Raw genomic sequence first — 56,659 nt, 5'->3', positions numbered from 1 at the left:
CCACCACCTCGGCGACCATGCGGAACGTGTCCTGGCGGGTGCCGGTCCAGGGGCTGCGGTCCAGGACGTTGCGGCCCAGGACGATGGCTTCCCCGATGCGGAACTGGTTGATTTCCTTGGGCATGAGACCGGATTCCAGGAGCGGGAGGCTGGCGCTGTTGCCCCCGGACAGGGTGGCCAGCTCCAGGCCCGTGGCCCGGCGGCAGGCGTCGCGGACCTCGATGAGGGCGTTCATGTTCTCCACCGACGGGATGACCCCGCCGTAGCAGGCCAGGTTGCAGCCCAGCCCGGCCACGTTGATGTTGGGCAGCCGGCTGGCCTCGCGCACCACGCGGATGGCCTGGTCGGGCCAGACGCCCTCCCGCAGGTCGCCCACGTCCACCATGACGATGATGTTGTGGTGCACGTTCAGGAACTGGGCCGCCTCGGAGAGGAGCCGGATGGTCTCCACGCTGGAATTGAGGGTGGTGTCCGCGCAGCGCACCACGTCGGCGGCCCGCGAGGGCGCCGGGATGCGAAGGAGCATCAGGGGCAGGGCCTGGCCCGTGTTGGCCATGGACATGAGGTTGGAGATGCGGGAATCGGCGATGAGGTCGGCCCCCCCCAGCTCCAGGGCGTGCACCACCGCGGGGTGGGCGCAGGTGACCTTGGTGACGCAGGCCACCTTGGCGCCGTGGGCGTGGCAGCGGGCGATGACGGACCGGGCGTTGGCCGTGATGCGGTCGGGGTAGATCTCGAGGCGGGGGGTCCGGTAGTACATCAGGGCTCCGATTCGGCCCAGCGGCGGAAGGTGGTCCTCACGTCGTCCGGGTAGGCCTGGGCCAGGGTGCCCAGGGCCGAGAAGAGGTAGTCGCGGTCGATGAGGATGCGCGCCTCCGGGGGGGGCAGCAGGTGGGTGCCGGCACCGGTGCAGACGGCCCGCAGGCACTCCGAACCCCCCGGGACCCGGGTGAGGGCGCCGCCGGTGGCCACCACCCACTTCACGGAGGTGAGGTCCTTGCCCTTGATGATCTGCTTGCGCCCGGTGGGGGTGTAGAGGTCCGAGACGATCCCGGCGTGGCGCCGGATGCCCACCTCCACGGCCCGGGCGCAGAGCCACCGGGTGAGCTCCCGCTCCCGTTCCGTGGCGGGCAGGGCCTGCAGGTCCAGGAGGCGCGCGCGCCACTCCTCGGTGCCGAAGGTGTCCACGATGTGGTGGGCGTTCACGTAGACCCCCAGGTCGCCCTCCACGGTGCGCTTGGCCCGTGGCTCGGGGTCCACCAGCCGGCTGGCGAACTCCAGGCTGCCGTCGGTGACGGAGTGCACGTCCGTGGTGGCCCCGCCCACGTCGAAGACCAGGCAGTCCCCCATGCTCTCCGCGAACAGCTCGGCCCCCCGCAGCACCGCGCCCGGGGTGGGCAGGATGCCCCACCGGGTGAGGTCCGCGAAGGGGGCCATGCCCGGGGCGTGGACGATGTGGCGGCTGAAGAGGTCGTGGATCTGGCCGCGCAGGGGCTGGACGTTGAGGACGTCCACGTCGGGGAAGACGTTGTCGGCCAGGAGCAGCTCGAGGCCGGCCTCCTGGAACAGCCTGCGGATGGGGCGCTGCAGCGCGATGTTGCCGGCGTAGACCACCGGCACCTTCAGGCCCAGGCCGGCGATGCGCTCGGCGTTGCGCATCACGATGTCCTTCTCGCCGTAGTCCACGCCCCCTGCGAGCAGGATCATGTTCGGGGCGATCTCCCGGAGCTCCTCCAGGTCGAAGTCGTCCAGGGGGCCCGCGGTCACCTGCTTGACGATGGCCCCGGCGCCCAGGGAGGCCTCCTGGGCGGCGCGGGCGGTCATGCCCTTCGTGAGCCCGTGCACGGTCATGCGCAGGCCCCCTGCGGCGGAGCTGTTCACGAAGGTCTCGGGCGTCCCGGCGGGGCCGCCGAAGCGGCCCTCCAGGTCGGCCACGGCCTCCCGCACGCCGATGCCCACGTCGCCCAGGGCCACGCTGGTGGGCGCGAACCCCTGGGCCAGGTGCCGGAACCCGTCCCGGCCATCCCGCGCGAAGCCGTTCACCTTCGTGATCGTGCTCCCCACCTCGATGGTCAGGACCTGGATTCCGTCCACGCTACACCACGCCCCGGGCCCGGAGGACCTTGACCATGGCGTTGACGACGTGGATGCCCTTGGTGCCCCGCCCGAAGGTGGCGTCCAGGCCCGTCTCGGCGGCCATGTCCCGGTTCACCTGGGTGCCCCCGGCGATCAGGACCACGCTGTCCCGGATGCCCTTTTCCCGGCAGAGTTCCGCCAGCTTGCGCATCTGGGCGCGGTGCACGTCGTTGTGGCTGATGATCGTGGAGATGAGGATGGCCTGGGCCCCGGTCTCGATGGCCGCGTCCACCAGCTTGCCCAGGGGCACCGAGGTGCCCAGGTAGGTGTACTTGACGCCGTACTTCTCGATGCCGCCGTGCTTGATGTCCAGGATCTCGCGAAGGCCCACGCTGTGCTCGTCCTCGCCCACGGTGCCGGCCACCACGCGCAGGCCCGTGGCCTTCACGGCGGCGCGCAGGACCTCCTCGGGGAGGATGATCTCCTTCTCGGGGATCTTCAGGGTGCTCTTCTCGATGTCGAAGGCCACCTTGCCCTTGACCTCCACGAAGCAGCCTTCGGAGGGGTGCAGGACCATGGTGTTGATCACCTCGGGGTCCGCGAGGCCCATCTTGCGGGCCATCTCGGTGGCGTACACCGGGGCGATGTCCTCGTTCTCGGGCACGAAGAGCTGGATGAGCACCGTGCCGTCCCCGGCCCACTCGGCCTCGGGGCGGATGAGGCCGCCCTTGCGGTAGGGCAGGGTCTTCTCCAGGCGGCGGTCGCAGGAGTCCTCGGGGTCCAGCTCGTCGATGTAGACGATCTTCCCGGGCACGCAGAGGGTGCAGCCCTGGATGGGGGCGCAGGGCTTGTCCAGGCCTTCGGGCACGTGGTTGTGGCCGAAGTGGCTGCACACGGGGGCGAAGTAGTCGGCGTCCCGGGGGATCAGGGAGCCCGCGCCCACGCCGCCCTTGCCGTCGCGGGCGATGCCGTCGCCGCTGCGCTCGGGGTACTTGGCGGAGTCCACGAAGAAGCCCTGCTCCACGGCGGCGAAGTAGCCGCCCTGTTCCACCACCTCCTCCAGGAAGGCCACGGCGCGCTCCTTGAGGTCGCGCACCATGCCGCCCAGGGGGCCGTCGTGGTTGAGGGTCAGCAGCTCCTTGATGCCGTCCAGGGCGGCCCAGGTCTGCTTGACGGTCTGGACGCCGCGGATGTTGTTGTAGTGCCAGGGCACGTTGCGGCCTTCGTCCGGGGTGATGGTGGACTGGATGTCGGCGCGGGTGAGCATGGAGATGAGGGTGTCCACCGTGTGGGTGCGCACGGCCTCCTCGATGTCGGCCTCGATGTAGCGGGTGTTCTGCTGGGCCCGCATCTTGTACTCGCTGAAGAAGTCGCGCAGGGCCACGGCGTAGGGCAGGTCGAACCAGAGCTTGGGGGCCGGGGGGGAGTTGGGGGGCACGGTGGACAGCCCGATGAGGCTCCGGTCCATGCCCGCGGCCACGGAGAAGGCGCAGTTGATGCCGTGCTGCACCATGAGCTCGGGCATCACCAGCCAGCCCGCCTTGGCGGTGGCGTTGGCGTTGTGGGCCCCGTCGATCTGGAAGATGCCGGCGCCGGCCATGACCGACTTGGCCTCGGCGGCGTCCACGAAGGAGCGGTACATGTTCACGTTGCGGTAGAGGACGTTGTACTGGGGGTCCTGGTGGGCGCCGTTGATGCCCTCCTCGGCGAACAGCACGGCCACTTCGGGGCCCGCCACGCCCGAGACGTAGGAATGGAAGTTGATGGGCCGGCCCACCTCCTCCTCGATGAGGTCGCAGGCCTTGCGGCTGGCGCGGATCTGCTTGCGGGTGATGGGCACCCCGCCGATGCCCTCGGGGGTGCCTTCCAGCAGGCCGTCGATGTGGCTCTGGCCGGTGGTGCGGATGACCATGATGTGGTCCGCCCCGTGCCAGGCCGCCATGCGCATGCGGCGGATGTCGTCCTCGAAGCGCCCGGAGGCGATCTCGGTGGTGACCACGCAGGAGGGCTGGGGGTCGATGTGGTCGAAGTACTTGGAGGCGGGGAGCCCGATGGAGTTCTTCAGGGGCTTGGACATGTCCCGGAAGTGGAAGGGGCCCATGTTGACGCCCTCGGTGGGCACGTCGCGCCAGGTCCAGCCCTTGCGTGGGGGATGGTAGTCCTCCAGGCCCTCGAGGATGTGCTCGATGTCGAGCTTGACGTTGGGTTCGAGATGCTCGCTCATGCGTTCACGCTCTGGAAGAGGTTCTTGAGGACGTCCTTGTTCTCGAGGATGGCCGCGGCGGCGCCGCGCACGTCCTTGCCTTCCCGCTCACCCACCTTCAGGAGCACGTTGCCCGCGCCCTTGGGCAGCAGGCCCGCCTCGAAGATGCGGTCCACCACGCCGTGGGAGCTGACGCTGTCCACGCCCATGCGCAGGAGTACGGAGCGCTCGATGGACGGGCTGGTGTGGGTGCGGGCGAGGTCCACGATGGGTGCCACCACCTGGTTGCAGAGCTGCCAGAAGCGTTCCTTGAGCTGGGCGTCGCTCAGCTGGGCCAGTTCGGCCTGGCGGAGCGCGAACCGGTCTTTCCGGGCCTGGGTTTCATCCGTCATGGGGTTCTCCGTTGGGTTCAGAGGGTCGCGGCGGCCTGGGCCACCCAGTCGAGGTCCTTCTTGAGGTCGGCGGCGAGGAAGGCCCGGTCCGCATCGCTCCACAGCGGGATGGGATGGGCCTTGGCGGCGTTGCGCAGGTAGGACAGACGCAGCTTGTCCATGTCCTGGACGCTGCCCCGCACCTGCTCCAGGCGCTCGGGTATGACGATCACCCTGCCGGGGACGTTCTCCCGGGGATCGCCCACCCGCACCTCGATGCCGTTCTCCCGGGCGAAGGAGAGCTGGCGGTTGTGGTGCTTGCCGGCGCCGGTGTACTCCGTCTCCTGAACCACCACGATCTGGTCCCGGTCCATGGCGCGGGCCAGGGTCACGGCCGCCGTGAGGCTGGTGTTGCCCGCCGGGCCCCGTTCCAGGCCCTCCAGCTTGGCCAGGAGTTCGGTGACGTAGAACACCTCGCCCTGGGTGACCAGCTGGTACTCGTCCATGTAGCGCAGGCTGCGGGCCGCGTTGCGGGGCACGTCCACCCGGTCCGGCCAGGTGGCGAAGGGCACGCCGAAGCCCGTGTGGCCGGTGGTGAAGGACTTGCGGTTGAAGTCCGTGTCGGAGGCCATGTGCAGGCCGCCCAGGTCCACGGAGCAGGCCACGACGCGGGTGCCGGTGCTCCCGGCCGCGATGAGCCCGCGGGCGGTGCCCGTGAGGTTGCCGCCGCCCGCGTGGGTGATGACCACGGCGTCGGGATCCTGGCCGTAGCGCGCCCGCACCTGTTCGGCCACCTCGACCCCCAGGGTCTCCACGCCCTTGATGCCGAAGGGGGTGTAGAGGCTGGCGTTGAAGAAGCCCGTGGTCTCGAGGGTGAGCAGCAGCTGGAAGAAGAGCTCGGGCCCCACGGAGAGGCGCTGCACTTCGGCCCCGTAGGCCTCGCAGGCCCGGCTCTTCTCCAGGATCTCGGGCTGCCCCACGCCACGGCTGTCGAAGACCTCCTGGACGATGATGCACTTCAGCCCGCGCATGGCGGCCTGGGATGCCACGGCCGCGCCGTAGTTGCCGGAGGTGGCCGCCACGAGGCCCGCGTAGCCGCGCTTTTTCGCCTCGAAGGCGCTGATGGCCGCGCGGCGGGCCTTGAAGGACCCGCCCGCGTTGGCGGCCTCGTCCTTGACGAGGATGCGGGCGCCCTTGCCGGGGCCCGCGAAGGCGCGCACCGCCTCGGTGAGGTTGGTCAGTTCGAACAGCGGCGTGTTGCCGACCTTGGTCTCCGCCTGGATTCGGACGATGTCCTCCAGGGCGTACCCGGTCTCGCGCATCATGCGCTCGTAGTCGAAGGCGATGGGGCTCTGGATGTAGTCGGTGAAATCGATCCCCAGGCTGGCCTTCATGATCTCGTTGCGCCGGCCCATGACGGCCTGGTAGGACATGTCCTTCATGGGCGCACCCCGATGTGGAGGAGTTCCGGAACGGTCGTGCCGAAGCTGTGGGAATAGCCGGGATTGACGACCTTCAGGGCGCCCTGGTGGGCATGGCCGATCAGGCTGTGCACCGTGACCTGGGCTCCCAGTTCGGCATCCTCCTGGAGGAAGCCCGAGATTCTGAGGACGTAGGGACAGATCCGGGTCTCTTCCGGGAGATTGGGGGCCCGGTCCCCGGGCTGAAGCAGCACCCGCTCGATCTCGACCCAGGTGCCCTTGGGAATGACGTTCATCATTGGCTCCCTTTTTGTCTTTTCCGGCGATCCTCCGCGAGGCCTCGCAGAGGATCGCCGGGGAAAAGCTACGGATGGATCTGTTCCCTCATGTCGCCCATGATGGCGCGGGGCACGGGCAGGTCGATCATCGTGAACAGGCCCGGGCGCGCGTTGATCACCTGGGGGATCATGTTGATGCACATGGCGATGGTGCCGATGCCGCCGGGGATCTCGGGCTTGTTGGACAGGTTCACGTTGGGGGTGCCCTTGATCACCACGTAGTCGCCGGTGTCGGTGCCTTCGAGCTCGGGTTCGATCTGCTGGGGGTGGACCATCTCGACGGCCAGCTTGCCGTCCACGGTGCCGAAGCCCAGCATGGTGCAGCCGGCGACGTTCCCGGGCTTCACTTCCGCGTATTTCGTCTTGCGCAGGACGTTCGAGACGATCGGGGCCATGGACTGCTCCACGGGCTTGTCCAGCTTCCAGCCGATGGCGTCGCAGATCATGTTCACGGACTCGTTGAAGCCCACGTGGCCGGCCAGGTGCCCGGAGGCGGACTGGGCGTTGAACTCGTCCAGGGTCAGGCCCACGCCCTGCTCCTCCATGACGGCGGGGCCGAAGGGGGACAGGCTGTTGACGCGCTCGGCCTTGATGTAGTCCACGTCGGTGCAGGCGCCGGTCATGAGGATCACCAGCAGGTCCATCATCAGCCCGGGGTTGATGCCGGTGCCCAGGATGCTGACGCCGTTGGTCTTGGCCAGGCGGTCCAGCTCCTCGGCCAGGGCGGGCTCCTTGGCCTTGGGGTAGGCCATCTCCTCGGCGGTGGAGATGACGTTGATGCCCTGCTCCACGATCAGCTTGATCTTGTCGAAGGCCTTGCGGGTGAAGCTGTCGGTGGCGAGGATCACCACGTCGGCGCTGCCGCGGGTGACCACCTTGTGGATGTCGCCCTGGATGACCACGTCCCGGCGGTCCCCGCGGGGCACGCCCAGGACCTCGAACATGCTCTTCCCGACGCGGTCGGGGTGGATGTCGCACACGCCGACGATGTCGACGCCCTTCTTGCGCAGGAGCACTTCGGCGATGCCGCCGCCCATGGCTCCGAATCCCCAGATGGAGACCTTCACGTTTTCCTGTCTCATGTCTTCTCCCGGGCTACAGCGTGGCGACCATGACGGCCTTGATGGTGTGCATCCGGTTCTCCGCCTCGTCGAAGGCCTTGGAGTGGTGGCTGCGGAAGACCTCGTCGGTCACTTCGCGGATGTCGTAGCCCTTGTCCATCATGTCCTTGGCCAGCTTCGTCTCGAAGTCGTGGAAGGCCGGCAGGCAGTGCAGGAAGATCATGTCGGGGTTGTTCGTCTTCTTCACGAGGTCCATTGTGACCTTGAAGGGGGTCAGGAGGCGCACGCGCTCGGGGATCTGGTCCTCCTCGCCCATGGAGGCCCACACGTCGGTGTAGATGACGTCGGCGCCCGCGACGGCGTTCACGTCGTCGGTGATCTCGATCTTGGCGCCGGTGAGCCGGCCCACTTCGCGCACCCGGTCCAGGATCTCCTGGCTGGGGTAGAGCTCCTTGGGCCCGAGGCCGACGAAGTGCATGCCGGTCTTGGCGGCGCCGTACATCAGGGCGTAGCTCATGTTGTTGCGGATGTCGCCGGCGAACACCAGCTTGACCTTGTTGAGGGGCTTGGCCACGTGCTCCTCGATGGTGAGGAAGTCGGCAAGGATCTGGGTGGGGTGGTCGACGTCCGTGAGGCCGTTCCAGACCGGCACGCCGGAGAACTTCGCCAGGTTCTCCACCACTTCCTGCTTGTAGCCGCGGTACTCGATGCCGTCGAAGAACCGGCCCAGGACCTTGGCGCTGTCCTCCAGGGACTCCTTCTTGCCCATCTGGGAGCTGTTGCTGTCCAGGAAGGTGACGTGGGCGCCCTCCTCCAGCGCCGCCACCTCGAAGGCGCAGCGGGTGCGGGTGGAGGCCTTCTCGAAGAGCAGGACGATGTTCTTGCCCTTCAGGAGGTAGTTGTAGATGCCCATGCGCTTCTTGGCCTTGAGGTCCCGGGAGAGGTCCAGGAGGTAGCGCACCTCCTCAACGGTGAAGTCCATGAGGCTGAGGAAGCTGCGACCCTTGAGGTTGACGGCCATGGTTGTTCTCCTTTTCGGCATGGCAAGTATATTGCGCATTTTTGGGATGTGCAATATATTACCCTTTGAGGTTCCCATGGCCTTCGACCCGCGAAAACTCTTCCTCCCCATCTCCCTGAACATTGTCAAAAAGCGGCACGACCTGAAGTGGAGCCAGCAGGAGCTGGCCGACCGCGCCGGGCTCTCCCGGCGCATGATCGGCATGATCGAGAGCGGCGAGAGCAACGTGAGCCTGGCCACCCTGGGCCACATCGCCGCGGCGTTCGAGCTGACCTTCTCCGAGCTGGTGAACGCGGCCCAGGAGGCCCCCCACCCCGACCGGGGCGTCCAGCTCTGGCAGGGCAGCAGCCCCGGCACCAAGGTGGACCTGCTCCAGAGCTTTCCCGCGAAGCGCACGGTGGAGCTGTGGAAGTGGACCATCGCGCCCGGGGACCGCTACCAGGGCGAGCCGGACCTGCCGGGATACCGGGAGATGGTGTACGTGGTGCGGGGCGAACTCACCCTCGAGCAGGGCGGCGCGACCCAGGTGCTCAAGGCCGGCGAGTCCATCGCCTTCCCCTCGGACACGCCCTACGCCTTCGCCAACACGGGCAAGGGGAGCCTGAGTTTCATCCTGAACGTCGTGGCCTAGCTTTTCCTCGGCGAACCTCGGCCCCTCGGCCACCTCGGCGATGCATTCTGTTTCAAGACGGTGCGGCGCAATGGATCTTCGCGCCGCGGCATCCATGAATAGAAAGGCATCGCCGAGGTGGCCGAGGGGCCGAGGTTCGCCGAGGAAACTACCCGCCCCCGACCAGGGGGAACAGGGCCAGGATGTCCCGGTCCTCCAGGGGCCTGTCCAGGGCGGCATGCAGTCCGTTCACCATCACGATCCCCATGTCCCTGGCGGTGAATTCGAGGCTCTGGATGACGTGGAGGCAGTCCACGCCATCCGGGAAGGCCTTCTCGGCCTCCTTGAACCTGCCGTTGCGGAAATGCGCGAAGAGCTTGACGGTGACGATCATCAGAAGTTCCAGAACGCGTCGACCTCTTCGTCGGTGAAGTCCCACACGGCGTCGTGCGGAGCGACGGGATCGGTGCGGAAGAACTCGGGAAGCCGGTCGTGGACGCTGGTCATGCCGGCGGCCATGTTGAAGCCGCGCTCGGTCTTGAGGACGGTCCTGCCCAGGGCCACCACGTCGTCGCCGGTGAGCTCGGCGCCGTACCGGGCGTTGATCATGTCGATCATGGCCGGCAGGCACTCGGGGATGTCCAGGGCGGGGAAGGCCACGAAGATGCACATGCCCGTGGAGTCGATGGCGGCGGTGGCGATCTGCAGGTTGCGGCTGAGCTCGACCTGGCCGTCCTTCTTGAGGGGATCCACCTGGCCGCCCACGTTGAGGATGTTGGTGGCGATGGTGTAGCCGGCGGTGTGGTCGGCGCCCATGGGGGTGGTGGCGTAGGTGATGCCGATGCCCTTGACCGAGCGCGGGTCGTAGGCGGGGATGCCCTGGTTCTTCACCACGGGGACGCGGGTGATGCCGTAGGTGCGGCCCACGGCGCCCGCGCCCGAGGCGATGACGCGGCCCAGGGCGGTGCCCTGGCCCACTTCCTCGCGGAGGATGCGCAGCATCTCCTTGCCGTCGCCCCAGGGGAGGATGCCGGCCTCCATGGCCACGCCGAAGGCGACCGCGGTCTCGATGGAGTCGATGCCCAGGTCGTCCATGATGCTGTCGGCCGTCGCGATGTCGTCCAGGTCGGTGATGGTGCAGTTGGCGCCCAGGCCCCAGATGGTCTCGTACTCGAAGCCGGAGGTGAGGTAGTTGCCGTCCTTGTCGTTGTAGACCTGGGAGCACTGGATGACGCAGCCGGCATGGCAGCCGTGGCGCGGCTTGCCGCCGCGGGCGACGATGGTTTCGTGCATGGTCTCGCCGCAGATGGACTCGTGCCCGTCGAAGCGGCCCGAGGTGAAGTTGCGGGTGGGCAGGCCCCCCGCCTCGTGCAGGATGTTCACCAGGACGTTGGTGCCGTAGGTGGGCAGGCCGGTGCCGCTCACGGGATGGTCCATGAGGGCCTTGGTGAAGACGCGGGAGGCCGCCTTGAACTTGTCGGGATCGGCCAGCTGGATGCCGGGGGCGCCTTCGTCCTCGATGGTGATGAACTTGACGCGCTTGGAGCCCATGACGGCGCCCAGGCCCCCGCGGCCGTGGCTGCGGAGCTTGCCCGAGGGGTCCCGGACGGAGATGTTGGCGGCCGTCACGCGCATCTCGCCGGCGGTGCCGATGGAAAGCACGCCGGCCTTCTTCCCGAGGCGGCCCTCGATGGCCTCCAGAACCGCGAAGTTGTTCTTGCCGACCAGCTCCCGCTCCTCCTGGATGGCCACCCCGTCCCTGGTGACCCGAAGGCCGTACCACGCGGCGCCCTTGGGCATGCCCTCGACGATCAGGGCCTTGATGCCGAGCCGCGCGAACATCTGGGCCGCGGTGCCGCCCACGTTGCTCTCCTTGATGCCGCCGGTCAGCGGGCTCTTGGCCCCGCAGGAGAGGCGGCCCGAGTTGGAGGCCGACGTGCCCGAGAGGAGGCCGGGGGCGAAGACGAGCTTGTTGTTGGGGCCCAGGGGGTGGCAGGCCGGGGGGACCTCCCTGGCCACGATGGTGGAGGTGAGGGCGCGGCCCCCCAGGCCCGCCCACTCCCCGGGCGTCTCCTCGATCCGGGTGGTGAGGTCGGTCAGGTTGACCCTGAGAATCCTGTCCATCGTGTTCTCCCTTTGAGCCGCATGGCGGAACCCGTGTAAATGCATGGGTTGTGCCACGGGTGGCACTGGGGTCCGGATGCCAGCCTCCATCAATGGCGGTTCAGGAAAAAAGATGGGATTATCAATGTTCCATGCATGTGCAACTCCGTCACATGTTGCGCAACAACGTACCGCCGCCCGGACGATATGTGACACTTCGGTACGGTCCACGCCAGGAGCAGTCATGGGTTATCGCAAGATCAACACGCCGGCCATCCTTTCCGCCTGGGAGCAGTTCGTCAGCACGGGGGACCTGGAGCCGGGCGTCCTGGCCCCGGAGGTGGAGGCGTCCTGGCGCCGGTGCCAGGAGGCGGGGGTGGATCCCTTCGCGGGCCGGGCCATGGGGGTGCTCCGCCCCTCGGCCTTCGCCGCGCTGGTGGAGCGCAAGCAGGACCTGATCCGGGTCGCCAAGCCCTTCATGGACAACCTGTTCAGCCTGGTGGCCGGAGCCTTCGTGGTCCTGCTCTTCGACGAGAACGGGATCCTGCTGGAGGCGGTGGGGGATCCTGAGCGCATCCGCACCTGCCAGGACCTGAACCTCAACGGCGGGGCCCTGTGGGACGAGCACGAGGTGGGGACCAACGGCGCCGGCACCTGCCTGGTCCTGGGGCGGCCCTTCCAGGTGTCGGGCCCGGAGCATTTCTGCCGGAAGCACCACCGCTGGACCTGTTCGGGCGCCCCCATCCTCGACCCGGAGGGCAGGGCCCTGGGCGTCCTGGACCTGTCCGGGCCGGTGGACGAGACCCACTCCCACACCCTGGGGCTGGTGATGGCTTCGGTGGCGGCCATCCAGAACTCGCTGGCCCTGGAGCAGCGGAACCAGGAGCTGACCCTCCTGAACGACCGGCTCTCCCGCATCCTGGGCACCGTCACCGACGGCGTGATCGTGGTGGACGCCCAGGGCGCGATCGGCCGGATCAACCCCGTGGCGGAGCGCATCCTGGCGATCCGGGGGCCCCAGGCGGAAGGGACGGCCATCCAGGACCTGGTCCTGGACCCCGAGCCCCTCGCGGCGCTCCTGGCGCAGGGGCGGGAATTCCTGGACCGGGAGGTGGACGTGCGCAGCGGCCAGGGCCTGCAGCACTGCCTGGCCAGCGGAAAGCCCATCCTGGGCGCCGCCGGGGCGGTGCGGGGGGCCGTGCTGTTCGTGAACCCCATCAACAAGCTCAAGCGGCTCGTCAACCGCTTCTCGGGGGCCCAGGCCACCTTCCGCTTCGAGGACATCCTGGGGGGCGGGGAGGCCCTGGTGAAGGCGGTGCAGCTGGGGCGGGCCGCCTCGGAGAACGACAGCAACGTCCTGCTGACGGGCGAGAGCGGCACGGGCAAGGAGATGTTCGCCCAGTCCATCCACAACCAGTCCGACCGGCGCAGGGGGCCGTTCGTGGCGGTGAACTGCGGGGCCATCCCCCGGGAGCTCATCGCCAGCGAGCTCTTCGGCTACCAGGACGGCGCCTTCACCGGGGCCGCCCGGGGCGGCCGCCCCGGGAAGTTCGAGCTGGCCGGGGGCGGCACCCTCTTCCTGGACGAGATCGGGGACATGCCCCTGGAGCAGCAGGTGGCCCTCCTGCGGGTGCTCCAGGACCGCACCATCACCCGCCTCGGCGGGGACCGGGCCTTCCTCGTGGACGTCCGGATCATCTGCGCCACCCACAAGGACCTGCGGGAGGAGGCCCGGCGGGGCACCTTCCGCCAGGATCTCTACTACCGGCTCAACGTCTCGACGATCAAGCTCCCCCCGCTTCGCGAGCACCCCGAGGACGTCCCGGTGCTCCTGGAGGCCTTCCTCCGCAAGCTCAAGGGCCGCGCCGGCCTGGCCATCGACCCCGCCGTGGTGGCCGTCCTCCAGGCCCACGCCTGGCCCGGCAACATCCGGGAGTTCCAGAACGTCGTGGAGCGCATGGCCCTTTCGGTGCGGGGCGGCCGGATCCAGGTGGAACACCTGCCCGAGGAGCTGCTGAGGCCGCCGGAGGCGCCTCCGGCGCGGCTGACGGCCGTGGCCTCGGGGCCCGTGAAGCTGCGCGACCTTTTGGCGGAGGAGGAGCGGGAGGACATCCTCGCGTGCCTGCGCTCGGCGAAGGGGAACATGACCCGGGCGGCGCAGGATCTCGGGATCTCGAGGAACACCCTCTACCGGAAGATGGAGAAGTTCGGGATCTAGCGCACCGCTTCCCTTGCGATCATCAGTTCCTCGTTCGTGGGCACGACGGTCACCACCACCTTGGAATCCGGCGTGCTGATGATCCGCTCGCCCTTGCCGTGCTCGTTGGCCTCGGGGTCCAGCTTGACGCCCAGGAACGTGAGCTTGCTGCAGACCTTGGCCCGGACGAAGGTGCTGTGGGTGCCGATGCCGGCGGTGAAGGTGATGGCGTCGACGCCGTCCAGGACCGTGGCGTAGGAGCCGATGAACTGGCGCACGTTGTAGGTGAGGAGGTCCCGGGCCAGGCGGGCCCGCTCGTTGCCCTGGTTGGCGGCCTGTTCGATCTCCCGGAAGTCGGAGGAGACGCCTGAAATGCCCAGGAGTCCGGACTTCTTGTTGAGAAGATCGGTGATGGCCTTGTAGTCGAGGTTCTCGTACTCCATGAGCATCTCGACCACGCTGGGGTCGATGGTGCCGCAGCGGGTGCCCATGATCACGCCCTGCAGCGGCGTCATGCCCATGGAGGTGTCCATGCTCTTGCCGTTGAGCACGGCGCAGATGCTCGTGCCGTTGCCGATGTGGCAGGTGATGATCTTCAGGGAGCGCAGGGGGCGGCACAGGAGCAGGGCGGTGCGCGCGGCCACGAAGGCGTGGCTGGTGCCGTGGAAGCCGTAGCGCCGGATGCCGTACTTCTGGCTGAGGTCGTACGGGATGCCGTAGATGCGGGCGAAGTCGGGGATGTCGTGGTGGAAGGCCGTGTCGAAGACGGCCACGTGGGGGACGTCCGGGAAGGCCTCCATGGCGGTGCGGATGCCCAGGGCGTTGGCGGGGTTGTGCAGGGGCGCGTAGAGGGCGAAATGCTCGATGTCGCTCACGACCTCCTCGGTCACCAGGACCGAGTCCCCGTACTTGGGCCCGCCGTGCACCACCCGGTGGCCCACCGCGTGGATGGGCGTATCGTGGAGCACCGCGGCGCGCAGGCGCTCCAGGATGGCCTCCAGGGCCTCCCGGTGCGTGGGCAGGGGCAGGGCCTCCTTGCGCTTGTCGCCGGCGAGGTTGCACTCCAGGTTGGCTTCCGCCAGCCCGATGCGCTCGGCCATGCCGTCGGCGATGGAGACCTCCTTCGCCATGTCGAAGAGGTTGAACTTGAGACTGGAGGAGCCGGCGTTCAGGACGAGGACGAACATGGGACAAACAATAGCAGGAGATGCAAGGGATAATGGCCCCGATGAGAATCTTCCCCGTCCCCAGCCTCCGCACCCGGATCCTGCTCCTGGTCTGCGCCACCCTCGTCCCGGCCCTCCTGGTCACCGGGCTCCTGGTGAGCTGGCAGATGGAGCGGCACACCCGTGCCCTGCTGGCGGACAAGGCCGCGGTGGTGGCGAGCCTGGCGGCCCGGGACGAGGAGGTGGTGGAGACCCTGTCCGGGAGGCGTTCCGGGGCCCAGGCCTCGGCGGAGCGGCTGCGCCTGGCCTCGGGCGTGGACTACGTGGTGGTCCTGGACCTGGCCGGCAAGCGCATCACCCACCCCAACCCTTCCCTCATCGGGGACCGCTTCCAGGGCGGGGACGACCGGGAGGTGTTCCTGGGCCGCACCTACACCTCGGTGGCCCGGGGCACCCTGGGGACGGCCCTGCGGGTGTTCATGCCGGTCTACGGCCGGGACGGTGGGCAGGTAGGGGCGGTGGCGGTGGGCGTGCTCATGACCGGCATCGACCACCACCTCCTGGTGGTGCGCCGGATGGTCCTGGGAGGCCTGCTCCTGGGCCTGGCCACGGGGGTCCTGGGGGCGTTCGCGGTGGCCTCCCGCATCAAGCGCAACCTCCTGGGCATGGAGCCGGTGGAGATCGCCGCCGCCCTCCAGGAGCAACTGGCGGGCGTGAAGCTCTACGCCGACGCGCTGCGGGGCCAGACCCACGAGTTCATGAACAGGCTCCACGTGATCCTGGGGCTGGCGCGCCTGGGGGAGATGGAGCGCCTCGCGGACTACCTCGCGGACCTCGCCCGTACCGCGGACGGCGACGTGGGCGGCGTCGTGAGGGCCGTGAAGGACCCGGTGATCGCGGGCTTCCTCCTGGCCCGGACCGCCTCGGCCCGGGAGAAGGGCCTGCGGGTGGTCCTGTCGCCGGACTCCAGCGTGCCGTCGCCGGGGGCGCCCGCTAGCGTCCACGACGTCATCACGATCCTGGGCAATTTCCTGGAGAACGCGGTGGAGGCCATGGGCGCGGGAGGCGACATCGACGTCTCCCTGCGGTCGGAGGAGGGCAGCCTGGCCATCCAGGTGGAGGACCGCGGACCGGGGCTGCCCCCGGGGCCCGTGTTCGCCAAGGGCTTCTCCACCAAGGGCGCCGACCGGGGCTACGGCCTGCACCATGTCCGCCAGCGGGTGGAGGCCCTCGGGGGCACCCTCGCCGCGTCCGGCCGCGAAGGGGGCGGCGCCCGTTTCCGGGCCGTGATCCCCTTCCCCGAGGAGGTTCAGCCATGATCCAGGTGCTGCTGGTCGAGGACGATCCCATGGTGGCCGAGGTCAACCGCCTCTACGTGGACCGGGTGCCGGGCTTCCGCACCGCGGCCAGCGCCCGGGACGGCGCGGCCGCCCTGGAGGCGCTGCGGACCCGCCGGATCGACCTGGTGCTCCTGGACATCGGCATGCCGGGCCCGGACGGGCTGGACCTGCTGGCCGCCATCCGGGCCTCGGACCTGGCGGTGGACGTCATCTTCGTCACGGCCGCGAGGGACACCCGCACCATCTCCCGGGCCCTGAAACTGGGGGCCATGGACTACCTCATCAAGCCCTTCGAGTTCGAGCGCATGCGGCAGGCCCTGGAGCACTACGCCCAGACGCACCGGATGATGAGCCTGGACCGCCCCGCCAGCCAGGACGAGCTGGACCGGGTCTTCGCGCGGTCCGCGGCGGCCCCGGACCTGCCCAAGGGCCTGGACCGCGGAACCCTCGGCAGCGTGTGGGAGGCCCTGGGGCCCCTTGCGCAGGGGGAGCGGAGCTTCACGTGCGAGGACCTGGCCCGGCGGGTGGGGCTCAGCCGGGTCTCCGTGCGGAAGTACCTGGAGTTCCTCTGCACGATCCAGGTGCTGCGCCGGGGCTCGGCCTACGGCGCCATCGGGCGGCCCCTGCACCTCTACCAGCTGCAGGCCGGGGGCGGAGAGGCCGTCCGCCCCTTTCTTTAGTTATAAAACTTGAAAATACTTTCAATAGCTTCCACCCGGAGGGGCGCCCCGCAATCATGGGGTTGAGATCGATAAAAAAATATCGATTTAAGGGTTGGAGGCAGCATGCACCGAGAGATCCGGAAATTCCTGGCCGGCATGGCCGTGGCCGCGGCGGCCCTGGCGGCGCCGGCCCCCCTGGCCCGGCTCCACGCGGACAAGGGCGTGGCCTGCGCGGACTGCCACGGCAAGGGCAAGGCGCGGGTGGACGACAACGAGCAGGCCCCGAACCTCGCCTGCGTGCGCTGCCACGGCGACCTCAAGGCCATGGCCAAGGGCGCCGCCGATCCCCTCAACCCCCACGCCTCCCACCTGGGCGCGACCAGCTGCACCATCTGCCACCGGGGCCACGAGGCCTCCCGGTCCTACTGCCTGAGCTGCCACGATTTCGACATGAAGATGCCCGGCGGGACCGACGCGGCCTGGAAGCCCCGGCCCGATCCGGCCCGCAGGGACAGGCGCGTGGACCGCGCGGACGTCGTGGTGGTGGGCAGCGGCGCAGCGGGCATGGTGGCGGCCATCACCGCCCACGACGCCGGGGCCCGGGTCATCGTCCTGGAGAAGCAGCCCCTCACCGGCGGCAACTCCATGCTGGCCGAGGGCGGCATGAACGCCGCCGGCACGAAGGCCCAGGCCCGCAAGGGGATCAAGGACAGCGTCGAACTCATGCGGGAGGACACCCTCAAGGGCGGCAAGTTCCTGGCCGAGCCCGCCCTGGTGGAGATCCTGGCCCGGGGCTCCGCGGCCTCGGTCGACTACATGGAAGGTCTCGGGGCCGATCTCTCGGACGTGGGCCGCCTGGGCGGGGCCAGCGTCAGCCGCGCCCACCGGCCCACGGGGGGCCTGCCCGTGGGCGCCCACCTGGTGGACGTGCTCCGGCGCAACGCGGCCTCGCGCAAGCTGGACGTGCGCGTGAACTCCCGGGTCGTCAAGCTCCTGGAGGGCAGGGACGGGGCCGTCACCGGGGTCGAAGTCTGCGGCCTCCACCGCGGGACGTACCGGATCCTCGCGAAATCCGTCGTGATGGCTTCGGGCGGCTTCTCGGCCAACCCCGCGCGGGTGGCGCGCTACCAGCCCTCCCTCGAGGGCATGGCCAGCTCCAACCAGCCCGGCGCCACCGGCGACGGCCTGGACCTGGGCGAAGCCAGGGGCGGCAAGCTGCGGGACCTGGAGCAGATCCAGATCCACCCCAGTGTCGCCAAGGGCAGCCGCATCCTCATCACCGAGGCCGTGCGGGGCAACGGCGCCATCCTGGTGAACCGCCAGGGCGAGCGCTTCTTCAACGAGATCGGCACCCGGGACGCCGTGTCCCAGGCCATCCTGCACCAGGAGGGCAAGTCCGCCTTCCTCCTCTTCGACGAGGGCGTCCGGCAGAGCCTCAAGCAGATCGACGGCTACTTCCACCTGAAGCTGGTCAAGGAGGGCGCCACGCCCGAGGACCTGGCCCGGGTGCTGGGCCTTCCCGGTGCGGCCCTCCGGGCCACCCTGGACGCCTACAACGCGGCGGTGGACGCCAAGCTCGATCCGCTCTTCAAGCGCCCCGACCTGCCCAGGGCCCTGCGCACCCCGAAGTTCTACGCCATCGAGGTGAACCCCGGCATCCACTACACCATGGGCGGCCTGGCGGTGGACACGGCCACGCGGGTGCTGGCCAAGGACGGCAAGGCCATCCCGGGCTTCTTCGCCGCGGGCGAAGTCACCGGCGGCGTGCACGGCGCCAATCGGCTGGGGGGCAACAGCATCTCCCAGACGATCACGTTCGGGCGCATCGCCGGCGAGACCGCGGCGGGTTTCGCGAAGCGCCAGCCGGAGCGAAAGTAATTAACGTTTAATCCAAATCGGCCGGCTCTGACCGAATTCTTTTCCGCCCCCGGCCGGACCCGGGGGCGGTTCCGTTGTACCTTGCCTTGTGGGCCCATCGCCCAAAAGGTGTCCTCATGGCATTTGTCCCTTCTCCCATCCCCGACGGAAGCCCCTACGATCGCGAGCGGATCCTCGAGTTCGAGTTCGTGCGGGCTACGGAAAACGCGGCCCTGCAGGCCATCCGCTGGTCGGGGCGGGGCGAGAAGGAGAAGGCGGACGCGGTGGCGTGCGCCGCCATCGCAGGGGTCTTGGACCAGCTGGACATCCAGGGCGAGGTGGTCATCGGGGAGGGGATCAAGGATCAGGCCCCGGGCATCTTCGTGGGCGAAAAGCTGGGCACCTGGCGGCCCGGCGCCCCCCGCTTCGACATCGCCCTGGACCCCATCGACGGCACGACCAACATCGCCAAGGGGCTGCCCAACAGCATCTCGGTGATCGCGGCGGCCCAGGTGGCCGACGGGGCGACGCACGCCCTGCGCAACCTACCCAGCTTCTACAGCCACAAGATCGCCTACGGCCCGGCCGTGAAGGCGGCCCTGGACCTGCACCCGCGCCCCTCCTTCCTGGACCAGCCCTTGAGCGAGGTGCTGGGCTTCGTGGCCGAGGCCCTGGGCAAGCGGGTGAGCGAACTGGTGGTGGTCACCATGGACCGCCCCCGGCATGACGACATCATCCACCAGGTGCGGAAGGCCGGCTCGGCCCTGCGGCTCATCTCCGACGGCGACATCACCGCGGCGGTGGCGCCTTCGCTGCCCCTGTCGGGCGTGGACCTCTACATCGGGATGGGCGGCTCGCCGGAGGGCGTCCTGGCCGCGGCGGCCCTCAAGTGCCTGGGCGGAGACATCCAGCTGCGCATGTGGTTCGACCCTGCCCGCCACCCCGAGCACCTGGCCGAGGTGAGCGCCCAGGTGCCCGCGGCCGAGCTGCGGCGCGTCTTCCACGTACGGGACCTGGTGGTGGGCGACAGCGCCCTGTTCTGCGCCACCGGGATCACGGACAGCTCCCTGCTGCCCGGCGTCAAGCTCATCGGCCACCAGGCCGAGACCCACTCGATCCTCATGCGGGCCCGAAGCGGCACCGTGCGCCACATCCAGGCCATCCACCAGCTGGACCGCAAGGGCACGCCCATGCGGGAGGATTTCCTGAAGGGGCTGGGGATCCATGGCCATTGAGGATGCCCTCGAGCATCCGTCCTGCCCCATCTGCGGGGCGACGGAGGCGCGGGCCCTCCTGCTGGCGGGGGACGACTGGATTCCGGACGGACCCGCCCGGGAGCAGCGGTTCTGCGTGATGCGCTGCGCCCGGTGCCGGGCCAGGTACACCAGCCCCCGGTTCTCCGAGGCCACCAAGCACCTGGCCTTCGAAGGGGCCTACCCCTTCTACGAGCGGGCCCGGAAGGCCGCGGGCCCGCCCTCCCCCCGGGAGACGGCCGCCTTCCTCCGCCGGATCGAGCTCGTCACCGGGGTCCATCCGGCGCCGGGACGCGTCCTGGACCTGGGGATGGGCGATGGCCTCTTCCTCGCGGCCATGCGGGAACGGGGCTGGGACGTGGAGGGCGTCGACATCGAGCCGGGAGTCGTGGCCTATGCGAGGACGCACCTTGGCCTCCCGGGCTGCAGGGTGCTGGACGCGGACCGGGAACCGTTCCCGCCGGGCCCCTTCGATGCCGTCACCCTCTGGGGGATGTTCCAGCTTTCCTACCACCCGCGGGAACTGCTTGAGAAGATCCGCCCTTCGCTGGCGCCCGGGGGCATCCTGGCCATCGGTCTCTCGAACATCGAAGGCCTTGGAGCCAGGCTCTTCGGGCGCCACTGGCGCGGCCTCGGCCTGCCCCGGCATCTGGTCCACTACACGCCGGGAAGCCTGGAAGCCCTTCTCGTCGAAACGGGCTACCGGATCCAGGCCACGGCCGGCGAGACGCCCGATTGGATCGTGGACGGATCCATGAATTCAGCATGCCCCCTCCCCGGCAACCTGGGCCGGGCCTCGCGCTTGGCGGCCCGGTCCGTCCTGGGCTGGCTGGGGCGGGGCCGGCTGGGGGATACCTTCACCGTCATAGCTGGTGGCGCCGGATCCTGAGGGGCACGGGCAGCCTCGCGAACCCTTCGGCCGGGGCCTGCCCCGGGCGTGGGGTCCGGCCCCAGGGCCACCGGATCAGCTGGACGCCGAAGGCTGCTTCCAGGCTGTTCAGGCGCTCGTGCCAGGCCTTCCGCAGCCGGCCGTGGAAGCCCTTGGTATGGCCCTTGTACTCCCAGGGACCGATGCGGAAGTCCTCGGGTGAGCGATCCGGCGGGAGGGTGGCCAGCTGATGGGAAAGGCGATGGATGAACCATTGGGTGGCCCAGGCCTCGAATCGATCCCCCAACCGTCCGGACAGGGGCCACTCCAGCAGGCGCTGAAGGAACGGCGGGCGGTGGGGCGCCTCCGGGGGGGCCGCGGGTTCCAGGTTCGGATAGAACGCCCGGAACCAGCTGTTCTGCTTGAAGAAGGCGGCGCTGCCCGGGGTGTTCCACAGGGGCTTCAGGCAGGCCACCTCCGTGGCGGAGAACAGGGTGCGGTCCGGGATGCCCAGCCGGTCCTCGGGGAGGAAGTAGTTCATGCAGAAGTTGCGGCGGCCGGATTCGGGGATCGACTTGAGAAGCAAGCTGGCGAAGAAGCGGGTCGTCCAGAGGCGGTTCCCGGCCGTCACGAGGAGGAAATCGATATCGCCTCGCTCGTCCTGGGTTCCCTTGGAGAGGGAGCCGGACAGGAACAGGCCCCGCAGGAAGGGCAGGCGGGCCAGTACGGAGGCCGACCGGGCCACCCGGACCCGCCAGGTGGCCGCCCGGGCCTCCCGTTCCCCCCGGATCGCAGGGAGGGCGTCATCGCCTCGAAGGTGGAACAGGGCCCCTGACTTGACGAGGATTCCCTGGTCCAGAAGGGCCCCGAGGGTGTCCCTGAAGGCGGCCGGGCTGATGGCGAAGAAGTGGCAGTACCGGAGGAGTTCGTCCTCCCGCAAGGGGTGGTTGAAAAGGCTGAAATACGCCATGGTCAGGATCATGGCGGTGGAGGCGGGACCCATGACAAGTGGTTCATCCTGGGGCTGGGCATTGTGGCGCGGGGCGTCCATCATGGTTACCAGGGTAGTCACGTATGAACGCCAGGCCAGACCCAGGTCCGGCTAATTGCCATTACTTATCGGCCAATTGGGCATTCCACCCGGTCAGAAGTCCAGGTTCTCCGTGATGCGTTCCCCCGTGGCCTTGAAGGTCTCCAGGAACCGGGCGATCCGGCCCTGGGCGGCCTCCAGCTTGTCCACCCCCAGGTTCAGGTTCAGGAGGTCCACGTACCAGGGGGGTTTCACGTCGCTCTGCACATAGGCCCAGGCGATGGCCCGGGCGATGGGCAGGGTGGTGGTCTTGGAGTCGTCATGGACGTCCTTGCTGCGGGCGGCGAGCAGCTTGGCGTACTCCTCCTCCAGGAGCCGGTTGAAGAGGGCGGGCGTGAGGGTGTCGCCGGGCCGCACGCCCAGGATCTCGTCGCCGTCGGTGAGGGGGGCCTTCTTGTGGATCCACTCCCAGAGGATGGACAGCCGGATCTCCCCGGTGGCCATGTCCTCCATCAGGTAGAGCACGTCGTCGTTGCCGAAGTGGTCGGCGGGCTTGAGCGCCGCGGCCTGGAGGCCCTGCAGGAAGGCGTTGCCGTACTGGATGGCGACGGAGAGGAGGTCCCGGGCGCCGGGGACCGTGCGGGAGGCGGGTTCCAGCAGGGTCAGGCCGGCGGCGTCCTCCGGGCCGTAGGTGAGGGCCGGGAAGGAACGGCCCGCCTGGTTGTCCTGGCCGGCCTTTTCCCACACGGGGCGCACGATGTGGACCATCTTCCAGTGGGCCACCCACTTGCCCGAGGCGCCCTCCCGCTGTTCCCGCTCGGCCCCGGCCACGGCCCGCCGCATGCTCGCGGCCACGCCCACGTCCGAGCCCACGGGGATGTTGGGTTCCATGCCGCCCTGCCAGAGGGCGTGGCGGCCCAGGCGGTCCGGGGTGTTCACGGCCCGGCGCACCCGGTCCTCGTAGTTCCGCATGTACCCGTAGGTCATGGTGATGGTGTCGATGTTGGGGTTGTGGAAGGCGGGATCCCAGGCCAGGGCGTCGGAGACGCTGTTGATGTAGTCCCAGCGCCCGGTGTTGAAGCCCACGAAATGGGGCGCGAGGGCCGCGCGGATCTCCATGAGCTGGAAGCTCTGCTCCAGCTGCTCCACCAGGACGTAGACCTTGATGGTGCCGGCCCGCAGGTCCAGGTGGTCCTCCAGGGCCAGGAGGAGGGTGTTCCACCAGGCGGCCTCGGCGGCGGTCTGGATCTTGGGCAGGTAGTACACGAGGCTGCGGCCCGCGGCGCGCAGCGTGGCCGCGTTGTTCACGGCGAAGGTGGCCAGGTCGGCGATGGAGGCGGAGAAGGCGGGGCCGCCGGCGTGGCGGATGTGGCGGTCGTCCAGGTGCAGGCCCCGGGCGCGGTAGAGCACGGTGGTGAAGTCCAGCTGCTTTCGCCAGTCCTCGATGATCGGGTGGCCGAAGAAGCCCTGGGCCCAGCGGTTCATCTCGTGCGAGACCCCTTCGGCCACGTCCAGGAAGAGGGGGTCCCGGGCCAGGGCCAGCTTGAGGTTGCGGTGGTTGTCCAGGCTCATGGTCTCCACCTGCCCCAGGGCGTCCTCCCCGTCGAACATCCACCCGTCGGCGCCGGACAGGAGGGCGTACGCCACGTTGCGGATGCCCGAGCGGGGATCGGCGTGGGGCTTGGTGGCCGGGCCCGTGCCCTGGATCCACTGCCGGCGCAGGTCGGCGGGGATCTCCGCCCCGTCGAAGCTGCCGGCCCGGGCCTCGGCCACGGTGATGGAGGTGCCGGGGATGGTGGAGGCGGGGTCCAGGAAGCCGATGGGCTCCCGCCGCTGGGCCCGGGCCTTCCGGCGGGCGGCGCGCTCGGTCATGAGGTCCCGGCGGCGCGCGTCCAGGGGCGCCAGGGTCTCCAGGGCGCGCTGGACCTGGGGAGTCAGGACATCGGGGTACTGCGAGAGGATGCCTTTGCGGTATTCGAGGACCATGGGGAACCTCCATCGGTGAACCAATTTGGCCCCGGATCCTCATCGGATCCAGCGAAAAAAGCAGGGGACCGGTATCGAATAATCCGATAATCGGTTTCATGGATACCCGGACGCTCCGCACCCTCCTCGACCACGTGCCTGGGCACGCCGTCAATGCGTGAGGCCCCCATGCGCCCCTGCCCCTTCTGCGGTCCCGACACCAAGCGCGTGATCGCCAGCAACGGCCTCGCCTATGCCATGCGGGACGCGTTCCCGGTCACGGAATTCCACGCGCTGGTCATTCCCCACCGCCACGTGGCGGACTTCTTCGGCCTCACGCCGGAGGAGCGGGAGGCCTGCAACGAACTGGTGCTGGGGCTGCGCGAGGCCATCCTGGCCGAGGATCCCACGGTTGAGGGATTCAACATCGGGGTGAACGCGGGGCACGTGGCGGGACAGACGATCTTCCACAGCCACATCCACCTGATCCCGAGGCGCGCCGGGGACGTGGAGAACCCGCGGGGCGGGGTGCGGATGGTGATCCCGTGCAAGGGAAACCACATGCGGGAAATCTGCCCGTTCGAAGCGAAAGACTAGCTTTCCTCTTTTCTCGGCGAACCTCGGCGCCTCGGCCACCTCGGCGATACTTTTCTTTTCCAGACTGCTTCGGCGCAAAAATTCATCGCGCCGCAGCGTCTTGAAACAGAATTTATCGCCGAGGTGGCCGAGGCGCCGAGGTTCGCCGAGAAAAGATCTGTCAGCCTACGGCCACGGGGACTTTGACGTACGGGATGGTCAGGGGGCCGTAGGGCAGCACCGCCACCCTGGCCCCGGGACCGAACTTCTCCAGGAGCGCGGCCAGGGCCGCTTCGGGGTCCTTGATGGGCGTGAACTTCGCCTTTCGGACCGTCTCGTCGTCCAGGGTGGAGTACAGGAGGCACTCCGCCTTCAGCTGGATGATGGCCTGCACCTGCACCTGCCACTGGTCGAACATGGAGAAGCTGCGGTCCTCGATCATCTCCAGCAGTTCCTTGGGGGTATCGCGCATCTGGAGGATCTTGGCGTAGTTGCCGTGGTTGGGGACGCCGTCGCAGCACTCGCTGGTGCTGAGGATGGCGCCGCCCTGCCTGACGATGAGCGCGGCGGCGCTCATGCCCTTCACGGTCTGGTAGAGGTTCTGGTCCAGCGGGTAGCCGGAGTTGGTGGTGATGACGATGTCGAAGGGCCGGTCCACGGCGTACATCGCCGACTCCCGCACGAAGTCGCAGCCCACGCGGTGGGCCTCGATGACGTCGCCGGCGAAGACGTTGGTGATGTCCTTCTTCCCGTTCAGCGTCACGTTCAGCATGAACTGGGGCTTGGCCATCAGGCAGTTCTGGGTGGCGGAGTCCTGGAGGATGTTGCCTTCGATGAGGCCCCAGGTGCTGTTGGGGTGCCCGATCATCTCGGCGTTGTGGAAGTCCAGGATGGTCTTGATGCCCACGATGCCGGGGTTGATGCCCTTGGGGCCCCCCGAGAAGCCCGCGAAGAAGTGCGGCTCGATGAAGCCCGTGACGATGCGGAAGTCGCATTCGACGTACGTCCTGTTCAGCCAGATCTCTGAGCCGTAGGTGTTGCGGCCCACGTGGACGAGCCTGGCGTCGTCGAAGGCGTCGTGGTTCTCGATGGCCACGGTCTCCACGATCTCCCGGCCCAGCATCTGGATGAGCTCGTCGCGCGTGTTGGCGCGGTGGCTGCCCAGGCCGTTGATGATGATGAAGTTCTCCCGGGGGACGTGGGAGAGCTCGCTCATGAGCCAGGGCACCAGCTTGTGGTTGGGCGTGGGGCGGGTGATGTCGGAGATGACGATGGCCACGCGGTCGGTGGCCTTGACCATCCCCTTCAGGGGCGGGGTGCCGATGGGGTTGCGCAGGGCGGCGCGCACCGCGCCCTCCTCGTCCGGGAGGCCCTCGAGGTGCCGGGGCTCGATGACGTGGGCGTCGCCGGGGACGGCCATCTTCAGGCCATTCCTGCCGTAGGCGAGATCAACCGTCTTCATGGTGCCTCCTTGGCGAGGGCCCTGGCCCGGCGCTCCTGGAGGACGGCCCAGGCCGCCTCCGGATCCCGGACATCCGCGAGCAGGTCCTCGGTGGCGCAGGCCACCTTGTCGACCAGCTCGCGGCATTGGTAGGTGATGCCGTGCGCCTCCAGCACCGGGATGGCCCGGCGGCTGAGGAGCCCGGTGCGCAGGTCCCGGAGGCCCAGCCTGGCCACCAGGAACGCCGCGGCGCGGCCGGTGATGCGGTCCAGCAGGACCGCACCGGCAGGATCGACGGGGCTGGAGGCCAGGAAGCCCTCCAGGTCGAAGAGGGGATGCAGCCAGTGCCTCCCGCTGGTGAAGACGGCCTCGGACCCGGCGTAGAGGGCCAGGGTCTCGCTGTCCCCCAGCTCAGGCCTCACGGCGGGGCTCGAGGGCCCGCAGCAGCGCCCAGCCGCCCAGGATCTGGAGGAGGATGGCGGGGGCGTGCAGCCTGAAGAGGCCGAAGGCGGCCGCGCCCGAAGGCGCCAGGGTCAGGGCCTGGTGCGCGAGCACCACCAGGGCCAGGAGGGGCAGGGTGGCCCTGCGGCCGCGGGTGGCCGCGGCCAGCACGCCCAGGAGGGCGCCCTGGAGGATGAGGGTCTGGAGCATCGCCGCCGGCGGCATGCCGGTTAGTAAATGGTTCGCCAGGGGCGAGAGCACCGCGGTGAGCAGGCCCGCCGTGAGGCCGTAGCGCCAGCCGGCGACCAGGGTGAAGAAGAGGATCGGCAGCAGCGCCCGGCCCGCGCCGGGAATGCCGTGCACGGCATAGGGCAGGAGGACGTTGCCCAGGACCATGGCGGCGGTGGCGAGGTACAGGCGCGCATCGCCAAGGCTGGGGGTCTCGTGGACGACGGCAGGGTTCGAGGCGGTCATGGGAACTCCTGGAAGGGTTTGATGCTACTACCGAATGGCCATGCCCACCTTCACGAGCCTGCAGACCCGGGCCGCGGCGGCCTCGAGCAGGGCGGCGCCCTGGCTGATGCAGTCCTCCAGGGCCATGGGCGCCGGCACGATGCTCGCAACAGCATCGATGCCGTGGGCCAGCACGTCGTCGGCGCCCTCGATGAGGCCACCAGACAAACATACGACCGGCACCCGGTGGCGCCTGGCCACCGCGGCCACGCCCACGGGGGCCTTCCCCATCGCGGTCTGGGCATCGGTGCGGCCTTCGCCGGTGATGACCAGGGCGGCGCCCTTGACCAGGTCCTCGAAGCCCGTGGCCTCCAGCACGATCTCCACGCCCGGGCGGAGCAGGGCGGGGGTGAACCACATGAGGCCCGCTCCCAGGCCGCCCGCGGCGCCCGCGCCGGGGCGCAGGGCCACGTCGCGGCCGGTGGCGGCGGCGGCGACCCGGGCGAGGACGCCGAGCGCGTGGTCGAGCTCCTGGACCGCCTCGGGGCCGGCGCCCTTCTGCGGCCCGTAGATGGCCGAGGCCCCGCGGGGGCCGCAGAGCGGGTTGTCCACGTCGCAGGCCACGAGGATGCTGGCCGTGGCCAGGCGGGGGTCGAGGCCGGAGAGGTCGATGGTCTTCAGGCGCGCGAGGGCGCCCCCGCCTTCGGGGAGGGGGCGGCCCTCGGCGTCCAGGAACCTCACGCCCAGGGCCCGGGCCATGCCCGTGCCGCCGTCGTTGGTGGCGCTGCCGCCGATGCCGATGACGAGCTTGTCCAGGCCCGCGTCCAGGGCGGCCTTGATGAGGTGGCCCGTGCCCGCGGTGGAGGTGACGCGGGGATCGCGCCGGTCCCTGGGAACCAGCGGCAGCCCTGAGGCGGCCGCCATTTCGATGACGGCGGTGACACCGTCGCCCAGGACCCCCCAGGTGGCCGTGACCGGCTCGCCGAGGGGCCCCGGCACCTGCGTGCGGAAGAACCGGCCCCGGGTGGCCGAAACGAGGGCCTCCACCGTGCCTTCACCGCCGTCGGCGATGGGGACCTTCCGCACTTCCGCTTCGGGGAACACGGCCAGGATGCCGCGTTCGATGGCGTCGGCGACACCGATGGCCGAGACGCTTCCCTTGTAGGAGTCAGGCGCTACGACGATGCGCATGGCGCTACCTCCCCAGGGGGACCAGGCCCGGGAACAGGAACGCGAAGCCCCACACCATGAGACCCAGGAGGATCACGTAGGGGATCGTGTACTTGATGGTCTGGCGCATGATCTGGCCTTCCTTGCCGGAGAGGCCCACGGCGGTGGCGGCGATGACGATGCTCTGGGGGCTGATCATCTTGCCCGCGGAGGCGCCGGCGCTGCCGGCGGCCGCCATGAGGATGTCGGACAGGCCCATGGCCTTGGCGGTGAGCACCTGGAGGTTGCCGAACAGGGCGTTGGCCGACGTGTTGGAGCCGGTGAGGAACACGCCGATCATCCCGAACAGGGGGCTCAGGAGGGGATAGATGGAGCGGCTCACCACGTGGACGATGCTCTGGCTCAGGGTGGCGACCATGGAGATCTGCTTGACGCCCAGCGTGCCCCACACGGCCAGCTTGGTCTTGGGGTCGACGATGGGCAGGGAGACGTTCATCACTTCAGAGATCGCCAGGATGCAGGCCACCGCGATGAAGGAGGGGATCATCTGCTTGAACGTCCTGCCGAACTGGGAGCCTACGACGCTGTACTTCACGCCCATGAAGGGGAAGGCCACCATGCCGGCGATGAGCATGACGGTGCCGGGGGTCTGCAGCCAGGAGAAGGCGTACATCTTGTTGGGGTTGTAGATCTGGAACTTGATGAGGAGGGCGTGCCAGCCGGGGGCGGTGCCCGCGAACAGGGGCTTGGTCTTGGCCAGGTTCACCAGGATGATGAAGACGGCCAGGAGCAGGTAGGGCAGCCAGGACAGGAACAGCTCCTTGGGATGGAACTCGCGAACCACGGTCTCGGAGGCCTTCTCGCCCTCGAAGAGCCAGGGCTCCTCCTTGGCCTTGAACTTCAGGAAGACGGCCGTGGCCGTGAGGCACACCAGGGCGGCCAGGACCGAGGTCAGTTCGGCGCTGACGAAGTTCGACACCAGGAACTCGGTGACGGCGAAGCTGATGCCCGTGACGAAGATGGTGGGGAGGATGCCCCGCATGCCCTTGCCCTTGCTCATGGCGTAGACGGTGGCGAAGGCCATGATGAAGGCCAGGGGCGCCATGAGGCGGCCGGTCATCATCGAGAGGCTCATGAGGTCCTGGCCGGTGGTCTTGGCCAGGGTGACCGTGGGGATGGCCAGGGACCCGAAGGGCACGGGACCGGTGTTGGCCACCAGGCAGACCATGGCGGCCATCATGGGGTTGTAGCCCAGGCCGACGAGGATCATGGCGGGAATGGCGACGGGGGCGCCGAAGCCGCAGATGCCTTCCAGGAAGGCGCCGAAGCCGAAGGCGATGAGGAGGGCCTGGGCGCGGCGGTCGATGGTCAGGTTGGCCATGGCCCCCTGCATCTTGTCCATCCAGCCGGTGACCTTGAGGACGTTGTAGATGACCAGGGCGCCGAAGGGGATGTACATGATGGGGAAGATGCCCGTGATCCCGCCCTGCAGGGCCGAAAGGAGCACCACCTTCGCGGGCAGACCGAAGCCGAGGATGGCCCCGAGAATGGTCACCAGCAGTGCGATGGGAGCCACCTTGGCCGCGGGTTTCATCATCAGCGGGATGCCGATGAGCAGAACGAGAAGCGGCAGGGAAGCCACTAGAGCCCCGGTCAACATATATTGCCTCCTGGTTTGAATGGATATGAACATATCAGGGGACGTGACCGGTCCGTGTATTTATATTCGGCCTCCTTTTTTTTCCAGCCTCCGGCCCCGCCCCGGTGGTTCCCGGATCGTGCGAAAATCGACCAGGAGGCACCCATGGCCCTTCTCGACGCAAACCGGAGCATCCTGGTCGTCATCGACCTGCAGGGCAAGCTGGTCCATATGGTCCACCGCCCGGACATGGTCCTGGAGGCCACCCGGAGGCTCCTGCGCCTGGCGGACCTGTTCCAGGTTCCGGTGGTGATGACCGAGCAGTATCCCCAGGGGATCGGCCCCACCGAGGCGAGCATCCAGGCCGCATTCGACGGCCTGTCCACGCCCACGTACTATATGGAGAAGACCTCCTTCGGCTGCTGCGGGGATCCCGGTTTCGAGAAGCTGCTCCAGGCCGCGAGGCCCGACGTGGAGCCCCGGAAGCGCCAGATCGTCGTGGCGGGCATCGAGGCCCAGGTGTGCGTCAGCCAGACGGTCCTGGAGCTCCTGGCCTCCGGCCAGGAGGTGCACCTCTGCTGGGATGCGGTGAGCGGACGGGGGGAGGACTACCGGAAGCACGCCATCGAGCGCATGGCCGCGGCGGGCGCCGTGCTCACCAACCACGAATCCGTGGCCTTCGAGTGGTGCCGGGACAAGGTCCACCCCCAGTTCAAGGCCATGTCCGCGATCATGAAGGAAGGGCAGCCCTGAAATAAGCCTCTGATACCATTGCGGAATGGCCCTTTCACGACTGCTCGGACGCGTTGCCGCCCGGGAACTGGTTGACCCCTCCGCCACCCGCGCCCTCCGGGCCACGGTGGCGTTCATGCTGCCGCTCGTCCTGGCCTCCCTGGGGCTGATCACGGGCACCCAGGCCGTGCTGGCCTCCTTCGCCGGCCATGCCGTGGGGGGGCTGGACGTGAAGGGCGCCTATTCCCTGCGCCTCTTCCTCCTGGTGGGCCTCAGCCTGGTGTTCGCGGGCGCGGCCTGGCTGGGGGTGGGGGCGGGGCGCAGCGTGCTGATGGCGGTGCTGGCCACGGGGCTCATCGCCCTGGGGGCGGGGGCCTGGCGGCACGGCCTGGGCGAGTACGGGCCCTCGGTGGCCTCCACGGCGGCCCTGCTCTTCTTCCTGGGACTCATCTCCCGGGAGGGGGCCACGCCCCCTGCGGCCGCGGCGGCCACCCTGGCCGGGTGCGGCTTCAGCATCGTGGTGCACGCCGCCTTCTGGCCCTTCCTGGCCCAGCATCCCCTCCGGCGCACGGTGGCGGCGGTCTGGCTCGCCCTGGCGAACCTGGCCGAGGCCCTGCCCGCGGTGGAGGCGGCCGACGCTCCCGCCCGGCATGCCCGGGTGGCGGCCTGCGAAAACGACCTGCGCGCGGCCCTGGACCTTTCGAAGGAGGCCCTCAAGGGCGCCAACGCCAAGAGCAGCCGTCCCCTGGTGCGGGAGCTGGAGGCCCTGAACCAGGCCGCGGCCCAGCTGGCCAACTACCTCATGGCCCTCAACCCCAGCATCGAACGCCTCATGGAGCCCCCGGGCCCCGGGGCCCTGGCGGCCTCCTTCCGGTCCTTCCTGGCCTCCGCCGTGAACTCGACCCGGTCCCTGGCCCTGGCCGTGGTGTCCCACCAGGCCGGCCATCTTGCCCGGTTCGAGGTGCGGCTGCGGCGGCTGGGGGGCCTGGTGAGGGTGCTCCAGTCCCGGGTGGCCGCCAAGGTGCAGGACTCCCCGGAGCGGGCCCACCTCTCGGACGTCCTGGGCAAGCTCCAGGAGCACCTGCCCACCCTGCGCGCCACCCTGCGGGCCTCCATGGAGCGCGTGCGGGAGCGGGGGCCCATCTCCTTCGAGCTGTTCGATCTGCGCGCCTGGAGCCTGCGCCCCCTGGCCTCGGCCCTGAACTTCAGCCTCCAGGTGGACCCGGCCCTGGTGCGGTTCACCTTCCGCCTGGCGGTCATCATGATGGCCGGCACCTGGGTCTGGCGCGCCTGGCACCTGCCCCACGGATTCTGGATTCCGCTGTGCGTCATGGTGGTGCTCCAGCCGGACTACGGCGCCACCCGGGTCCGGGCCACCCAGCGCGTGGTGGGCACCATCGCGGGCGGACTGGCGGGCAGCGCGCTGCTCTGGCTGCACCTGCCCCTTTGGCTCCTCCTGGCGGCCACCGCCGCGGTGTGCTGGGCCTTCACCTGGTACGTGAAGCGCAACTACGCCGTGGCCGTGTTCTACATCACGCTCCTGGTCGTGCTCCAGTTCGAGGCGGCCGGGCCGGTGACCCTGGCCCTCACGCTTCAGCGCCTGGCCTTCACCATGGCAGGCTGCCTGCTGGCCATGCTGGCCGCGCTGAGCTTCTGGCCGGTGTGGGAGCGGGATCGTTTCCCCCCCCTCCTGGCCGACGCCCTCCGGGCCAACGCCCTTTTCCTCGAACGCCTCTGCCTGGGGCTGGGGGGGGACCCGGACCTGACGCCCGCGCTGGTGCTCAAGGCCAAGCGCAAGGCACAGCGGGCGAACAGTCTCGTCTTCTCCTCCCTGAACCGCATGGCTGGCGACCCGGACGTGATGCGGGAGGGCATCGAGCGCAACGCGGCCCTGGCCAACCACAACCTGCGGATCACCCGGTGGCTCAGCGTGGCGGCGGTGCATTTCCGGGCCGGCGGCCCGCCGATACCCGGCCTGGAGCCCCTGGCCCGGGCGGCAGGGGAAGCCCTGGAGGCCATGGCCGCCGTTGCCGAGGGGGCGGACCCCGCGGCCCTGGCCGGTCCGCGGGAAGCCCTGGAGGCGGCGGAACTGCCCGGCCTGTCGGACCCCCGAACGGCCTACGTCACGTCCCAGCTGGATCTGGCGGGGACGGAGTTGAACGCCATGCTTATCGAGTTCTAGAAATTGTAGATATAGTGCATAGTGCCTGATTCCAGGCTTTGGTAAATTTCCGAGGGGGGCAGGGGCTTGAGAGTGTCGCAAGGGGAGAAATCGGAACGCAGCCAGGTGGCCATCCTGGAGGCGGCCTTGCGGCTGTTCTCGAAGCAGGGCTACCGCGGCACGAGCATCCGCGAGATCGCCGCCGAGGCCGGCCTTTCCACCGGCAACGTCTACCACCACTTCCCGGACAAGGAGACGCTGTTCACCACCCTGCTGGGCGAATACTGGGAGGCCATCGAGAGCCCCGAGTTCCCCTTCAACAAGGCCCTGGCGGCGGGGGCCTTCCCCTTCGACCTGGAGGCCCTGGCCCAGGCGGCGGAGGAGAGCGTCCGGACCTGGCGGCGCCACGTGATCCTCATCTATGTGGACGTGGTGGAATTCGAAGGGAACCACATCCGGAAGTTCTACACGGAGATGGCGGGCCGCTTCGAGACGTTCCTGAACAAGCGGTTCCCGGACGGTTCCCTGAAGGACGAGTTGGGCGACGGGTTCCAGCCCATCACCGCCTCCATGCTGGCGAGCCGGGTGTTCCTCCAGTATTTCGCCGTGGAGATCCTTTTCGGCATCCCGAACCAGTTCGGCCTGGATTCCGCCACGGCCATGAAGGAAGTGTCCGCGATCCTCCGGCACGGCATGCTCCATGCGTCCGCCGAAAGGAATCTGGAGGCAGAAGCGCGCTGATCGGTCAGTATGGATGGTGAAATAACCAACTCTGCCGAGGGGGACTGCAATGTTCCTGTTCAAGCTCCTCTACCAATTCCTGGAGAGGACCTTCTTCCATTCGCTCCTGCGCAAGATCCTCGGGATCATGGTTCCCTTTTTCCTGCTGATGCTGGTGCTCAGCGTCCAGCTGCTGCGCATGGCCGGTGCCCTGAAGGCCGGCGCCCCGCCTGAGGCCCTCGAGGCGCTGTCCCGGGCGCAGACGCTGGCCGTCGCGGTGCCCCTCCTGGCCCTGGCGGTGGGGGCCGTCGCCTACCTCACCTTCCACCTCTCGGTGACGGTGCCGCTGCGCCAGATCTCCTCGGTGATCGGGGCGGGGGATTTCTCCGGGGACCTGAAGCTGGACACCCACGACGAGATCCGCCAGCTGGCCGACGCCTTCAACCTGTTCTCGGGCAAGGTGCGCGACATCCTCAACGAGTCCAAGCGCCTGGGGCTCACCATCGCCGTGGGGTCAACCCGCACCTTCAAGCTCTCCGCCGATTCCGCCAAGGGAGCCCAGCAGCAGGGCGAGCTCTCCGAGCGCATCACCCGCACCAGCCAGGAGGTGGAGGAGGCCGTCCGCGAGGTGGCCCTGGCCACCTCCTTCATCGCCGCCTCGACCATGAGCAACCTGGATTCGGCCCAGTCCACCCGCCAGGAGCTGCTGGAGGCCGAGCAGGGCATGGCCGCCACCAACCGCCGGCTGACGGACTTCTCCGAGCTGGTGGCGAGGCTGAAGGAGCGCTCCGAGCGCATCAGCGGGGTGGCCCAGCTCATCGAGGGCATCTCCGACCAGACCAAGCTCCTGGCCCTCAACGCCACCATCGAGGCGGCCCACGCCGGCAACGCCGGGCGGGGCTTCGCCGTGGTGGCCGAGGAGGTGCGCAAGCTCTCCGACCGGGCCCGGGAGGCCGCCATCGAGATCACCCGGAACCTGGGGAACATGCTCCAGGACACCGAGAGCACGTCGCTGGGCATCGCCGAGATCAGCCAGGACATCCAGGGCACCTCCGCCCTCCTCGGCCGGGCCTCGGAGCACTTCGGCAAGCTCGTGGGGGACTTCGAGGACAACACCTCCCAGCTCAGCGGCGCCACCAGCGCCGTGGAGGGCATCTCCACCACCAGCGAGGCCATCCACGGCCAGTCCCGGGAGATCCTGGCGCTGAGCCGGGACGGGGCCCAGCGGCTCGAGGAGTCCACCCGGCTGTCCAGCGAGATGAACCGCGCCACGGAGAAGCTGCTGGAACTGGTGAGCAGCTTCCGCACCGGCGACAGCGAACTGGAGACGGTCATCGCCAAGGCCTACCGGTGGCGGGACGCCATGCAGGCCCGCATCGCCGCCCTGGCCGGGAAGGGCGTGGACGTCTTCGACCGGAACTACCGCCCCGTTCCCGGCACCGATCCCCAGAAGTTCGTCACCGGCTACACCGAGGTGGTGGCCGCCGACCTGCAGCCCCTCTTCGACGAGGCCCGCAAGGACCTGGGCTCCATCTACGCCGTGGCGCTGGACGTGAACGGGTACCTCGCCGTCCACCACTCCGGCGTCAGCGACCCCATGACCGGCGACCCCAAGGTCGATCTCCTGAAGAGCCGCAACATGAGGCTCTACTTCAACGTGGAGACGGAGAAGCGCCGCTCCCGGAACCTCGAGGCCTTCCTCTTCCAGACCTATATGCGCGACACGGGGGAGATCCTGAACGACCTGTCCATGCCCATCCACGTGGGGGGCAAGCACTGGGGGGCGCTGGTGATGGGGTTCAACCCCGAGCGGTTCATGCAGGGGTAGCAAGATCTGCTGTGGCGCCTGCCTCGACCCTCCTGGGGCCAAGCCAGGCGCCACAGCAGATCTACCGGGACACCCGCACCAGCTCCACCCGGCTCCCCCCGTCCTGCCTGCGCACCCGGATCTGGCAGTCGATGGCCTGCTTCATGGCCTCCACGTGGCTGATGAGGCCGACCATCCGGCCCTGGCCGAGCTTGTCCAGGACCCGCATGGCCTTCTCCAGGGTCTCGTCGTCCAGGGAGCCGAAGCCCTCGTCGATGAAGAGGGCGTCCAGCTCGATGCCGCCGCTGCGGCTCTGGATGACCTCGGCCAGGCCCAGGGCCAGCGACAGGGAGGCCAGGAACTTCTCGCCGCCCGACAGGGTGCGCACGCTGCGGGTGCCGTTGGCGTAGGCGTCGTGCACGTCGATCTCCAGGCCCGCGGAGCGGCGCTTGTCGTCCACCTCGGTGCGCAGCCGGAACCGGTAGCGGCCCCCGGAGAGCAGGTCCAGCTGGCGGGAGGCGTGCTCCAGCACCCGCTGCAGCCACCAGGCCAGGGCCCAGGAGGAGAACTTCATGCGCCGGCGGTTGGCGCCGTCCAGTTCCGCCGACAGCTGGATGAGGTCGGCGGAGGCCTCGGTGGCGGCCTGGAGCTCGTCCTGGAGCTGCTGGACGCGGCTCCGGCGCGAGCGGAAGGCCTCGAGGGCGGCGGCTGCCGCCTGCGCCTCGGCGGCGGCCCGGGTGAAGGCCCCGGCGGCTTCCTCCCGGGCGGCGTCCAGGGCCTCCAGGTCGGGGCGGGCCTTGCCGTCCAGTTCGGCATCCAGGGTCTGCAGGCGGGCCAGGCGGACCGCGCGGTCCTCGGCCGCCTTGCCCAGGGCGGCGTCGATCTCGAGGAGCCTCGCCGCCTCGCGCCGGGCCTGGAGCTGCTCTCCGGGCGATGCGAAACCGGAGGCCGCCAGGGCGGTCTCCATGGCCTCCTGGGCCGCGGCCAGGACCGCCCGGGCCTGGTCGAGGTGCTCCTTCCGGACTTCCAGGAGCCGGGTCAGGCTGGTCAGGGCGGCGTCGGCCTTCTCCCGCCGGGCGTCCAGGTCCGCCAGGGCCCCGTCCAGCTCCTCGATGCGGAGCCCGCGGGCGTCGTGCGCCGTTTGCGCCTCGCGCCAGGCCTTCACCGGGTCCTCGATGGCAAGGCCGAGGCTCCGCTCCAGGGCCTGGCGCTTCTCCCGGGCGGCGGTGTCGGCCTGCAGGGCCTCCTCGCGCTGGTTCCGGGCGGTGTCCCGGACGGTTTCCGCTTCCCTCAGCCTGCGCCTGAGGTCCTCGCGGCCCGCCAGAAGGTGCGCCTTCTCCCGGAGCCGCACCTCCAGCCCCGTTTGTATGGTCGTTAGGTTGGTCCGGGCGGCGTCGTAGGCGGCGATCTCGGGCCAGCCGGCCTCCTGCAGGCGAGCCAGGGCCTCGCCCTGGCGTTGCCCGGCCTCCTTCAGACGGCTGACGGCCAGGTCAGACGCCGAACGGGCCTTCTGGTCCGAGGCCATCAGGGCCGCATCCACGCGGGGCGGTTCCAGGGCCAGGGCCTCCGGGTCCAGATCCGGGTGCGGCAAAGCCGGATGCGGGTGGTCGGCGGAGCCGCAAACGGGGCAGGGGGAGCCCGGGGCGAGGCGGGTGGCCAGGGCCGCGGCGAGGTTGGCTTCGCGCAGCGCCCGGGCCGCTTCGACCCGGTCCACGTCCGCCCGCAGACGCTCTGCGGCTGCGCGGGCGTTCGTTTCCGCGCCCTCCACGGCCGCGCGCAGCTTCGTTTCCAGGCCGGGCCAGGCGCGCACCACGTCCGCGTCGGACTGCAGCCGGTCCAGCCGGGTGCGAAGGGGCGCGAGGCTGTTCCATTCCTCCTGGAGGGTCCCCCGGTCCCGCTCCACCGGTTCGAGGGCCTCCAGCCCCCGCTGGTTTTTCGAGACCTCCGCTTCCGCCGCCTCGAGGCCCTCCGTGGCCTTCGCGAAGGCCTCCGCGGCCCGGGCGCCTTCGCGCCAGACCGTGCCGAACGCCTTCAGGTCGTCGAGCCGCTTGAGGCTCAGAACCTGCTCGTCGCGCAATTTCATCAGGGCGGACCGTCGTTCCGGGGCGCCGTCCAGGTCCGGCTGGAGGCCGTCCCGTTCCCGCCGGGCCGCTTCCAGATCCACGCCGGCCTTCCGGCACGCCTCCTCGGTCTTCCCCAGGGCCGCTCCGGCGTCCTCCCGGGCCTTCACGGCGGGCTCGCAGGAGGCGGCGCCCCGCGCCCGCTCCCGTTCGCGTTCCAAGCCCTCCCGGTGGGCCCGGGCGTCCTCGTAGGCCTGCTCCCCGGCGCGGAGGGACGCCTGCTCCTGGAAGGCGGCTTCCGCCCGCCGGGCGTTCTGCGCCTCGCGCTGGGCCTCGTCGCGCAGCTTCAGGGCCAGGTCCCTGGCCGCGTCGGCGGCGCCGGCGGCCCCGCTCAGCTCCTCCTCCATGGTCTGGGCCTGGGCGGCGTCCTGGTGGGTCCCGCCCTGGGCCTCCTCCAGGCGCAGGCCCAGCTCCGTCTTGAGGTTCCTGGCTTCTTCGGCCCGCCTGCGCGCGTACTCCGCGAGCCGCTGGTGCTCCTTGATGGGGAAGAGCTTTTCGAGGATGGCCTCGCGCTCCCCGGTGCCCATCTCCAGGAACCGCTGGAAGTCGCCCTGGGGGAGCACGAGGATCTTGGCGAACTCGTCCTGGGTGAGGCCCAGGATGGCCTCGACCCGGGCGTCGATCTCGGATTTCCGGGAGGACAGGGTCACCCAGCCGGCCTCCCCCCACCTCTTCAGGTTGTGGATCTCCTCGGGCTTCCGGAAGCCGGCGCCCTTCTTCTTCGCCTCGAACCACGCCGGGGACCGGGTGGCGAGGTGGCGCACCCCGCGCACCTCGAATTCGAACTCGGCGAAGGTGCTCTCGCCGTCCGCGGCGAGCTTGGACCGCACCGAGGCCTCGGTGCGGGTGCCCAGGGGGGCGCCGTACAGCGCGTAGCAGATGCCGTCGAAGAGCGAGGTCTTGCCGGCCCCGGTGTCCCCGGTGATGAGGAAGAGGGGGTCCAGGTGGGTGAAATCCACCACCACGGGCTCCCCGGCGTAGGGGCCGAAGTTCTGCAGGGTCAGGCGCAGGGGCTTCATGCGGTCTCCCGGCGGGCGAGTTCGGCGGCGAGGACCGCGGCCAGGGCGGTGCGGCGCTCCAGCGCGTCGTCCTCCAGGCCCAGGTCGGCCACGAACTGCCGGTAGTCGGACAGGAGGTCCCCGGCGCGTTCCGCCGCGGGCGCGCCTTCCGCGGCCTCTCCGGCCTCGGGGCCGAGGTAGCACAGGTGCAGCAGGAACGGGAACCGCCCCTTGAGGAGCGCGAAGGGGTTGGCGCCGGCGTCCCGGGGATCCAGGGTGATCTCCACGAAGCTGTCCGCGTGGGCGGCGAAGGCCGGGTCCTCCAGGAGCTCCCGGAGGCCTCCCCGCAGGCGCGCGAGGGGGTGGGGCGGGTGGAGGGGGAGCTGCGTGACCGCGGGAGGCCGGCCCTTGGCGAGCTCCACCGCGAGCACGGCCTTGGCGTCGCCGGTCTCGGAGAAGGAGTAGGGCAGGGGGGAGCCGGAGTACCAGACCCCGTCCAGCACGCGCTGGCCCCGGTGCAGGTGCCCCAGGGCCGCGTAGTCGAAGGACGCGAAGAGCGCGGCCTCCACGTCGGTGGCGGTGCCCACCAGCACCCGCTCGGAATCCGAGGCGAGGGCCCCCCGGGCGAAGCAGTGGGCCATGGCCACCTGCACCGCCCCCGGGTCCTGGAGGGGCCGGATTCGCTCCACGGCCGCGGCCAGGGTCTCCTCCTGGGTGCGGATGCGCCGGTCCTCGCCGCCGCCGTCGCAGTCCCCCGCCCACAGGAAGGGGATCATCCACACCTGCATGCGGGAGCCCGCCGCGTCCCGGATCTCCACCGGGGTCTCCAGGGCGTCCGGGCCGCCCCGCACGTGGATCTTCGCCAGGGCCAGGGCGTCGGCCGCGTAGGCGATGCGGGTGGCGGAGTCGTGGTTGCCCGCGATGACCAGGAGGGGCAGGTCCGGACAGTCCGCGCGCAGGTCGCGCAGGAAGCCGCTCCAGAGGCGCACCGCCTCCTCCGAGGCGAGGCTTCGGTCGAAGACGTCGCCCGCGACGAGGAGCGCGTCGTACGGCTCGGCCCTGCAGTGCGCGATGAGCTGCCCAAGCACCTGCCGCTGGTCCTCCAGGAGCGGGAACTCGTGGAGGACGCGGCCCAGGTGCCAGTCCGAAGTGTGGAGAATGCGCATGGGGAGGTCCGTTCCGGTTGAGGCTAGATGGTACTCTGCCCCCGTGGGAGCGACAGGGGCTGACGAGGGTCCGGATGCGCTCCTTATGCATTTAACTATAGTTAATAAATGGGTTCACAAAATTAGAGTTGAATTGACAATTTGTGATGACCCCTTTACCCTCTCCCCATGATCGCCCGTGCCGCCAGCGAAACCCTGATGCGCCTCGCAAGGGGGTTCCCTATCGTTGCCATTACGGGGCCCCGCCAGTCGGGCAAGACGACCCTCGCCAAGGCCGCCTTCGCCGGGAAGGCCTACCTCAGTCTGGAGGACCCGGATCTCCGGGACCTTGCCGAATCCGATCCCCGGGGCCTCCTTTCCCGGTTCCCGGAAGGCGCGATCCTCGACGAGGTCCAGCGGGCGCCGAACCTGTTTTCCTACCTCCAGACCCAGGTGGACGAGAGCCTTCGTCCCGGCTCCTTCGTCCTTACCGGCTCCCAGCAGTTCGGGCTGCTTTCCGGCATCACCCAGACCCTTGCGGGGCGGGTCGGCCTGGTGCAGCTGCTCCCCTTCTCCATGGGCGAGCTGAGGGAGGCCGGGCGGCTGCCCGGAGACTTGGACGAATTCCTGCTCCGCGGATCCTACCCTCCCCTTCATGACCGGGATCTGGCTCCGGCGGACTGGCATGGGAACTACATCAGCACCTACGTGGAACGGGATGTGCGCCAGCTCATCGCCTTGCGGGACCTCTCCGCCTTCCAGAGGTTCATCAGGCTGTGCGCCGCGAGGGTTGGGCAGTTGCTGAACCTTTCTTCGCTCGCCGCGGATTGCGGTGTCTCCCACAACACCGCCTCCGCCTGGCTTTCGGTTCTCGAGGCCAGCTACATCGTCTTCCTCCTCCGTCCCCACTTCTCGAATTTCAGCAAGAGGCTGGTCAAGGCGCCAAAACTCTATTTCTGCGACACAGGTCTGGCAGGGTGGCTCCTGGGCATCCGGGAGCCGGCCCAGATGGCCTTCCACGCCCTGCGGGGTTCCCTCTTCGAGAATCTCGTGGTGACGGATCTCCTGAAGGCGCGCCTGAACCGGGGGGTGCCTCCCGACCTTCACTTCTGGCGCGACAGCCGAGGGCTGGAGGTGGATCTGGTGGTGGAGAAGGACGGAGGAATCCAGCCCATCGAGGTCAAGTCGGGGCGTACGATCGCGACGGATGCCTTCGATTCCCTGGACCGCTGGAATGCGCTCGCGGGCAGGACGGGAGGAGCCTCCTGGCTCGTCTATGGAGGCGAGGCCGCCCTGCGCCACGGCGGCGTGGAGGTCGTGCCCTGGAAAGGCCTGCCCGAACTGGAGGCCAGCCTGTAGCCGGCGGTGCGGTAGCATGGACTGGACCGCCAGGAGCCCGCTTGATCCAGATCTACGTCGACGCCGATGCCTGCCCCGTGAAGGACGAAGTGTTCAGGGTGGCCAGGCGGCACGGCCTGACGGTGCACGTGGTGTCCAACAGCCGCCTGAACCTGCCCCGGGACCCCCTGTTCAAGGCGGTGGTGGTGAGCGGGCGCTTCGACGCCGCCGACGACTGGATCGTGGAGCAGGCCGCGGCCGGCGACATCGCCGTCACCTCCGACATCCCGCTGGCGGACCGCTGCCTGAAGAAGGGGGCCCGGGTCCTGGATCCCAAGGGCCGCCTCTTCACCGAGGACTCCATCGTCGACGCGATGGCCAGCCGCGAGATCAGCGCCTTCCTGCGGGACATGGGCGAGCTCGGCACCGGTCCGAAACCCTACGCCCCCGCGGACCGCTCCCGGTTCCTGGGCGCCCTGGAGAACCAGATCCAGGCCCTGCTCAAGCTGGAGCGCACCCGCGCCCCCGGAAGGACCCTCCATGATTGACGTGATCACCCCGCTGCGCCTGAGCCTGCTCCTGACCGTGGCCCGGCACCCGGACGCCCCGAGGGAGAAGCTTCTCTCCCTGAAGGGGGTGCAGGCCGCCGACCTTGACTACCTCCTGCAGCACGACCTGATCCGGGAGGGGGAGGTGGGCAGGTACCGCATCTCGCGCATCGGCCAGATGGCGCTGAAGCGCTAGCAGGAGGCCCCGCCGCCCTTCGGGTGATGGCAGCGGGGCCTCCTGGTGTCCCCAGTTATTTCACGGGATAGGCCGGCACCGGCGGGAACGCGGGGGTGGGGTTCTCCTTGAGCTGCTTCAGGAGGGTCGCCACGCCCACCTCCAGCTGCCGGTCATGGCCGGCCAGGAAGCTGGCGGGGTCGTTCTCCACGCGGATGTCGGGGATGGCGCCCTCGTTCTCCACCCACCACTTGCCCTCCTTGCCGTAGAAGGCGTTGTTGGACTGCTCCACGCGGCCGCCGTCCAGGGTGATCTGGGTGTTGATGATGCCCACCAGGCCGCCCCAGCTGGGGACGCCGACGACGGGGCCCAGGTTGCGGGCCTTCACGTGGCTGAGGAAGGCCTCGCCGTCGCTGCCGTTCTGCTCGTTGCTCAGGAACACGTAGCGGCCGTCGGAGGCGGTATTGGGCACCCGGAAGGGGGTCATGCCGCGCAGGACGTTGAAGCCGACCTGGTGATTCTCCAGCTTGGCGGCCATGAAGTACTCGGTCCAGCCCCCGTGGTTGCCGCGCACGTCCACCACGATGCCCTTGCGGTAGCGGAAGGCGCGCCAGAACTTGTCGAACTGGCCGATGTTGGGCGCGCCCATGGCGGACAGGTGCAGGTAGCCCAGCTGGCCCCCGGAGAGCTTCTCCACGGTGGCGACGTTGTCGGCGATCCAGCGTTCGTACCGCAGGGGGAACTCGTTGGAGATGGGCTCGACCTCCACGGTCCGGGCTCCGCCGGCCACGGGCCGGGTGTTGACGGTGAGCACGACCTTCTGGCCGGGCACGACCTGGAGGCGCTCGTAGACGGCCTCCGGGGCCTTGAGGGGCGTGCCGTCGATCGCGATGAGATACTCGCCCTCCTTCACCTTTCCGGCCAGGGGGCCCTTCAGTTCAGGGGCGTAGGGGGTGGGGCCCAGGATCCGCGTGAAGCGGTAGAGGCCTCCCTCCGCCGCCAGGTCCGCGCCCAGGAGGCCCGCGGCGCGCACGGGGCCGGGGGCGGGGGCGGGTCCGCGGTCGCCCCCGCCCACGTACGTGTGGCTCACGCACAGGTCGCCCACCATCTGGCTCAGCAGCCAGTTGAGGTCCTCCCGGCTGGTGAGCTGGGGCAGCCACTGGGCGTAGCGGTCATGGTCGGCCTTCCAGTCGCGTCCGTGCATGTTGGCGTCGTAGAAGAAGTCCCGGTACCAGCGCCAGGCGTCCTCGAAGATCTGCTTCCACTCCTCGCGGGGGACCACCGTGAGGGCCAGCCGGTCCAGGTTGACGCGCTCGGGAAGCGCCTTGGAGGCCAGGACGGCCTGGACGGGGCCGGCATGGACGGCGTCGGCCCTGCGCACATAGAGGCTGGCGCCGTCGGGGGAGAAGCCCCACTCGGCGACGGGGTCGGGCAGGACGGTCTCCTTCTTCGGCCCGGTCTCGAAGAAGTGCATCTGCCATTTGGTCTGGCCGCGGGGCCTGAAGACCTCCTCCACCACGGAGTCGTCCCAGCCTTCCACCGTGGAATAGCCCACGAGGCCCTTGCCGGCCTTGAGGTGGAAGATGTTGCCCGGCTTGACGGGCAGCAGCGCGGTGCGGTCCCCGAGCCCGTCCACGTCGATGCGGAACGGGCCCGCCCCGTTTTCCCGCAGGCCGACGGCCATGACCTGGACCGGATTGGGCTCGATGGCGTTCATCTCGCCGGCGTCGAGGCGCACATGGAAGTTGTTGTAGCTCAGGTAGTAGAGGGTGGTCCCGTCCAGGTCGAAGCAGGGATTGAGGGAGTCGAAGAACCCGTCGGTGAGGGCGACCTTCTGCTTCGTCTTGAGGTTGTAGAGCCAGATGCGGTTGTTGCGGTTGGCCTCGGGGTACGAGTAGGCGATCCAGGTGGAGTCGGGGGCCCAGGCGTAGTCGGCCACCTCCCAGGTGAACTCGTCGTTCTTGAGGTTGGCGGAACCGTCGATGCGCTCGAGCCTGCCGGTGGCCACGTCCATGACGTAGAGGGAGAAGCTCTTGTCGCCGAACATCAGCTTCTGGCCGTCGGGGCTCCAGGAGAGGTGGTAGAGCGTGGTGGCCAGGCCCGTGGCCAGGCGCGTGGCGGGGCCCCCCTCGGCGGGGCGGACGTAGAGGTCGTACTCGCCGCTGGCGTCGGAAAGGTAGGCGACGCGCTTGCCGTCCGGGGAGATCTCGGGGAAACGCTCGCGGACGCCGGGGGTCAGGGTGAGGTTCCTGGCGGATCCGGCGGCGTCGGCGGGAAGCGAGAACAGCTCGCCCCGGGCTTCCAGGAGGAGGCTCTTCCCTCCGGGCGCCAGGCGCACCGACTGGATGTAGTCCTTGGCGTTGATGGTGCGGGGGCCGAAGCGCCAGCCGTCGGTGGGCGCCGTGATCTCGAGGCGGCGGGCCTCACCCGTGGCGGGGTCCAGAAGGTGGAGGAAGCCCCCCTTGACGAAGACGACCTTGCGCCCGTCGGTGGCCGGCCACTGCACGTCGAAGTCCTTGTAGGAGGTCAGCGCCCTGGCGGCCCCCGTGGCCAGGTCGAGGGTGTGGAGGTTGGAGAAGCCCCCCTCGCCCCGGTCGGAGAGGAAGAGGACGCCGCCCTGGGCCGTCCACATGGGGTAGGCGCTCTTCCCGGGATGATCGGTGACCCGCCGCCAGGTGCCGGCCTTCACGTCCTCCAGCCAGAGCTCCGCGTGCAGGCCGCCCTTGTACCGCTTCCAGAAGTAGTCCTCGCTGCCCGTGGGGTTGAAGAGCACCTTCGATCCGTCGGGGGAGATGGCGGCCTGGAATGCGGTCTTGCCCAGCGGCAGGGCCTGGGGCTCGTGGCCCTGGAGATCCACCGACCAGATCTGGGTCATGGGGTTGCAGTCGCCCTGCACCGCGGCCCGGAAGAGCACCCGGGCCCCATCCGGAGACCAGCCCTGGACCGTGCACGCCCCGCGCCAGGTGAGGCGCCGGGGCGTACCCCCTCCGGCGGGCATCACGTACACGTTGCTGCCCCCGTCATACTGGCCGGTGAAGGCCAGCCATTTCCCGTCCGGGCTGAAGCGCGCCGCGAACTCCGCGCCGGGATGGCTCGTGAGCCTCCGGGCGGGCCCGCCCTTGACGGTGCCGGTCCAGAGGTCGCCCTCGTAGGTGAAGACCACCTCGTCCCCGTGGATGTCGGGATAGGTCACGAACCGGGGCAGGTCGCTCTGTCCCAGGAGGAGGGAGGGAGCCAGGACGAGGGCGTGGCAGAGGTTGGGGCGCATCGGGCCTCCGGAGGGTTGGGTTCCCCAGTTTACCTCAAAACCCGATGCATGCCCGTCATCCCGGGTCGGCCCCGAAGACGCCGGGGAGGGATGTTCCGCAGCGGACGCAGTCGCCGCGGGGCGTGAGGTCCCACCGCGTCAGGCGGTACCCGTCCCGGCCGATGAGGAGGTGCCCGCACCCCGCGCACACGGTGGCGCTGCCTTCGGGTTCCCGGACGTTGCCCAGGTAGACGTGGCGCAGGCCGTTGCGCAGGCCGGTGTTCCGGGCTTCCAGGAGCGTGGCGGCGGGGGTCGGGGGGAGCGCGGTGAGCTTCCAGGCGGGGTGGAAGGCCGTGAAGTGGAGCGGGACGTCGGGCCCGAGGTTGTCCGCGACCCAACCGGTGAGGGCGTCCAGTTCCGCGGGGGAGTCGTTGGCGCCGGGGATGAGGAGGGTGGTGACCTCCAGCCAGGTGCGCGTCTCCCGGCGCACGTACTTCAGGGTGTCCAGCACCGGCCCCAGGCGCCCGGCGCAGTACCGCCGGTAGAAGCCGTCGGTGATGCCCTTGAGGTCGATGTTGACGGCGTCCATGTGCCGGTAGAACTCCGCGCGGGGTTCCGGGCACTGGTAGCCCGCGGTCACGGCCACGGTGGCCAGGCCCAGCTCCCGGCAGGCCTGGGCGGTGTCCACGGCCTGCTCGTGGAAGACCACGGGGTCGTTGTAGGTGAAGGCGACGCCTCGGCAGCGGCGGGCCAGGGCCATGCGGGCCACGGCCTCCGGTGCGGCGCCGTCCGTGAGCAGGGCCTCGGCGCTCGCGCGGCTGATGTCCCAGTTCTGGCAGAACCGGCAGCCCAGGTTGCAGCCCAGGGTGCCCAAGGAGAGCACCTGGGTGCCCGGCAGGAAATGGTAGAGGGGCTTCTTCTCGATGGGGTCGGCGCACAAGCCGCTGGACCGGCCAGGGCCGCGCAGCACCATGGCGCCGCCCTCGTTGCCCCGCATGAGGCAGTAGCCCCGCTGGCCCTCCCGCAGGCGGCAGCGGCGGGGACAGAGTCCGCAGGCCACGGCCCCGCCCTCCAGGCTGCGCCAGAAGCGTGCGGAGGGAGACTGCGTCGCAGGCACCATGGTTCCCTCGGATGAGCACAATTTCGGTCATTGACAGGGGGGCGCGCAACCCGGATGTTGGGACGGACAAGCTAGTTCGTTCGGCTGCGGAGGTCCCCCATGGGCCACATTCGCCAGCCCGCCTTCGCCGGCTCCTTCTACCCCGCCGATCCCCTGCGGCTGCGGGCCCTGGTGCAGGGCTGCCTGGGGAAGGCGCGGCCCGGGGGCGCGGCGCCCCTGGCCGTCATCGCTCCGCACGCGGGCTACGTCTACTCCGGCCCGGTGGCGGGCCAGGCCTTCGCCAGGCTGGGCCTGGGCCGGGACCGGATCCGCCGGGTGGCGGTGCTGGGACCTTCCCACCGGGTGGCCTTCCGGGGGCTGGCTTTGAGCGGCGCCGGCGGGTTCGCCACGCCCCTGGGCACGGTGCCCGTCGACCGGGAGGGTTCCGACGGGCTCCTGGACCTGCCCGCCGTGTGCCTCCTGGAGGCCGCCCACGAGCTGGAGCACAGCCTCGAGGTGCAGCTGCCCTTCCTGCAGGAGGTGCTGGGCGCCTTCACGCTGGTGCCGGTGGTGGTGGGGGAAGCGGGACCCGGCGAGGTGGCCGGGGTGGTGGAGCGGCTCTGGGAGGAGGCGGGGACGGCGGTGGTGGTCTCCTCCGACCTGAGCCACTACCTGACGTCGGCGGAAGCGCGGAAGATGGACCTGGCCACGGCCGAGGCCATCCGGCGCCTGGACGCGGCCGCCCTGGGCGACGAGGCCGCCTGCGGCTGCGCGCCGGTGCGCGGGCTCCTGGTGGCGGCGCGCCGCCGCGGGCTGGAAGCCGAGGTCCTCGACGTGCGCAATTCCGGCGACACGGCCGGGGGCCGGGACCGGGTGGTGGGCTATGGCGCCTTCGCTTTCGCCTGAAGCCGTCCTGGGAGCCACCGGGCGCCAGCTGCTCCTGGACCTGGCGCGGGCCTCCATCCGCCACGGCGTGGAGGCGGGGACGCCCCTGCCGGTGGAGCTGGCCCTGCTGCCGCCCGCCCTGGCCCGCCCCCGCGCCACCTTCGTCACCCTCCGCCGCTGGGGGGAGCTGCGCGGCTGCACGGGCCGCCTCGAGGCCACGCGTCCCCTGGCCCGGGACGTGGCGGACAACGCCTTCGCCGCGGCCTTCCTGGATTCCCGGTTCCCGCCGCTGCGGGCCCGGGACCTGGAGGACCTGGAGGTGTCCATCTCCATCCTCACCCGGCTCCGGCCCCTGGAATTCGCCTGCGAGGCGGACCTGGTCCGCCGGCTGGTGCCGGGCCGGGACGGCCTGGTCCTGTGCGCGGGGGCCCTGCGGGCGACCTTCCTGCCCTCGGTGTGGAAGGAACTGCCGGACCCCTGGGAGTTCCTGAGGGAACTCAAGCTCAAGACCGGGTGCAGACGGATCGGCCGGGCCCTGCGCTACCGGGCCCTGCAGATCCCCTAGCGACTCATGAGTAATCCATGTAGAATCGGGGGCATTTCCAGCAAGGGCGCTCCGGTGACACGCCACTACCTCCTCCAGGATCCAACCCGGTTCCAGCAGGCCGCCATCCAGTCCGTGTTCCAGTGCCTGGAGCAGAGCGAAGGCACCCTCATCGTGGACAAGGACGCCCGGGTCGTCTGGATCTGCGAGCGGTACGCCGCCCGGCTCGGCGTGGACCCCGTCAAGGCCCTGGGCCAGGTGGTGGAGGAGGTGATCCCCGGAAGCCTCATGCGCCAGGTGCTTGTCACCGGCAAGCCGCACCTCCTGGACCTCTTCCACGTCGCGGGGCAGAACTTCGTGGTCATCCGCATGCCGGTGAAGGACGAGGACGGCACGGTCGTGGGTGCCGTGGCCTTCGCCCTTTTCAGCGACCTGGAGCCCCTGCGGCCCATGCTCGAGACCTACTCCCGGCTCCAGACGGACCTGGCCCGGGCGCGGCAGAAGCTGGCCGAGGCCCGGCGCGCCAAGTACACCTTCTCCTCCCTCATCGGCATCAGCCCCAAGACGATGGAGGCCAAGCGCCTGGGGCGCCGCGCGGCCCTCCTGGAGGCGCCGGTGCTCCTCACCGGCGAGACCGGCACCGGCAAGGAGCTCCTGGCCCACGCCATCCACGCGGGAGGGCCCCGGGCCGAGAAGCCCTTCGTGGCGGTGAACGTGGCCGCGGTGCCCGAGAACCTGCTGGAGGCCGAGTTCTTCGGGGTGGCGCCGGGGGCCTACACCGGAGCGGACCGCAGGCCCCGCCCCGGCAAATTCGAGCTGGCCGACGGCGGCACCCTGTTCCTGGACGAGATCGGCGACATGCCGCTGCCCCTCCAGGCCAAGCTCCTGAGGGTGCTCCAGGACCACGAGGTCGAGCCGCTCGGATCCAACCGGGTCATCACGGTGGACGTGCGGATCCTGGCCGCCACCAGCCGGGACCTGGAGGCCATGGTCGCCGAGGGGCGGTTCCGCAAGGACCTCTTCTACCGCCTCAACGTCCTCTGCATCCCCCTGCCGCCCCTGCGGGAGCGCCCCGGGGACCTGGACCTGCTCTGCGAGCACCTCCTGGAGGCCGCCGGCCTGAGGACGGGCAGCGTCGGGCGGGAGCTGAGCCCCGGCGCCATGGATCTCCTCCGGCGCCACGCCTGGCCCGGCAACGTGCGCGAACTGGGCAACGTCCTGGAGCGGGCCATGATGAACAGCGACGAGCACATCCTGGACGTCCAGGACTTCCAGGGCCTGGTGAAGCCCGGCCAGGCGCCGCCCGTCCCGGCCGGGCCGGATCTTAGCTACTCTGAGGCCGTGGCGCAGGCGGAGCGGAGCATCCTGACGGCCGCGCTCCAGGCCTGCAACGGCAGGGCCGCCGACGCCGCCAGGCGCCTGGGCATGTCCAGGGCCACCTTCTACCGCCGAATGGGTGAACTGCAGGCTGCGTCCCGGAACTGAGACGTGTCGCACGATGGAGACCCGGATTCCGGTCCCGGTGTCTCAAACCCGGGACGCGGCGCCTGGCGGGGGTTGTTTAACTGCTTATTCCGTGCGGTTTAGAATGTTGGCATCCCCATTGCGATACGCCAGCCGACCTTTCGACAGGAGCCGCCATGCACGCCCCAGCCCCCGCCGCCCAGGAACCCCGTCTGCGCAGGAGCAAGGTCACGTCCGTGGCCGGGGCGGTCGCCATCATCAAGGACGGGGACGTCATCTCCACCGGCGGCTTCGCCGGCATCGGATTCGCCGAGAACGTGGCGCTGGTCCTCGAGAAGCGCTTCCTCGAGACCGGGTCCCCCCGGGACCTGACGCTCTTCTTCGCCGCGGGGCAGGGGGACGCCGGGGAGCGGGGCGTGAACCACCTGGCCCATCCGGGCCTGCTCCGGCGGGTCATCGCGGGGCACTGGGGCCTGACCCCCAAGCTCCAGAAACTCGTCTTCGCCGAGCAGATCGACGCCTACAACCTGCCCCAGGGCGTCATCGCGCACATGTTCCGGGATATCGCCGCAGGCAAGCCGGGAACCATCAGCCACGTGGGCCTGGGCACCTTCGTGGACCCGGAATTCGGGGGCGGCAAGCTCAACGCCCGAACCACGGCGGACGTGGTCGAGCGCATCGTCATCCACGGCCGGGACTACCTCCTCTACAACGCCTTCCCCATCCAGATCGGGATCATCCGCGGCACCACCGCCGATCCCGACGGCAACGTCACCATGGAGCGGGAGGCCCTCACGCTCGAGGCCCAGGCCATCGCCATGGCCGTGCACAACAGCGGCGGCAAGGTGATCGTCCAGGTGGAGCGCATCGCCGAGCGGGGCACGCTCAATCCCAGGGAGGTGAAGGTGCCCGGAGTCCTTGTGGATTACGTGGTGGTCGCCGAGCGTCCCGAGTACCACATGCAGACCTTCCTGGAGCAGTACAACGCCGCGTACAGCGGCGAGATCCGCGTGCCTCTCTCCTCCCTGGCTCCCATGGCCCTCGACGAGCGCAAGGTCATCGCCAGGCGCGCCGCCATGGAACTCGAGCCGGACTGCATGGTGAACCTGGGCATCGGCATGCCCGAGGGCATCTCCTCGGTCGCGGTGGAGGAAGGCGCCTCCGGGCTCATGACCCTGTCCACGGAGCCCGGGGTCATCGGCGGCGTTCCGGCCGGGGGCCTGAGCTTCGGCGCGGGCACCAATGCCGCCGCGGTCATCGACCAGCCCTCCCAGTTCGATTTCTACGACGGAGGGGGCCTCGACCTGGCGTTCCTGGGCCTGGCCCAGGCGGACGCCCGCGGCAACCTGAACGTCAGCAAGTTCGGCCCGCGCCTCGCCGGCGCCGGAGGCTTCATCAACATCTCCCAGTCGGCCAAGACCGTGGTGTTCGTGGGCACCTTCACCGCCGGCGGCCTGGACGTGGCCGTGGAGGAGGGCCGCCTGACCATCCGCAAGGAGGGTTCGGCACGCAAGTTCGTCAAGGAGGTGGAACACCGCACCTTCAGCGGCGAGGTGGCCTTCCGCCAGGGCCAGAAGGTGCTGTACGTCACCGAGCGCTGCGTCTTCCGCCTCATGGAAACCGGCCTGGAGCTCACCGAGATCGCCCCCGGCGTGGACCTGGAGCGGGACATCCTCGGTCGGATGGATTTCGTCCCGGCCATCGCCGGGGATCTCCGCCTGATGCACCCGGCCATCTTCCGGCCGGAACCCATGGGGCTGCTGGCCCTTTTGTCCCCGCGGCCGGAATGAATCCGGAACCGGCCGCCCGGAGCGCGTCCCAGGCCCGAAACACCTGATCCTTCCCACCCCCTTCATCCCCTGCATACGGTTCATCCCCGTTCCAGCAGGGCTGGCGCGGGGATGAACCGGATCGAAGGGATGGATGGAATGAGATCCGCCTACTTCCCCTTCTGGATCGCCTCCGTCAGCGCCGGCACCAGCTCCAGCAGGTCGGCCACGATCCCCACGCTGGCGGCCTGGAAGATGGGCGCCTTGGGATTCTTGTTCACGGCCACGAGGAAGGGGCTGCCCTTGATGCCGCCCAGGTGCTGGAAGGAGCCGCTGATGCCCAGGGCCAGATAGACCTTGGGCTTGACGGTCTGGCCCGAGGTCCCCACCTGCCGGGGCTTCTCCAGCCACTTGGCGTCCACGATGGGGCGGGAGCAGCAGAGGGCCGCGCCCATGGCCTCGGCAAGCTCCTCCACCAGGGCGATGTTCTCCTTGTCCCCGATTCCCCGGCCCACGGACACCAGCACGTCCTCGCGGGTGATGTCGATGTCGCCGGCCTCGGCCTGCACCAGCTTGACGAAGCGGCGCCGGGCGGAAAGGCCCCCGGCGTCGGCGGACCGGTCCACCACCCTGCCCCCGGCGGACCGGGACGGCTCGGCCTTGAAGGCGCCGGAACGCAGGGTGACCACGGCGCCGCCGGACACGTCACAGGCCACGTGGGCCGACACCTGGCCGCTGAACTCCTGGCGCACGGCCTGCAGGGAGGTCCCCTCGAGGGGGCTTCCGCCCACCACGTCGGGCAGGTAGGCCGCGCCCAGCTTCACGGCGAGTCCGGGGCCCAGGTCCATGCCGAGGGTGCTGTGGGGCAGGAGCACCAGGGCGCCGGGGGGCAGGACCCTGGCCAGGAGCGGGCGGAGCAGTTCGGCGTTGGGATAGGCCAGGGCCTCCTGGTCGAACTTCCACACCTCGGCGAAGGAGGCGGCGGCCTCCTGGCACGCGGCCTCCAGGGAGGGGCCGGAGCCGGCCACCAGGGCGACGGGGTCTGCGCCCGGGAACAGCGTGCGGACGGCAGCGAGGAGCTCCAGGGCGGAGTCGTCGGCCCTGCCGCCGGCATGGGCGATGTAGGCGAAGACGGTAGCCATCACTTGATCCCTCCCTTGGCCTTCAGGAGCCCCAGCAGCTGCCCGGCCAGCTCGGCCGTGGTCCCCGTGAGCATGTCCGCCCCGGCTCCCGCCGGGGGCACGAAGTAGTCGAGGCGCCGGACCTTCGCCGCCGCGGGCGTCACGCCCAGGGCCGCGGCGTCCAGCACCGGGATCTCCACGGAGGCCACCTTGCGGATGCCCCGGAGGCCCACGTAGCGGGGCTCGTTGATGCCGGTCTGGATGGAGAGGACGCAGGGCAGGTCGATGTCGCTGACCTCCTGGGTGCCGCCCTCGATCTCGCGGCCCACCCTCAGGCGGGACCCGTCCACCTCGACGAGGTTCACGAGGGACGCGAAGGGCCAGTCCAGGAGGGCCGCCAGCATGCCGCCCACCTGGGCGGCGCCGTCGTCGGCCAGGGCCCCGGTGAGCACCAGGTCGTAGGCGCCCTTGCGCACGGCCGCGGCCAGGATGGTCGCCAGGCCCAGGCCGTCGGCGCCGGCGAAGGCGGGGTCGGACAGCAGCAGGCCCTGGTTGGCGCCCATGGCCATCTCGCGGCGCAGCACCTCCTCGGCGTCGCCGTCGCCCACGGTGACCACGGTGACGCTGCCCCCCTCCCGCTCGACGATCTGGATGGCCTCCTCCACCGCATAGTTGTCCCACTCGTTCACTGAGTAGACGAGGTCGTCGCCGCGGATGGCCCCGCCCTCCACGGCGATCTCGTTCTCCGCGGCGTCGGGAACGCGCTTCACGCAAACCAGGATCTCCATTCCTCTCCTCCGGGGTCAGTCGTTCTGAAGGTGGCCGTCGACCAGTTCGCACAGGTCGATGGCTTCCATCTTGCCTTCGAGGCCGGCCACCTTGATGGCGTCCTCGATGTTGGTGAGGCAGTAGGGGCAGGCGGTGACGATCACGTCGGCCCCGGCCTTGCGGGCCATCTCGACCCGGACCACGCCCATGCGCTGCTCCTCGTGGGGCTCGTAGAAGAGCATGAGGCCGCCCCCTCCGCAGCAGAAGGAGCGGTCCCGGCAGTTGCCCTCCATCTCCACGCGCTTGAGGCCCGGGATGGCGTCCAGGGCCTGGCGGGGCGCGTCGTAGACCCCGTTGTGGCGGCCCAGGTAGCAGGGGTCGTGGTAGGTGTAGGTGCGGCCGTCGGCGGGGGTCCGCATGCGCAGCTTGCCGCTTTCGATCCCGGCGGCGATGAGCTCGCTCATGTGCTGAACCGGGGGAATCCCCGGGTAGTCGTGCTTGAGGGCGTTGTAGGCGTGGGGGTCGTTCGTGACGATGCGCCGGGCCTGGGAGGCCCGGATGCCTTCGGTGTTCTGCTCCTTCAGGCTCTGGAAGAGCATCTCCTCGCCGAATCGCCGCACGTCGTGGCCGCTGTCCTTCTCGTCCTTGCCCAGCACCACGAAGTCGACGCCGGCCTTGTCGAGGATCCGGGCCGAGGCCTGGGCGATCTTCTGCATGCGGTCGTCGTAGCTGGTGATGCTGTCCACGAAGTAGAGGGCCTCGGCGGTGTCGCCCTTGTCCACCTGCTTGACGGAGGCGCCCGCATCCGCACACCAGTCGGCGCGCTTCTTCTCGAGCTTGCCCCAGGGATTGCCGCGCTTCTCGATGGCGCCCAGGGGCTTCTGCATGGACTGGGGCACGAGGCCCTCGTCCACCATGCCCCGGCGCAGGTCCACGATCTTGTCCACGTATTCGATGCCCAGGGGGCACTCCTCCTCGCAGGCGCCGCAGGTGGTGCAGCTCCAGATCTCGTCCTCGCTGAAGATGCTCCCCACGAGGGGCTTGCCTTCCACCGCGGAACCCAGGAGCGGATAGTGGGCGAAGGCGTAGTCCCGGGCCTTGATGCTGATGAAGCGGGGGGAGAGGGGCCGCTTGACGAAGTTGGCCGGACACCGGTCCGAACACCGTCCGCAGTCCGCGCAGCTGTAGAAGTCCAGCATGTGCTTCCAGGTGAAGTCCTCGAACTTCTTGACGCCGAAGGATTTGATCTCGTCAAGCTGCGCGTCGCCGACGCCGTGGCGAACCGGCTTGACGTTGCCGGTCTCCACCCGCATCCAGAACACGTTGAAAAGGGAGGTGATGACGTGGAAGTGCTTGCCCAGGGGAAGGAAGCACAGGAAGAGGAAGAACGTGAGGTCGTGGACGGCGTACCCGGCGAGGTTCAGGTGCCCCAGCACCGGCACCGGGGCCGAGGCCAGGGCGTGGCGGAAGGCCCAGGCCAGGGTCAGGGGAGAGGCGGTGCCGCCGGCGGCGGCCAGGAGGCTGCCTTCGAAGAGGCTCTCGGACAGGAGCAGGGTGAGGATCATGCCCAGGATCAGGAGGGCTTCCGGGGTGTGGTCCTTGCCCATGTCCGCCGGAACGGCGTAGCGGGCCGGCTTGAAGGCGGCACGGCGCACGGCGAGGATGGCCACGGCCACGAACGTGGCCGTGGCGGCATAGTCCTTGAGCACGTCGTAAGCGTGGCCGAAGCCCGGCAGGGAGAACCCGTCGATGAAGCCCAGGAACACCAGCTGGGTCGAGCGCGCGCCCAGGACCAGGAAGCCGAAGAAGAGGATGATGTGCAGGACCCCCGCCAGCAGGTAGCGGGGGTGCCGCCACTGGGCGAGCCAGATCTTCAGGACCAGCAAGAGGCGGGCCCCGGTCTGGCCGCGCCGGGGATCCGGCGCGGCCCGGAGCAGGGGCTCCAGGCGCCGGCGGATGATCCAGGCGAAGACCGCCAGGCCCGCCAGGGGGATGAGGAGGAACGGGATCCTGGCGGGAAGGCCCGCCAGGGTTGCGGTGGCCGGCGAGAAGGGTGTCATGTTCACTTGCCGCCGAAGGCGTCCTCGGGGATCTCCACCGCGATGGCGCAGCCGGAGAGGATGGCGTCCATGCGGCCCAGGGCCACGGGGAGGAGGACCGCGTTGAAGAACTGGGCGCTCCGGATCTGGCCTTCGTAGAACGCGATGTCCTTCTCCTTGCCGCCCACCGCCAGGGCCTCGGCCGCGACCTTGGCCCGCCACAGGAGCTGCCAGCCCAGGACCACGTCGCCGCACACCTCCATGAAGGGGTGGGCGTGGGCGGCGGCCGTGAGGAGGTCGCCGTAGAGGGCGGTGGTGCCCATGTGGCGGGCCACCTCCTCCAGGCGGATCACGGCGGGTTCGAGGGCCTCGGCCAGGGGCGCGGCGCGGTCCACGTCCCGGGCCTCGGCCAGGGTCGCGCGGAACGCCTCGAACAGGTCCATGATGGGCCGGCCCTGGTTCTGGCCGAGCTTGCGGCCCAGCAGGTCCATGGCCTGGATGCCGTTGGTGCCCTCGTAGATGGCCGTGATCCGGCAGTCCCGCAGCAGCTGCTCCATGGGGTATTCGCGGATGTAGCCATAGCCGCCGTAGACCTGGACGCCCAGGCTGCAGACGTCGAAGCAGCGCTCGGTGACGTAGCCCTTGGCGATGGGGATGAGGAAGTCGATGATGCCCTGGAGCCGGGCCTTCTCGTCGGCGTCGGTGGAGACCGCGATGCTGTCCGAGCAGTGGGCGAGGTAGTAGAAGAGGCTGCGGATGCCCTCCACGTAGACCTTCATGAGCATGAGCATGCGGCGCACGTCGGGGTGCTGGATGATGGGCACGGCGGGGGCGCTCTTGTCCATCATCTTGAGCAGGTGCCGGCCCTGGAGGCGGGTGCGGGCGTAGTTCACGGCGTACAGGTAGGAAGGGCTGGCGCAGGAGAGGCCCTGGTTGCCCACCATGAGCCGGGCGTCGTTCATCATCATGAACATGGCCCGCATGCCCTTGTTGGCCTCGCCCAGGAGGGTGCCCCGGCACCCGCCCTTGCCGCCCAGGGCGATGGAGCAGGTGGCGTTGCCGTGGATGCCCATCTTCTCCTCGATGCCGGTGCAGACCACGTCGTTGGGTTCGCCGAGGCTGCCGTCGTCGTTCACGCGGATCTTGGGCACCACGAAGAGCGAGATGCCCGCGGTGCCGGCCGGCGCCCCCTCGATGCGGGCCAGCACCGGGTGGATGATGTTGGGGGTCAGGTCGTGCTCGCCGCCGGAGATGAAGATCTTGTTCCCCGTGATGGTGTAGGTGCCGTCGGGGTTGGGGGTGGCGGTGGTGGTGAGGGCGCCCACGTCCGAGCCCGCCTCGGGCTCGGTGAGGAGCATGGTGCCCGTCCACTCGCCGCTGAAGAGCTTCTTGAGGTAGAGGCGCTTCTGGGTGTCCGTGCCGAAGGTCTCGATGAGCTTGCCGGCCCCGTGGGTGAGCCCGCCGTGCATCATGAAGGCGAAGTTGGCCCCCATGAGGTAGTCGGAGGCCGCCGTGGCCACGACGCGGGGCATGCCCTGGCCGCCCCACTCCGGGTCCTCGGTCATGGCGAGCCAGTCGCCCGCGCGCAGGGCCTTCCAGGCCTTGTGGAAGGACTCCGGCACCTTGACCCGGCCCTCGTCGAACCGGGCCCCGACGCGGTCCCCGTCCACCTGGGTGGGGAGGATCTCCTTCACGGCCAGGTTCCGGGCTTCGTTGATGATCAGGTCGATCGACTTCCGGCTGAAGTCCGCAAAGCGGTCATGCGTGCTTAGGGTCTCGACCTTCAGCTGCTCGTGAAGGACGAAGTCGATATCCCTGCGGTCCGCAAGAATCTGAGCCATAGTGCCTCCGTATCGGTGAGGAAACCTTGTGGGCTGGATTGTCAGGTACTATACGCGTTCGAAGACGGTGGCGATGCCCTGTCCGAGGCCGATGCACATGGTGGCCACGCCGGTCGAACGGTTGCTTGCCTTCATGAGGTGGAGGAGGGTGGTGGTGATGCGGGCCCCCGAGCAGCCAAGCGGGTGCCCCAGGGCGATGGCGCCGCCGTTGAGGTTGACCTTCTTTTCCACCTGGTCCCGCAACTGCAGATCCTTGAGGACCGGCAGGGCCTGGGCGGCGAAGGCCTCGTTGAGCTCCCACAGCTCGATGTCGCCGGCCTTCATCTGGGCGCGGGCCAGGGCCTTCTTCACGGCCGGCACGGGGCCGTAGCCCATGATGGAAGGATCCACACCGGCGGTGGCCATGGCCTTGACCCGGGCCATGGGGGTCAGGCCGAGGGCCTTGGCCCGGTCCAGCGACATGACCAGGAGGGCCGAGGCCCCGTCGGAGATGGCCGAGGAGTTGCCGGCGGTGACGGTGCCGTTCCTGGGGTCGAAGGCGGGCTTGAGGGCCGCCAGGGCCTCCAGGGTGGAATCGGGGCGGATCACCTCGTCGAAGTCGTAGAGGCGGGAGAAGCCGTTCTCGTCGTGGCCCTCCACCGGGACGATCTCGTCCTTGAACCGGCCTTCCGTGGCCGCGGCATGGGCCTTCTGGTGCGAGCGCAGGGCGAACTGGTCCTGGGAGGCGCGGTTGATGCCGTGCATCTTCGCCAGCACCTCGGCGGTGAGGCCCATCATGCCCGAGGCCTTCGCGGCGTGCTTGCTGAACGCGGGATTGGGGTCCACGCCGTGGGACATGGGGAGGTGGCCCATGTGCTCCACCCCGCCCACCACGAA

At 69.6% G+C, this 56,659-nt stretch carries 46 protein-coding genes (2 of these 46 cut by a window edge); 19 read left to right on the top strand and 27 right to left on the bottom strand.

The features are described 5' to 3' along the window. The 8 genes from RAH40_RS09060 to argF form a co-directional block, all read right to left on the bottom strand. On the bottom strand, window positions 1-760 hold the 5' portion of the coding sequence (locus RAH40_RS09060; protein ID WP_306601778.1) for an alanine/ornithine racemase family PLP-dependent enzyme. 320 nt of this gene lie to the left of the window's left edge; 760 of the gene's 1,080 nt are visible here — the first part of the coding sequence; its start codon is at window positions 758-760; its stop codon lies beyond the left edge, outside the window. Further along, entirely contained in the window at window positions 760-2,085 is a 1,326-nt protein-coding gene (locus RAH40_RS09055; RefSeq protein WP_373432572.1) for a glutamate mutase L, read from the bottom strand. Before RAH40_RS09055 ends, RAH40_RS09060 begins: the two co-directional genes overlap by 1 nt. 10 nt (window positions 2,086-2,095) lie before the next feature. Continuing rightward, the gene (oraE, locus tag RAH40_RS09050; protein ID WP_306601776.1) at window positions 2,096-4,300 is read right to left on the bottom strand and encodes a D-ornithine 4,5-aminomutase subunit OraE; all 2,205 of its coding nucleotides are present in this window, start codon (window positions 4,298-4,300) and stop codon (window positions 2,096-2,098) included. Continuing rightward, the gene (oraS, locus tag RAH40_RS09045; RefSeq protein ID WP_306601775.1) at window positions 4,297-4,671 is read right to left on the bottom strand and encodes a D-ornithine 4,5-aminomutase subunit OraS; all 375 of its coding nucleotides are present in this window, start codon (window positions 4,669-4,671) and stop codon (window positions 4,297-4,299) included. Before oraS ends, oraE begins: the two co-directional genes overlap by 4 nt. Before the next feature lie 17 nt (window positions 4,672-4,688). Next, window positions 4,689-6,092, bottom strand: coding sequence for a 2-amino-4-oxopentanoate thiolase subunit OrtB (gene ortB, locus RAH40_RS09040; protein WP_306601774.1), 1,404 nt, complete (start codon window positions 6,090-6,092; stop codon window positions 4,689-4,691). Continuing rightward, window positions 6,089-6,370, bottom strand: coding sequence for a 2-amino-4-oxopentanoate thiolase subunit OrtA (gene ortA, locus RAH40_RS09035; protein ID WP_373432553.1), 282 nt, complete (start codon window positions 6,368-6,370; stop codon window positions 6,089-6,091). The genes ortB and ortA overlap by 4 nt, the downstream gene beginning before the upstream one ends. Window positions 6,371-6,435: 65 nt before the next feature. Beyond that, window positions 6,436-7,491: a 2,4-diaminopentanoate dehydrogenase gene (gene ord, locus RAH40_RS09030; RefSeq protein WP_306601772.1), complete on the bottom strand. Its 1,056-nt coding sequence runs from the start codon at window positions 7,489-7,491 to the stop codon at window positions 6,436-6,438. Window positions 7,492-7,504: 13 nt separating this feature from the next. Beyond that, complete coding sequence (gene argF, locus RAH40_RS09025) at window positions 7,505-8,491, bottom strand: ornithine carbamoyltransferase (protein ID WP_306601771.1); 987 nt, start codon at window positions 8,489-8,491, stop codon at window positions 7,505-7,507. Between the two features lie 76 nt (window positions 8,492-8,567). On the opposite strand from argF, the gene RAH40_RS09020 reads away from it, so the two are divergent. Next, window positions 8,568-9,122: a helix-turn-helix domain-containing protein gene (locus RAH40_RS09020; RefSeq protein WP_306601770.1), complete on the top strand. Its 555-nt coding sequence runs from the start codon at window positions 8,568-8,570 to the stop codon at window positions 9,120-9,122. Window positions 9,123-9,270: 148 nt separating this feature from the next. Here RAH40_RS09020 and RAH40_RS09015 read toward each other — a convergent pair whose 3' ends face one another. Together RAH40_RS09015 and RAH40_RS09010 are read right to left on the bottom strand one after the other, a co-directional pair. Continuing rightward, window positions 9,271-9,495, bottom strand: coding sequence for a MoaD/ThiS family protein (locus tag RAH40_RS09015; RefSeq protein ID WP_306601769.1), 225 nt, complete (start codon window positions 9,493-9,495; stop codon window positions 9,271-9,273). Next, window positions 9,495-11,225, bottom strand: coding sequence for an aldehyde ferredoxin oxidoreductase family protein (locus RAH40_RS09010; protein WP_306601768.1), 1,731 nt, complete (start codon window positions 11,223-11,225; stop codon window positions 9,495-9,497). Before RAH40_RS09010 ends, RAH40_RS09015 begins: the two co-directional genes overlap by 1 nt. A gap of 223 nt (window positions 11,226-11,448) precedes the next feature. On the opposite strand from RAH40_RS09010, the gene RAH40_RS09005 reads away from it, so the two are divergent. Beyond that, complete coding sequence (locus RAH40_RS09005; protein WP_306601767.1) at window positions 11,449-13,422, top strand: sigma-54-dependent Fis family transcriptional regulator; 1,974 nt, start codon at window positions 11,449-11,451, stop codon at window positions 13,420-13,422. On the opposite strand, the gene RAH40_RS09000 is transcribed toward RAH40_RS09005, so the two are convergent. Beyond that, window positions 13,419-14,588, bottom strand: coding sequence for an acetate/propionate family kinase (locus RAH40_RS09000; protein ID WP_306601766.1), 1,170 nt, complete (start codon window positions 14,586-14,588; stop codon window positions 13,419-13,421). The two genes, RAH40_RS09005 and RAH40_RS09000, sit on opposite strands and share 4 nt — an antisense overlap. Before the next feature lie 41 nt (window positions 14,589-14,629). Between RAH40_RS09000 and RAH40_RS08995 the strand changes: the two genes are divergently transcribed. The 5 genes from RAH40_RS08995 (at window position 14,630) to RAH40_RS08975 (ending at window position 20,568) form a co-directional block, all read left to right on the top strand. Next, window positions 14,630-15,886 carry an ATP-binding protein gene (locus RAH40_RS08995; protein ID WP_306601765.1) on the top strand — a complete coding sequence of 419 codons (1,257 nt, stop codon included), beginning with the start codon at window positions 14,630-14,632 and terminating at the stop codon, window positions 15,884-15,886. After that, window positions 15,883-16,587 (top strand): response regulator, encoded by a 705-nt coding sequence (locus RAH40_RS08990; RefSeq protein WP_306601764.1) that lies wholly within the window; start codon window positions 15,883-15,885, stop codon window positions 16,585-16,587. The genes RAH40_RS08995 and RAH40_RS08990 overlap by 4 nt, the downstream gene beginning before the upstream one ends. Before the next feature lie 105 nt (window positions 16,588-16,692). After that, complete coding sequence (locus tag RAH40_RS08985) at window positions 16,693-18,447, top strand: flavocytochrome c (RefSeq protein WP_306601763.1); 1,755 nt, start codon at window positions 16,693-16,695, stop codon at window positions 18,445-18,447. 116 nt (window positions 18,448-18,563) lie between these two features. Next, complete coding sequence (glpX, locus tag RAH40_RS08980) at window positions 18,564-19,661, top strand: class II fructose-bisphosphatase (protein WP_306601762.1); 1,098 nt, start codon at window positions 18,564-18,566, stop codon at window positions 19,659-19,661. Then, window positions 19,651-20,568, top strand: a complete 918-nt coding sequence (locus tag RAH40_RS08975; protein WP_306601761.1) for a bifunctional 2-polyprenyl-6-hydroxyphenol methylase/3-demethylubiquinol 3-O-methyltransferase UbiG — start codon at window positions 19,651-19,653, stop codon at window positions 20,566-20,568. The genes glpX and RAH40_RS08975 overlap by 11 nt, the downstream gene beginning before the upstream one ends. On the opposite strand, the gene RAH40_RS08970 is transcribed toward RAH40_RS08975, so the two are convergent. Continuing rightward, a complete protein-coding gene (locus RAH40_RS08970; protein WP_306601760.1) occupies window positions 20,543-21,619 on the bottom strand; it encodes a hypothetical protein in 1,077 nt (358 codons plus the stop codon). The two genes, RAH40_RS08975 and RAH40_RS08970, sit on opposite strands and share 26 nt — an antisense overlap. Before the next feature lie 72 nt (window positions 21,620-21,691). After that, entirely contained in the window at window positions 21,692-23,563 is a 1,872-nt protein-coding gene (locus RAH40_RS08965; protein WP_306601759.1) for a hypothetical protein, read from the bottom strand. Between the two features lie 168 nt (window positions 23,564-23,731). Here RAH40_RS08965 and RAH40_RS08960 point away from each other — a divergent pair, with 168 nt between their 5' ends. Beyond that, the gene (locus RAH40_RS08960; protein ID WP_306601758.1) at window positions 23,732-24,139 is read left to right on the top strand and encodes an HIT family protein; all 408 of its coding nucleotides are present in this window, start codon (window positions 23,732-23,734) and stop codon (window positions 24,137-24,139) included. Between the two features lie 160 nt (window positions 24,140-24,299). Here the strand turns inward: RAH40_RS08960 and larA are convergent, their stop codons facing one another. The 5 genes from larA to RAH40_RS08935 are packed head-to-tail and all read right to left on the bottom strand — an operon-like array spanning window position 24,300 to window position 29,283. Continuing rightward, the gene (larA, locus tag RAH40_RS08955; RefSeq protein ID WP_306601757.1) at window positions 24,300-25,580 is read right to left on the bottom strand and encodes a nickel-dependent lactate racemase; all 1,281 of its coding nucleotides are present in this window, start codon (window positions 25,578-25,580) and stop codon (window positions 24,300-24,302) included. Beyond that, a complete protein-coding gene (locus tag RAH40_RS08950) occupies window positions 25,577-25,981 on the bottom strand; it encodes a DUF1893 domain-containing protein (protein ID WP_306601756.1) in 405 nt (134 codons plus the stop codon). Before RAH40_RS08950 ends, larA begins: the two co-directional genes overlap by 4 nt. Continuing rightward, on the bottom strand, window positions 25,971-26,474 hold the full coding sequence (locus RAH40_RS08945) for a hypothetical protein (protein WP_306601755.1): 504 nt from the start codon (window positions 26,472-26,474) through the stop codon (window positions 25,971-25,973). Before RAH40_RS08945 ends, RAH40_RS08950 begins: the two co-directional genes overlap by 11 nt. A gap of 27 nt (window positions 26,475-26,501) precedes the next feature. Then, window positions 26,502-27,644 (bottom strand): glycerate kinase, encoded by a 1,143-nt coding sequence (locus RAH40_RS08940; protein WP_306601754.1) that lies wholly within the window; start codon window positions 27,642-27,644, stop codon window positions 26,502-26,504. Window positions 27,645-27,648: 4 nt separating this feature from the next. Next, complete coding sequence (locus tag RAH40_RS08935; protein ID WP_306601753.1) at window positions 27,649-29,283, bottom strand: L-lactate permease; 1,635 nt, start codon at window positions 29,281-29,283, stop codon at window positions 27,649-27,651. Between the two features lie 144 nt (window positions 29,284-29,427). On the opposite strand from RAH40_RS08935, the gene RAH40_RS08930 reads away from it, so the two are divergent. From RAH40_RS08930 to RAH40_RS08915, 4 genes are all read left to right on the top strand, one after another. Beyond that, complete coding sequence (locus tag RAH40_RS08930; RefSeq protein ID WP_306601752.1) at window positions 29,428-30,015, top strand: isochorismatase family protein; 588 nt, start codon at window positions 29,428-29,430, stop codon at window positions 30,013-30,015. A 25-nt stretch (window positions 30,016-30,040) separates the two neighbouring features. Next, window positions 30,041-32,176 carry an FUSC family protein gene (locus RAH40_RS08925; protein WP_306601751.1) on the top strand — a complete coding sequence of 712 codons (2,136 nt, stop codon included), beginning with the start codon at window positions 30,041-30,043 and terminating at the stop codon, window positions 32,174-32,176. Window positions 32,177-32,248: 72 nt separating this feature from the next. Continuing rightward, window positions 32,249-32,896 (top strand): TetR/AcrR family transcriptional regulator, encoded by a 648-nt coding sequence (locus RAH40_RS08920; protein ID WP_306602293.1) that lies wholly within the window; start codon window positions 32,249-32,251, stop codon window positions 32,894-32,896. 49 nt (window positions 32,897-32,945) lie between these two features. Next, window positions 32,946-34,703, top strand: a complete 1,758-nt coding sequence (locus tag RAH40_RS08915; protein WP_306601750.1) for a methyl-accepting chemotaxis protein — start codon at window positions 32,946-32,948, stop codon at window positions 34,701-34,703. A 61-nt stretch (window positions 34,704-34,764) separates the two neighbouring features. On the opposite strand, the gene RAH40_RS08910 is transcribed toward RAH40_RS08915, so the two are convergent. After that, the gene (locus RAH40_RS08910; protein WP_306601749.1) at window positions 34,765-37,821 is read right to left on the bottom strand and encodes an AAA family ATPase; all 3,057 of its coding nucleotides are present in this window, start codon (window positions 37,819-37,821) and stop codon (window positions 34,765-34,767) included. Further along, window positions 37,818-38,966 (bottom strand): exonuclease subunit SbcD, encoded by a 1,149-nt coding sequence (locus tag RAH40_RS08905; protein WP_306601748.1) that lies wholly within the window; start codon window positions 38,964-38,966, stop codon window positions 37,818-37,820. Before RAH40_RS08905 ends, RAH40_RS08910 begins: the two co-directional genes overlap by 4 nt. A 168-nt stretch (window positions 38,967-39,134) precedes the next feature. Between RAH40_RS08905 and RAH40_RS08900 the strand changes: the two genes are divergently transcribed. From RAH40_RS08900 to RAH40_RS08890, 3 genes are read left to right on the top strand one after another with little or no spacing between them, the layout of a single operon-like run. Next, window positions 39,135-40,304, top strand: a complete 1,170-nt coding sequence (locus RAH40_RS08900; RefSeq protein ID WP_373432552.1) for an ATP-binding protein — start codon at window positions 39,135-39,137, stop codon at window positions 40,302-40,304. Window positions 40,305-40,345: 41 nt separating this feature from the next. Continuing rightward, on the top strand, window positions 40,346-40,831 hold the full coding sequence (locus tag RAH40_RS08895) for a YaiI/YqxD family protein (protein ID WP_306601746.1): 486 nt from the start codon (window positions 40,346-40,348) through the stop codon (window positions 40,829-40,831). Further along, window positions 40,824-41,027: a hypothetical protein gene (locus RAH40_RS08890; RefSeq protein WP_306601745.1), complete on the top strand. Its 204-nt coding sequence runs from the start codon at window positions 40,824-40,826 to the stop codon at window positions 41,025-41,027. The genes RAH40_RS08895 and RAH40_RS08890 overlap by 8 nt, the downstream gene beginning before the upstream one ends. Window positions 41,028-41,082: 55 nt before the next feature. Here RAH40_RS08890 and RAH40_RS08885 read toward each other — a convergent pair whose 3' ends face one another. Both RAH40_RS08885 and amrS read right to left on the bottom strand, forming a co-directional pair. Then, on the bottom strand, window positions 41,083-44,274 hold the full coding sequence (locus RAH40_RS08885; protein WP_306601744.1) for a S41 family peptidase: 3,192 nt from the start codon (window positions 44,272-44,274) through the stop codon (window positions 41,083-41,085). Window positions 44,275-44,329: 55 nt separating this feature from the next. Beyond that, window positions 44,330-45,373, bottom strand: a complete 1,044-nt coding sequence (amrS, locus tag RAH40_RS08880; protein WP_306601743.1) for an AmmeMemoRadiSam system radical SAM enzyme — start codon at window positions 45,371-45,373, stop codon at window positions 44,330-44,332. A 99-nt stretch (window positions 45,374-45,472) separates the two neighbouring features. On the opposite strand from amrS, the gene amrB reads away from it, so the two are divergent. The 4 genes from amrB (at window position 45,473) to RAH40_RS08860 (ending at window position 50,035) form a co-directional block, all read left to right on the top strand. Next, window positions 45,473-46,258 carry an AmmeMemoRadiSam system protein B gene (gene amrB / locus RAH40_RS08875; protein WP_306601742.1) on the top strand — a complete coding sequence of 262 codons (786 nt, stop codon included), beginning with the start codon at window positions 45,473-45,475 and terminating at the stop codon, window positions 46,256-46,258. Then, a complete protein-coding gene (gene amrA, locus RAH40_RS08870) occupies window positions 46,236-46,802 on the top strand; it encodes an AmmeMemoRadiSam system protein A (protein ID WP_306601741.1) in 567 nt (188 codons plus the stop codon). The genes amrB and amrA overlap by 23 nt, the downstream gene beginning before the upstream one ends. A 54-nt stretch (window positions 46,803-46,856) precedes the next feature. Further along, a complete protein-coding gene (locus RAH40_RS08865; protein WP_306601740.1) occupies window positions 46,857-48,266 on the top strand; it encodes a sigma-54-dependent Fis family transcriptional regulator in 1,410 nt (469 codons plus the stop codon). 155 nt (window positions 48,267-48,421) lie between these two features. Next, the gene (locus RAH40_RS08860; protein WP_306601739.1) at window positions 48,422-50,035 is read left to right on the top strand and encodes an acyl CoA:acetate/3-ketoacid CoA transferase; all 1,614 of its coding nucleotides are present in this window, start codon (window positions 48,422-48,424) and stop codon (window positions 50,033-50,035) included. Between the two features lie 149 nt (window positions 50,036-50,184). Here the strand turns inward: RAH40_RS08860 and RAH40_RS08855 are convergent, their stop codons facing one another. The 5 genes in view from RAH40_RS08855 to fadA are tightly spaced (at most 48 nt apart) and all read right to left on the bottom strand, a layout consistent with a single transcriptional unit that may run on beyond the window. Then, window positions 50,185-51,156: an electron transfer flavoprotein subunit alpha/FixB family protein gene (locus RAH40_RS08855; protein ID WP_306601738.1), complete on the bottom strand. Its 972-nt coding sequence runs from the start codon at window positions 51,154-51,156 to the stop codon at window positions 50,185-50,187. Continuing rightward, window positions 51,156-51,923, bottom strand: coding sequence for an electron transfer flavoprotein subunit beta/FixA family protein (locus RAH40_RS08850; RefSeq protein WP_306601737.1), 768 nt, complete (start codon window positions 51,921-51,923; stop codon window positions 51,156-51,158). The genes RAH40_RS08855 and RAH40_RS08850 overlap by 1 nt, the downstream gene beginning before the upstream one ends. A 15-nt stretch (window positions 51,924-51,938) precedes the next feature. Then, the gene (locus RAH40_RS08845; RefSeq protein WP_306601736.1) at window positions 51,939-53,963 is read right to left on the bottom strand and encodes a (Fe-S)-binding protein; all 2,025 of its coding nucleotides are present in this window, start codon (window positions 53,961-53,963) and stop codon (window positions 51,939-51,941) included. 2 nt (window positions 53,964-53,965) lie between these two features. After that, window positions 53,966-55,783: an acyl-CoA dehydrogenase gene (locus tag RAH40_RS08840; RefSeq protein WP_306601735.1), complete on the bottom strand. Its 1,818-nt coding sequence runs from the start codon at window positions 55,781-55,783 to the stop codon at window positions 53,966-53,968. A gap of 48 nt (window positions 55,784-55,831) precedes the next feature. After that, window positions 55,832-56,659, bottom strand: partial view of an acetyl-CoA C-acyltransferase FadA gene (gene fadA / locus RAH40_RS08835; protein ID WP_306601734.1) — the 3' portion only. Its footprint extends 336 nt past the window's final position; the window shows 828 of its 1,164 coding nt (coding positions 337-1,164); the start codon falls outside the window, past its right edge; the stop codon is at window positions 55,832-55,834.

The organism is Geothrix sp. 21YS21S-2 (assembly GCF_030846775.1).
In the GTDB taxonomy this organism is placed as follows: Bacteria; Acidobacteriota; Holophagae; order Holophagales; family Holophagaceae; genus Mesoterricola.
Note: the sequence above shows the minus strand (reverse complement) of the source record. Positions and strands in the feature narration are given on the sequence as shown.

What these genes read in the sequence shown, in the direction of transcription:
- oraE (WP_306601776.1), bottom strand. Translation starts at nt 4,300, where the DNA reads ATGAGCGAGCATCTCGAACCCAACGTCAAGCTCGACATCGAGCACATC.
- oraS (WP_306601775.1), bottom strand. Translation starts at nt 4,671, where the DNA reads ATGACGGATGAAACCCAGGCCCGGAAAGACCGGTTCGCGCTCCGCCAG.
- ortB (WP_306601774.1), bottom strand. Translation starts at nt 6,092, where the DNA reads ATGAAGGACATGTCCTACCAGGCCGTCATGGGCCGGCGCAACGAGATC.
- ortA (WP_373432553.1), bottom strand. Translation starts at nt 6,370, where the DNA reads ATGATGAACGTCATTCCCAAGGGCACCTGGGTCGAGATCGAGCGGGTG.
- ord (WP_306601772.1), bottom strand. Translation starts at nt 7,491, where the DNA reads ATGAGACAGGAAAACGTGAAGGTCTCCATCTGGGGATTCGGAGCCATG.
- argF (WP_306601771.1), bottom strand. Translation starts at nt 8,491, where the DNA reads ATGGCCGTCAACCTCAAGGGTCGCAGCTTCCTCAGCCTCATGGACTTC.
- RAH40_RS09020 (WP_306601770.1), top strand. Translation starts at nt 8,568, where the DNA reads ATGGCCTTCGACCCGCGAAAACTCTTCCTCCCCATCTCCCTGAACATT.
- RAH40_RS09015 (WP_306601769.1), bottom strand. Translation starts at nt 9,495, where the DNA reads ATGATCGTCACCGTCAAGCTCTTCGCGCATTTCCGCAACGGCAGGTTC.
- RAH40_RS09010 (WP_306601768.1), bottom strand. Translation starts at nt 11,225, where the DNA reads ATGGACAGGATTCTCAGGGTCAACCTGACCGACCTCACCACCCGGATC.
- RAH40_RS09005 (WP_306601767.1), top strand. Translation starts at nt 11,449, where the DNA reads ATGGGTTATCGCAAGATCAACACGCCGGCCATCCTTTCCGCCTGGGAG.
- RAH40_RS09000 (WP_306601766.1), bottom strand. Translation starts at nt 14,588, where the DNA reads ATGTTCGTCCTCGTCCTGAACGCCGGCTCCTCCAGTCTCAAGTTCAAC.
- RAH40_RS08995 (WP_306601765.1), top strand. Translation starts at nt 14,630, where the DNA reads ATGAGAATCTTCCCCGTCCCCAGCCTCCGCACCCGGATCCTGCTCCTG.
- RAH40_RS08990 (WP_306601764.1), top strand. Translation starts at nt 15,883, where the DNA reads ATGATCCAGGTGCTGCTGGTCGAGGACGATCCCATGGTGGCCGAGGTC.
- RAH40_RS08985 (WP_306601763.1), top strand. Translation starts at nt 16,693, where the DNA reads ATGCACCGAGAGATCCGGAAATTCCTGGCCGGCATGGCCGTGGCCGCG.
- glpX (WP_306601762.1), top strand. Translation starts at nt 18,564, where the DNA reads ATGGCATTTGTCCCTTCTCCCATCCCCGACGGAAGCCCCTACGATCGC.
- RAH40_RS08975 (WP_306601761.1), top strand. Translation starts at nt 19,651, where the DNA reads ATGGCCATTGAGGATGCCCTCGAGCATCCGTCCTGCCCCATCTGCGGG.
- RAH40_RS08965 (WP_306601759.1), bottom strand. Translation starts at nt 23,563, where the DNA reads ATGGTCCTCGAATACCGCAAAGGCATCCTCTCGCAGTACCCCGATGTC.
- RAH40_RS08960 (WP_306601758.1), top strand. Translation starts at nt 23,732, where the DNA reads ATGCGCCCCTGCCCCTTCTGCGGTCCCGACACCAAGCGCGTGATCGCC.
- larA (WP_306601757.1), bottom strand. Translation starts at nt 25,580, where the DNA reads ATGAAGACGGTTGATCTCGCCTACGGCAGGAATGGCCTGAAGATGGCC.
- RAH40_RS08945 (WP_306601755.1), bottom strand. Translation starts at nt 26,474, where the DNA reads ATGACCGCCTCGAACCCTGCCGTCGTCCACGAGACCCCCAGCCTTGGC.
- RAH40_RS08940 (WP_306601754.1), bottom strand. Translation starts at nt 27,644, where the DNA reads ATGCGCATCGTCGTAGCGCCTGACTCCTACAAGGGAAGCGTCTCGGCC.
- RAH40_RS08935 (WP_306601753.1), bottom strand. Translation starts at nt 29,283, where the DNA reads ATGTTGACCGGGGCTCTAGTGGCTTCCCTGCCGCTTCTCGTTCTGCTC.
- RAH40_RS08930 (WP_306601752.1), top strand. Translation starts at nt 29,428, where the DNA reads ATGGCCCTTCTCGACGCAAACCGGAGCATCCTGGTCGTCATCGACCTG.
- RAH40_RS08925 (WP_306601751.1), top strand. Translation starts at nt 30,041, where the DNA reads ATGGCCCTTTCACGACTGCTCGGACGCGTTGCCGCCCGGGAACTGGTT.
- RAH40_RS08915 (WP_306601750.1), top strand. Translation starts at nt 32,946, where the DNA reads ATGTTCCTGTTCAAGCTCCTCTACCAATTCCTGGAGAGGACCTTCTTC.
- RAH40_RS08910 (WP_306601749.1), bottom strand. Translation starts at nt 37,821, where the DNA reads ATGAAGCCCCTGCGCCTGACCCTGCAGAACTTCGGCCCCTACGCCGGG.
- RAH40_RS08905 (WP_306601748.1), bottom strand. Translation starts at nt 38,966, where the DNA reads ATGCGCATTCTCCACACTTCGGACTGGCACCTGGGCCGCGTCCTCCAC.
- RAH40_RS08900 (WP_373432552.1), top strand. Translation starts at nt 39,135, where the DNA reads ATGATCGCCCGTGCCGCCAGCGAAACCCTGATGCGCCTCGCAAGGGGG.
- RAH40_RS08890 (WP_306601745.1), top strand. Translation starts at nt 40,824, where the DNA reads ATGATTGACGTGATCACCCCGCTGCGCCTGAGCCTGCTCCTGACCGTG.
- RAH40_RS08885 (WP_306601744.1), bottom strand. Translation starts at nt 44,274, where the DNA reads ATGCGCCCCAACCTCTGCCACGCCCTCGTCCTGGCTCCCTCCCTCCTC.
- amrS (WP_306601743.1), bottom strand. Translation starts at nt 45,373, where the DNA reads ATGGTGCCTGCGACGCAGTCTCCCTCCGCACGCTTCTGGCGCAGCCTG.
- amrB (WP_306601742.1), top strand. Translation starts at nt 45,473, where the DNA reads ATGGGCCACATTCGCCAGCCCGCCTTCGCCGGCTCCTTCTACCCCGCC.
- amrA (WP_306601741.1), top strand. Translation starts at nt 46,236, where the DNA reads ATGGCGCCTTCGCTTTCGCCTGAAGCCGTCCTGGGAGCCACCGGGCGC.
- RAH40_RS08860 (WP_306601739.1), top strand. Translation starts at nt 48,422, where the DNA reads ATGCACGCCCCAGCCCCCGCCGCCCAGGAACCCCGTCTGCGCAGGAGC.
- RAH40_RS08855 (WP_306601738.1), bottom strand. Translation starts at nt 51,156, where the DNA reads ATGGCTACCGTCTTCGCCTACATCGCCCATGCCGGCGGCAGGGCCGAC.
- RAH40_RS08850 (WP_306601737.1), bottom strand. Translation starts at nt 51,923, where the DNA reads ATGGAGATCCTGGTTTGCGTGAAGCGCGTTCCCGACGCCGCGGAGAAC.
- RAH40_RS08845 (WP_306601736.1), bottom strand. Translation starts at nt 53,963, where the DNA reads ATGACACCCTTCTCGCCGGCCACCGCAACCCTGGCGGGCCTTCCCGCC.
- RAH40_RS08840 (WP_306601735.1), bottom strand. Translation starts at nt 55,783, where the DNA reads ATGGCTCAGATTCTTGCGGACCGCAGGGATATCGACTTCGTCCTTCAC.